General features: G+C 37.4%; 50 protein-coding genes. 31 read left to right on the forward strand and 19 right to left on the reverse strand.

Translation table 11 applies throughout. From position 1 onward, the window contains the following. Positions 1-186 precede the first annotated feature (186 nt). Positions 187-633, reverse strand: coding sequence for an SRPBCC family protein (locus EZ456_RS02770; RefSeq protein WP_131527113.1), 447 nt, complete (start codon positions 631-633; stop codon positions 187-189). Positions 634-940: 307 nt separating this feature from the next. Here EZ456_RS02770 and EZ456_RS02775 point away from each other — a divergent pair, with 307 nt between their 5' ends. After that, a complete protein-coding gene (locus EZ456_RS02775) occupies positions 941-2,539 on the forward strand; it encodes a S41 family peptidase (protein ID WP_131527115.1) in 1,599 nt (532 codons plus the stop codon). Between the two features lie 66 nt (positions 2,540-2,605). Here EZ456_RS02775 and EZ456_RS02780 read toward each other — a convergent pair whose 3' ends face one another. After that, the gene (locus EZ456_RS02780; protein ID WP_131527117.1) at positions 2,606-3,208 is read right to left on the reverse strand and encodes a Rossmann-fold NAD(P)-binding domain-containing protein; all 603 of its coding nucleotides are present in this window, start codon (positions 3,206-3,208) and stop codon (positions 2,606-2,608) included. 215 nt (positions 3,209-3,423) lie between these two features. Between EZ456_RS02780 and EZ456_RS02785 the strand changes: the two genes are divergently transcribed. The 9 genes from EZ456_RS02785 to EZ456_RS02825 all read left to right on the forward strand — a co-directional run bounded on the left by EZ456_RS02785 (position 3,424) and on the right by EZ456_RS02825 (position 16,961). Further along, positions 3,424-3,906, forward strand: coding sequence for a GNAT family N-acetyltransferase (locus EZ456_RS02785; RefSeq protein WP_131527120.1), 483 nt, complete (start codon positions 3,424-3,426; stop codon positions 3,904-3,906). Between the two features lie 230 nt (positions 3,907-4,136). Continuing rightward, a complete protein-coding gene (locus tag EZ456_RS02790) occupies positions 4,137-4,604 on the forward strand; it encodes a pyrophosphohydrolase domain-containing protein (RefSeq protein WP_131527122.1) in 468 nt (155 codons plus the stop codon). A gap of 18 nt (positions 4,605-4,622) precedes the next feature. Beyond that, on the forward strand, positions 4,623-5,468 hold the full coding sequence (locus EZ456_RS02795) for an alpha/beta hydrolase (RefSeq protein ID WP_131527124.1): 846 nt from the start codon (positions 4,623-4,625) through the stop codon (positions 5,466-5,468). 474 nt (positions 5,469-5,942) lie between these two features. Next, a complete protein-coding gene (gene rhaT / locus EZ456_RS02800) occupies positions 5,943-7,037 on the forward strand; it encodes an L-rhamnose/proton symporter RhaT (RefSeq protein WP_131527126.1) in 1,095 nt (364 codons plus the stop codon). A 28-nt stretch (positions 7,038-7,065) separates the two neighbouring features. Beyond that, positions 7,066-9,186 (forward strand): bifunctional aldolase/short-chain dehydrogenase, encoded by a 2,121-nt coding sequence (locus tag EZ456_RS02805; RefSeq protein ID WP_131527127.1) that lies wholly within the window; start codon positions 7,066-7,068, stop codon positions 9,184-9,186. A gap of 240 nt (positions 9,187-9,426) precedes the next feature. Then, positions 9,427-10,707 carry a sugar isomerase gene (locus EZ456_RS02810; RefSeq protein WP_131527129.1) on the forward strand — a complete coding sequence of 427 codons (1,281 nt, stop codon included), beginning with the start codon at positions 9,427-9,429 and terminating at the stop codon, positions 10,705-10,707. 15 nt (positions 10,708-10,722) lie between these two features. After that, a complete protein-coding gene (locus EZ456_RS02815) occupies positions 10,723-12,108 on the forward strand; it encodes an FGGY-family carbohydrate kinase (RefSeq protein WP_131527131.1) in 1,386 nt (461 codons plus the stop codon). 42 nt (positions 12,109-12,150) lie between these two features. After that, entirely contained in the window at positions 12,151-13,182 is a 1,032-nt protein-coding gene (locus EZ456_RS02820; protein WP_131527133.1) for a GntR family transcriptional regulator, read from the forward strand. 392 nt (positions 13,183-13,574) lie between these two features. Then, positions 13,575-16,961: a DEAD/DEAH box helicase gene (locus EZ456_RS02825; RefSeq protein ID WP_131527135.1), complete on the forward strand. Its 3,387-nt coding sequence runs from the start codon at positions 13,575-13,577 to the stop codon at positions 16,959-16,961. Positions 16,962-17,157: 196 nt separating this feature from the next. Here EZ456_RS02825 and EZ456_RS02830 read toward each other — a convergent pair whose 3' ends face one another. From EZ456_RS02830 to EZ456_RS02845, 4 genes are all read right to left on the reverse strand, one after another. After that, entirely contained in the window at positions 17,158-17,979 is an 822-nt protein-coding gene (locus EZ456_RS02830) for an SDR family oxidoreductase (RefSeq protein ID WP_131527136.1), read from the reverse strand. A 46-nt stretch (positions 17,980-18,025) separates the two neighbouring features. Further along, positions 18,026-18,958 (reverse strand): NAD-dependent epimerase/dehydratase family protein, encoded by a 933-nt coding sequence (locus EZ456_RS02835; protein ID WP_131527138.1) that lies wholly within the window; start codon positions 18,956-18,958, stop codon positions 18,026-18,028. A 75-nt stretch (positions 18,959-19,033) separates the two neighbouring features. Further along, complete coding sequence (locus tag EZ456_RS02840) at positions 19,034-19,639, reverse strand: Crp/Fnr family transcriptional regulator (RefSeq protein ID WP_131527140.1); 606 nt, start codon at positions 19,637-19,639, stop codon at positions 19,034-19,036. Between the two features lie 47 nt (positions 19,640-19,686). Beyond that, positions 19,687-20,268, reverse strand: a complete 582-nt coding sequence (locus EZ456_RS02845) for a thymidine kinase (RefSeq protein WP_051691820.1) — start codon at positions 20,266-20,268, stop codon at positions 19,687-19,689. Between the two features lie 123 nt (positions 20,269-20,391). Here EZ456_RS02845 and EZ456_RS02850 point away from each other — a divergent pair, with 123 nt between their 5' ends. Beyond that, positions 20,392-21,594, forward strand: coding sequence for a hypothetical protein (locus tag EZ456_RS02850; protein WP_131527142.1), 1,203 nt, complete (start codon positions 20,392-20,394; stop codon positions 21,592-21,594). 690 nt (positions 21,595-22,284) lie between these two features. On the opposite strand, the gene rodA is transcribed toward EZ456_RS02850, so the two are convergent. The 7 genes from rodA to purN form a co-directional block, all read right to left on the reverse strand. Continuing rightward, complete coding sequence (gene rodA, locus EZ456_RS02855) at positions 22,285-23,547, reverse strand: rod shape-determining protein RodA (RefSeq protein ID WP_131527144.1); 1,263 nt, start codon at positions 23,545-23,547, stop codon at positions 22,285-22,287. Position 23,548: 1 nt separating this feature from the next. Next, positions 23,549-25,558, reverse strand: coding sequence for a penicillin-binding protein 2 (gene mrdA, locus EZ456_RS02860; RefSeq protein ID WP_131527146.1), 2,010 nt, complete (start codon positions 25,556-25,558; stop codon positions 23,549-23,551). After that, complete coding sequence (locus EZ456_RS02865) at positions 25,558-26,073, reverse strand: rod shape-determining protein MreD (RefSeq protein ID WP_108200842.1); 516 nt, start codon at positions 26,071-26,073, stop codon at positions 25,558-25,560. The genes mrdA and EZ456_RS02865 overlap by 1 nt, the downstream gene beginning before the upstream one ends. Continuing rightward, entirely contained in the window at positions 26,066-26,905 is an 840-nt protein-coding gene (mreC, locus tag EZ456_RS02870) for a rod shape-determining protein MreC (protein WP_131527148.1), read from the reverse strand. The genes EZ456_RS02865 and mreC overlap by 8 nt, the downstream gene beginning before the upstream one ends. A gap of 86 nt (positions 26,906-26,991) precedes the next feature. Beyond that, positions 26,992-28,014 carry a rod shape-determining protein gene (locus tag EZ456_RS02875; RefSeq protein WP_010601761.1) on the reverse strand — a complete coding sequence of 341 codons (1,023 nt, stop codon included), beginning with the start codon at positions 28,012-28,014 and terminating at the stop codon, positions 26,992-26,994. A gap of 210 nt (positions 28,015-28,224) precedes the next feature. Continuing rightward, positions 28,225-29,751: a bifunctional phosphoribosylaminoimidazolecarboxamide formyltransferase/IMP cyclohydrolase gene (gene purH, locus EZ456_RS02880; protein ID WP_131527150.1), complete on the reverse strand. Its 1,527-nt coding sequence runs from the start codon at positions 29,749-29,751 to the stop codon at positions 28,225-28,227. A 173-nt stretch (positions 29,752-29,924) separates the two neighbouring features. Further along, positions 29,925-30,503: a phosphoribosylglycinamide formyltransferase gene (purN, locus tag EZ456_RS02885; RefSeq protein WP_131527152.1), complete on the reverse strand. Its 579-nt coding sequence runs from the start codon at positions 30,501-30,503 to the stop codon at positions 29,925-29,927. A 242-nt stretch (positions 30,504-30,745) separates the two neighbouring features. On the opposite strand from purN, the gene rpsT reads away from it, so the two are divergent. The 16 genes from rpsT to EZ456_RS02965 all read left to right on the forward strand — a co-directional run bounded on the left by rpsT (position 30,746) and on the right by EZ456_RS02965 (position 47,743). Then, positions 30,746-31,000 (forward strand): 30S ribosomal protein S20, encoded by a 255-nt coding sequence (rpsT, locus tag EZ456_RS02890; protein WP_029277289.1) that lies wholly within the window; start codon positions 30,746-30,748, stop codon positions 30,998-31,000. Between the two features lie 72 nt (positions 31,001-31,072). Next, positions 31,073-31,771 carry a RadC family protein gene (gene radC / locus EZ456_RS02895; RefSeq protein WP_131527154.1) on the forward strand — a complete coding sequence of 233 codons (699 nt, stop codon included), beginning with the start codon at positions 31,073-31,075 and terminating at the stop codon, positions 31,769-31,771. Between the two features lie 107 nt (positions 31,772-31,878). Next, complete coding sequence (locus tag EZ456_RS02900) at positions 31,879-32,715, forward strand: endonuclease/exonuclease/phosphatase family protein (protein ID WP_131527156.1); 837 nt, start codon at positions 31,879-31,881, stop codon at positions 32,713-32,715. A gap of 3 nt (positions 32,716-32,718) precedes the next feature. Next, complete coding sequence (locus EZ456_RS02905) at positions 32,719-33,483, forward strand: prolipoprotein diacylglyceryl transferase (protein WP_131527158.1); 765 nt, start codon at positions 32,719-32,721, stop codon at positions 33,481-33,483. 5 nt (positions 33,484-33,488) lie between these two features. Continuing rightward, positions 33,489-34,883 (forward strand): radical SAM protein, encoded by a 1,395-nt coding sequence (locus tag EZ456_RS02910; protein ID WP_131527160.1) that lies wholly within the window; start codon positions 33,489-33,491, stop codon positions 34,881-34,883. Position 34,884: 1 nt separating this feature from the next. Then, positions 34,885-35,079, forward strand: coding sequence for a hypothetical protein (locus EZ456_RS02915; protein ID WP_131527162.1), 195 nt, complete (start codon positions 34,885-34,887; stop codon positions 35,077-35,079). A gap of 17 nt (positions 35,080-35,096) precedes the next feature. Further along, complete coding sequence (locus EZ456_RS02920) at positions 35,097-35,291, forward strand: hypothetical protein (protein ID WP_131527164.1); 195 nt, start codon at positions 35,097-35,099, stop codon at positions 35,289-35,291. Positions 35,292-35,570: 279 nt separating this feature from the next. Further along, on the forward strand, positions 35,571-37,970 hold the full coding sequence (gene pheT / locus EZ456_RS02925; RefSeq protein WP_131527166.1) for a phenylalanine--tRNA ligase subunit beta: 2,400 nt from the start codon (positions 35,571-35,573) through the stop codon (positions 37,968-37,970). A 31-nt stretch (positions 37,971-38,001) separates the two neighbouring features. Continuing rightward, positions 38,002-38,292: a hypothetical protein gene (locus tag EZ456_RS02930; RefSeq protein WP_131527167.1), complete on the forward strand. Its 291-nt coding sequence runs from the start codon at positions 38,002-38,004 to the stop codon at positions 38,290-38,292. A gap of 33 nt (positions 38,293-38,325) precedes the next feature. Then, positions 38,326-38,616, forward strand: a complete 291-nt coding sequence (locus tag EZ456_RS02935) for a cell division protein ZapA (RefSeq protein WP_131527169.1) — start codon at positions 38,326-38,328, stop codon at positions 38,614-38,616. Positions 38,617-38,917: 301 nt separating this feature from the next. After that, complete coding sequence (rny, locus tag EZ456_RS02940) at positions 38,918-40,489, forward strand: ribonuclease Y (protein WP_131527171.1); 1,572 nt, start codon at positions 38,918-38,920, stop codon at positions 40,487-40,489. Between the two features lie 234 nt (positions 40,490-40,723). Further along, on the forward strand, positions 40,724-41,239 hold the full coding sequence (locus tag EZ456_RS02945; RefSeq protein ID WP_131527174.1) for an Mpo1 family 2-hydroxy fatty acid dioxygenase: 516 nt from the start codon (positions 40,724-40,726) through the stop codon (positions 41,237-41,239). A gap of 110 nt (positions 41,240-41,349) precedes the next feature. After that, positions 41,350-44,142, forward strand: coding sequence for a TonB-dependent receptor (locus EZ456_RS02950; RefSeq protein WP_131527176.1), 2,793 nt, complete (start codon positions 41,350-41,352; stop codon positions 44,140-44,142). A 78-nt stretch (positions 44,143-44,220) separates the two neighbouring features. Continuing rightward, positions 44,221-45,585: a cell shape-determining protein MreB gene (locus EZ456_RS02955; RefSeq protein WP_131527177.1), complete on the forward strand. Its 1,365-nt coding sequence runs from the start codon at positions 44,221-44,223 to the stop codon at positions 45,583-45,585. A 480-nt stretch (positions 45,586-46,065) separates the two neighbouring features. Further along, on the forward strand, positions 46,066-46,374 hold the full coding sequence (locus EZ456_RS02960; protein ID WP_131527179.1) for a hypothetical protein: 309 nt from the start codon (positions 46,066-46,068) through the stop codon (positions 46,372-46,374). Between the two features lies 1 nt (position 46,375). Continuing rightward, complete coding sequence (locus EZ456_RS02965) at positions 46,376-47,743, forward strand: hypothetical protein (RefSeq protein ID WP_131527181.1); 1,368 nt, start codon at positions 46,376-46,378, stop codon at positions 47,741-47,743. Between the two features lie 200 nt (positions 47,744-47,943). Here EZ456_RS02965 and EZ456_RS02970 read toward each other — a convergent pair whose 3' ends face one another. Further along, the gene (locus tag EZ456_RS02970) at positions 47,944-48,249 is read right to left on the reverse strand and encodes a hypothetical protein (RefSeq protein WP_131527183.1); all 306 of its coding nucleotides are present in this window, start codon (positions 48,247-48,249) and stop codon (positions 47,944-47,946) included. 149 nt (positions 48,250-48,398) lie between these two features. Between EZ456_RS02970 and EZ456_RS25010 the strand changes: the two genes are divergently transcribed. Then, on the forward strand, positions 48,399-48,551 hold the full coding sequence (locus EZ456_RS25010) for a hypothetical protein (protein WP_165501222.1): 153 nt from the start codon (positions 48,399-48,401) through the stop codon (positions 48,549-48,551). Here the strand turns inward: EZ456_RS25010 and EZ456_RS02975 are convergent. The 4 genes from EZ456_RS02975 to EZ456_RS02990 all read right to left on the reverse strand — a co-directional run bounded on the left by EZ456_RS02975 (position 48,548) and on the right by EZ456_RS02990 (position 53,190). Continuing rightward, a complete protein-coding gene (locus EZ456_RS02975; RefSeq protein WP_131527185.1) occupies positions 48,548-48,823 on the reverse strand; it encodes a hypothetical protein in 276 nt (91 codons plus the stop codon). The genes EZ456_RS25010 and EZ456_RS02975 overlap by 4 nt on opposite strands. Positions 48,824-48,957: 134 nt before the next feature. Further along, on the reverse strand, positions 48,958-50,112 hold the full coding sequence (locus EZ456_RS02980) for a hypothetical protein (RefSeq protein ID WP_131527187.1): 1,155 nt from the start codon (positions 50,110-50,112) through the stop codon (positions 48,958-48,960). A 180-nt stretch (positions 50,113-50,292) separates the two neighbouring features. Next, complete coding sequence (locus EZ456_RS02985; protein WP_131527189.1) at positions 50,293-51,099, reverse strand: lysophospholipid acyltransferase family protein; 807 nt, start codon at positions 51,097-51,099, stop codon at positions 50,293-50,295. Positions 51,100-51,438: 339 nt separating this feature from the next. Continuing rightward, positions 51,439-53,190, reverse strand: a complete 1,752-nt coding sequence (locus tag EZ456_RS02990; RefSeq protein WP_131527192.1) for a lysophospholipid acyltransferase family protein — start codon at positions 53,188-53,190, stop codon at positions 51,439-51,441. A 93-nt stretch (positions 53,191-53,283) separates the two neighbouring features. On the opposite strand from EZ456_RS02990, the gene EZ456_RS02995 reads away from it, so the two are divergent. The 3 genes from EZ456_RS02995 to EZ456_RS25615 all read left to right on the forward strand — a co-directional run bounded on the left by EZ456_RS02995 (position 53,284) and on the right by EZ456_RS25615 (position 57,119). Next, entirely contained in the window at positions 53,284-54,183 is a 900-nt protein-coding gene (locus EZ456_RS02995; protein WP_131527193.1) for a ComEA family DNA-binding protein, read from the forward strand. A gap of 1,350 nt (positions 54,184-55,533) precedes the next feature. Further along, on the forward strand, positions 55,534-56,688 hold the full coding sequence (locus EZ456_RS03000; protein WP_131527194.1) for an acyl-CoA dehydrogenase: 1,155 nt from the start codon (positions 55,534-55,536) through the stop codon (positions 56,686-56,688). Positions 56,689-56,996: 308 nt separating this feature from the next. Continuing rightward, a complete protein-coding gene (locus EZ456_RS25615) occupies positions 56,997-57,119 on the forward strand; it encodes a hypothetical protein (RefSeq protein ID WP_262711958.1) in 123 nt (40 codons plus the stop codon). A 106-nt stretch (positions 57,120-57,225) separates the two neighbouring features. Here the strand turns inward: EZ456_RS25615 and EZ456_RS03005 are convergent, their stop codons facing one another. Then, the gene (locus tag EZ456_RS03005; protein ID WP_131527195.1) at positions 57,226-57,612 is read right to left on the reverse strand and encodes a hypothetical protein; all 387 of its coding nucleotides are present in this window, start codon (positions 57,610-57,612) and stop codon (positions 57,226-57,228) included. Positions 57,613-57,671: the final 59 nt, after the last annotated feature.

The following is a 57,671-nucleotide window of genomic DNA, read 5'->3' on the forward strand; positions in this document are numbered from 1 at the left end:
CCACCAAGGGTAAGTCAGAGGAATGGTTCGAGATTGAGGCATTCTTGTGAAATTTTACAGTCAATTTTATACCCATTCGGGTATTATTTCTATGTTTTGACTGTCGTTTGTACCAGATCTGGTATGAATTTTGATCTAATAATTCTTTTACAAAAAAGCCTCCGTTTTATAAGAGGCCCATTCATTTTATGTTTCTACATGATGGTTTTGTTTCTCGGCGATTTCCTTAACCTTATCTAGCGCTTTCGGCCAGGTTTTTTCGAAATAATCTCTCCATTCATCGTTAATACCCATATCGATGAGTAGTTCCGTTTTACCCTCTCTTTCATTGAGTGTGTAATTCTCGAGTGTCTCACCCCAATCCCCGCTGAAGTCTTCCTTGCCATCTTTTATTTCGCCCAGGTGTTTGATAGACATGTACCGATTAGGGATATTGTCTTGAATCACAGCTACCATTCCATCTCCATTATCACCTAGAAACAGGGCCTTGCTTCCTTTTTTCCAATCGGTTTCTACACGCGATCCTTCCATAAAAGCAGCTGTCCACTTGGGGTAGTTTTCTACGCCAAAAAGAGCATCCCAAACTTTTTCTGCTGTGGCGTTAATTGTGGTTTTAAATTCAATCTTTTCCATGGTTATTAGATTTTTAAATCAGATAATTTATATAACAAATTTGCAGAGGATTTGATTGACTTAAGCGGTGCAAAGGCGACAATTTGTGGGGGCATAAGGACTAACGCTGGTTAGCATATCTTTTAAATTTAATAAATATCTCAGTGAAAAGTAATTTAATCGGTAGATTTATGTAATTCACCGATACATATGCTCGAGAGTACAATATTTTGAATTAAATTTAGTTTGTTGGTAAACAAAAGTTTCTTTCCGAACAACTTAACTATTGCCCAGTACGTATATAAAATATAATGTTACCATAATTTCCATGAGAAATAAGAGATTCCTTTACCTGGCTGTGCTAGGTTTTTTAAGCTTTGGGCTCATTGCTGGCTGTAAAAAGAGCAGTGCTGTGCCTGATGAGCCTGTAACCCCACCAGTTGTTACAACGCCTACCGGAACGCGGGATGAATTGACTAAAGATTCTATTTTTTTATACGGTAAAGAACTTTATTATTGGAATACTTCGCTGCCAACTTATGAGGTGTTTAATCCACGTGGATTTAGTTCAAATGAAGCTGAGCTATATGCCATGACACAATATTCTTTGGATCCGACAACAGGAAGACCATATGAATTTGTAAGTAATTCTGGCGAGCCTAAATATTCGTTCTTCGACTATACGGCAGCTACAACAGGTAAAACAGGAGCGCTTAAAGCAGATGTAAATGGCTCGGCCAATGATTACGGTTTTTCTGTTCAATATAATAACAATACAGATCTAAGAGTAAAATATGTTTATCCTAACTCACCGGCAGCATTGCAGGGTTTAACACGTGGCTGTAGGATAACCAGTGTAAATGGAAGAACAGATCTGACCTATCCTGGTGCAGTTAATTTTTTAAATAATGCCATTTTTGGGACAAATGCAACTGTGACTTTGGCCTTCAATGATATTGGTGGCAATCCGAAAACGGCTGTTATATCTAGCAGCTTATATACCGTTAATCCAATATTGTTTACCAATGTTTATACGGTTGGTACAAAAAAAATCGGTTACATTGTATTTAATAGTTTTACCAATAATGCCTCTGCAGCAATAAATACAGTTTTTTCTAATTTCGCAACTCAGGGGGTAAGTGAATTGGTTATTGATTTACGCTATAACGGCGGTGGTTATGTTTCAACAGCTACCGAGATTATTAATTTAGCAGCACCAGCAGGAGAAACAGGTAATACGATGTTTACTTCTTATTACAATAACTATCTACAGTCGATCACTACCGCTCAGCGCAAAGCCTCTATTTTAGCACACCAGCCACTATTAGATGATGCGGGTAAATTACAGACCTTTACCACGGGTGTAAATGGAAAGTACGCCACTTATGCAGATTTGAATTATTCGCCTACAGCTGCAGATAATATAGAGAAATTTGCAAAGTCTGGCTCATTATCTTTAAACCGGATATATTTTATTGTAACTGGATCGACAGCCTCGGCAAGCGAGTTAACCATTAATAGCTTAAAACCAGTAGTGGATGTAAAGCTTATTGGAAGAACAACTTATGGTAAACCTGTTGGCTTTTTCCCGATCAGGATAGATAAGGTTGATATGTATATTCCAGAATTTGAAACTAAAAATAAACTTGGCGTTGGTGGCTACTATTCTGGCCTGACGGTTGATAAAGAATCAGCAGAAGATTTAACCAAAGCGTGGGGAGATGAAACAGAGACTTTGTTGGCCTATGCATTATTGTATGCCAAAAACGGGAATTTTGTAACAACAGCTGCAAAAACAGCTAGCTTAAGTGCAACCGCAACAGTAATGCCATCAAAACTATCGGTAGCAGAACTAAGGGCAGTAGATGAAAAGTTAGATCCAAAAGGATTTAAGGGGATGGTTATGACACCTGATAAAAGATTTTAATAGTGCTTTTTAATAAAAATGCCCACTTAACAAAAAGGTTAAGCGGGCATTTTATTGTGGTGGTATTTACAATAAGATTTTACTGCTGATATCTTTGTTAATGGTAATGTAACCAGGATATTTAACAGGTGTATTGCCTAGCATAAAGGTTGGCTTTATTTTAATGGTTAATAAACCTAGCTTTTCATCTTTTGAAGATGATCCTTTCTGAGCAGCCTTGATAATATCATTAAAAACATTTCCATTAGATACTAATCCATAAATGTTGCTTACCAGCTGCACAGGAACAGTAACTGTTTGACCTTGTGCGATGCTTACATTTTGATTAACAATGCCTTCTGCCAAATCGGTATTATTGACCAAAATTTTATATTCGAACTGGTTAATGGCTGCTAAACTGCTCGATGGATTGGTTATTTCTAAATTCAGATTGGCTCTTAAAGGAATGTCTTTTCTCAATAAACCCAATGCAACCCCAGGTAAACTGGTTAAGCTAAAGCTTTGCTGGTCCATTAACTTTTTAACATCTGTGCCTGCAATCGATACCTGCTGTACACCTGTAATTTTATAAGTACAGTCTTCCAGCGCCTTTATCTGCTGTGCCTGCCTGTTTATTCCGCAGCCGAAAAGGCTAACAGTTAAAAGGCATATTAATAATCTTTGTTTCATTTTGTATGTGTTAAGTAATAGCATAAATACCCAAGAATTTGGATATTTATGTACTGCAAACATAACGCCAAAATAATAAATCTATTTCAGAAGAAGCTGCTTAAAAATCGGGTTACCCTTTTAACTACAGGTCAATCTCAATAATTGACTCAATTAATCGGTTAGCCGATTTAAACAATTGCCCCAAGTTATTAACTTTACAAAAAATAAAATACATGGCTATTACCATCAGGAAGATAACTGCGCAAGATAATGCTGCTACTGCTTCAATGATCAGGACGATTTTAAGAGAATTTAAAATAGATAAGCCGGGCACTGTTTATACCGATCCTACAACCGATGACCTATCTACAGTTTTCGACCATCCTCAATCGGCCTATTGGTTAGCCGAAGAGGATGGGATTATTGTTGGCGGCTGTGGTATTTATCCAACCGAAGGCTTGCCCGATGGTTGTGTTGAGCTAGTTAAATTGTACACTTCAGCATCTTCGCGCGGAAAAGGCATTGGCAAAATACTCATGGAGAAAAGTATCGAATCGGCACAGCACTTTGGTTATAATGATGTTTATTTAGAGTCGTTTCCCGAACTTACGAGGGCAATTGGTATGTACGAAAAGGCAGGATTTAAAAAACTCGCTGCACCGTTGGGTAATTCTGGTCATTTTGCATGTAATGTTTGGATGCTGCTGGTTTTATAGGTGGTTAATCGATGAAACTGGCTAATTGAGGTTTGTAAAATTGCTGAAATTGTTTAATTGTTGGAGTTAATCTCTAATTGACCATTTTCTATCTTAATGTTTTATTTTCTTTCATCATTAAGAAGTTAAGGCCATTAAGGTTGATTAATCCAGCCATGTGCATAAATTCTCCCCATTATTTCTGCTGTTTTTTTTAAGTTTGCTGCATAAAGATTAAATCAAACATCATCATGCAAGAAACGAATTCGCTAAACCAGGTTGCAGAATTTCATACCACCTTTAAACACCCTATTTTAGATAGTCCGGTTATTCCTTCAAAACAGAGAGCCAATTTGCGTATTTCGCTTTTAGCCGAAGAGTTGAAAGAATTACAGGAAGCAGTAGAAAATGATGATCTGGTAGAAGTTGCCGATGCCCTTTGCGATCTGCAGTATGTTTTGGCCGGTGCCATCCACGAGTTCGGTTTAGGTGGAAAATTTAAGACTTTATTTGATGAAGTTCACCGCTCTAATATGAGCAAAGCCTGCAAAACCGTAGAAGAAGCAGAACAAACCATTCAGTTTTATTTAGATAAAGACCAGACCGAATCTTATTACAAAGAAATCGACGGACTGTTTTTGGTTTTTAGGAAATCTGACGACAAGACTTTAAAATCGATCAACTATTCGCCAGCTGATTTAAAATCACATTTGGTTTAACTCCTAAATAAGCTCGAATTGAAAAGGCTAAAACAGATTGTAAATGAGCTTAAATTAACACAAGCAGCACCTGATGCAGCGCTAATGCGTGAGTTTATTTTTTACTCACCCAAAATGCCATTACGCCTGCATCAGGAACAGTTGGTCGCTGCATCAAAACAGTTTAGCCTTCAGGTTTTTGATACCTATTTTACCAATGCCGAGGTAAACATTAACTGTTTTAGCTGGGGAAATGGAAAACGCAAAGTGTTACTTACGCATGGCTGGGCCTCAAAAGCTTTAGACTTTTATGAGCTGATTATTGAACTCCTAAAAATAGATAACCTGGAAATTATTGCTTTTGATGCACCTGGCAACGGAAGTTCAATCTCTGAATTTTCCAACCTGATGTTATATGCCGATTCGGTAAAGTCTATTGCTTTAAACTATGCACAACCCGATGTTCTGATCGGACATTCGCTTGGCGGTATGGCTAATGTAATTGCTTTGCAAGAGCTCGGCCTCACTCCCGATCTGCTCATCAGCGTCGCACCATTAATCAGACTGAAAGAAAACTTCGAGCAGAGTCTCGATTCGGTTAACATCGGCACAAAGGATCAGGATATATTTTTCAGCAACTTTGCAAAAGAGTTCCCCGTTCCTGCCAGCCACTTTAACCTTACTGATCTATACCAACTAAACTCAGAAATTGATCATTTACTGTTATTCGATCCTGCCGATCATATTTCGCCATATCCATTTCTTAAAGAATTCTTAGATAAATATCCTGCAATCCGTTCAAAATCTTTTGAAGACGTAGGGCATTATAAAATCCTCAGATCGACTGATGTAATTGAAGATATTGTGCAGAGAATTAATAAATGATCGTCATTTCCGATCCGATAGCTATCGGATGAAGCGCAGTCCCGAAATTTCGGGAGAGAAATCTGTTAAGAAGATTCTGTTAATTAATTCATAGATTTCTCGACTTTGTTGCACTCTTCTCGAAATGACATCCGTTATACAGGATTTTATTGATAAAGAATTGAATAAGTGTCAGATAGTAATATCTGACACCATGGGAAACTCGCTGTTAACAATAATCTGCGCTTATCTTCTTCAATCTGCGGGAAAACTATAGCCCGCAGATTTCGCCGATCAATGCAGAAACAAATCCTCATTTTAACAAGAAAACGCACTAACGCTTGCTTATAGTTTCTACACTTTAGCTTCTGACCTCCGTCTCGGGACTATTCAATTCCATCTTCCATCAACAGATTATTTCCCATGCATAACAGTGCATAACAGTTAAAGTTACCGTATATTCTATTTTAGAGCAACCAAATATATTAATAGAGCATGCAAGCAATTTTAGGTGTAATTTTTCATTTCTTCGGTGGTTTTGCCTCTGGAAGTTTTTATATCCCATACAAAAAAGTTAAAGGCTGGGCCTGGGAAAGTTACTGGATCGTTGGGGGGATCTTCTCTTGGTTAATCGTTCCACCACTTGCTGCTTTCTTAACCATACCAAATTTCACAGCAATTATCACCAGTACCAACGGTAGTATTTTATGGCTAACCTATTTTTTTGGTATCCTTTGGGGCATTGGTGGCTTAACCTATGGCTTAGGTGTTCGTTATCTGGGTGTATCGTTAGGGAGTAGTATCATTTTAGGGCTTTGTATGGTTTTGGGTTCAATCCTGCCATCTATTTACTTTGATTTTTACCCTCAGGCTGGTAAAGATACTTTTACCATGTTTCTACACACCGATTGGGGACGTATGGTATTACTTGGGCTCTTAGTCTGTGTTTTTGGTATTATCATCTGCGGTAAAGCGGGTATGATGAAAGAAAAGGAAATGAAATCTGGCGTTACCGATCCACATGGTATGGAGGTAAAAACAGAATATAAATTTGGACTTGGTTTATTTGTGGGGATTGTTTCAGGGGTTTTAAGTGCCTGTTTCAATTTCGGTATCGAAGCCGGAAAGCCAATGGCCGATGCGGCAAACGCCATCTGGAAAGCAGCAAATCCTGCTGAAACAGGTAATTTCTTATTCCAGAACAACGTTACTTATGTAATTGTACTTTGGGGAGGTCTAACCACCAATTTTATCTGGTGTATGGTATTAAATGCAAGGAATAAAACATTTGGCGATTATACCAATGCAAAAACGCCACTGTTAAAAAACTATATTTTTTCTGCACTGGCTGGTACCACCTGGTTCTTACAATTCTTTTTCTACGGTATGGGCGAGAGCAAAATGGGTAATGGTGCCAGTTCGTGGATTCTGCACATGGCCTTTATCATTCTTATCGCCAACATATGGGGGCTGGTATTAAAAGAGTGGAAAGGTGTGTCGAGAAAAACGTTGATTACTGTTTTGGCGGGTATTTTAACCATCATCATTTCGGTACTCATTGTTGGTTATGGTAATTCAATAAAAGGTTAATAAATAAAAATTTAAATAGAATATAAGAATGTCAATCGATACGAAAAGTTATAAGCACGTAAGCTATTTGTGGGATGAAGAGGAAGCCGCAAAACTTGCTGGTGATGAAGTTGCCCTCTTAATTTATCGCTCAAATTTATTGGGTGCAGATTTACGCTTAACCAATTATGGAGGTGGAAATACCTCGTGTAAAGTATTGGAAAAAGATCCGCTTACCGGCCTAGAAACCGAAGTAATGTGGGTAAAGGGGTCAGGTGGCGATTTAGGTACCTTAAAGAAAAGTGGCCTTGCAGCATTATATGTTGATCGTTTACGCAGTCTGAAAAACATCTATCGTGGTGTCGAGCATGAAGATGAAATGGTTGAACTGTTTAACCACTGCATTTTCGATTTGAGCTCTAAAGCACCATCAATCGATACACCTTTGCATGGTTTCCTACCATTTGCGCATATCGATCATTTGCACCCGGATGCGGCCATCGCAATTGCGGCGGCTAAAGATGGTAAGAAAATTACTCAAGAATTATTTGGCGGAACAATTGGTTGGGTTGAATGGAAAAAACCGGGTTTCGAATTGGGCCTGCAATTAAAACAGTGTTTGGATGAAAATCCGGGTATCCGTGGGATTATGTTAGGCTCACACGGCTTGTTTACCTGGGGAGATACGGCCTACGAAAGTTACCTGAATACTTTAGAAGTGATCGAAATCTGTTCTGATTACCTCAACCAAAATTATGGCAAAAAAGGTCCTGTTTTTGGCGGACAAAAAATAGAAAGTGCAGTTGCGGATCAACGTAAAAAACAAGCAGCTGCTTTAGCGCCTGTATTGCGTGGCTTATGCTCTTCTAAACAACATATGATCGGTCATTTTACCGATGATAGCCGTGTTTTAGAATTCATCAATTCTAATGATCTTGATCGCCTTGCTCCAATGGGAACCAGTTGTCCTGATCACTTTTTAAGAACTAAAATCAGTCCGCTAGTTTTAACTTTAGCCAGCGATGTCGACTTATCGAATGTTAAGGTATTAAAAGAAACACTTGAGCCTGCTTTTGAAGCTTATAGGGCCATGTATACAGATTATTACGAAGCCTGTAAACATCCTAATAGTCCTGCCATTCGCGATACTAACCCAGTGGTTATTTTGTATCCTGGAATCGGAATGTTTACCTTCTCCAAAGATAAGCAAACGGCTAGGGTTGCTGCAGAATTCTATACCAACGCCATTAACGTAATGAAAGGTGCTGAGGCCGTTTCTGAATATACTTCATTACCACATCAAGAAGCTTTTAATATCGAATATTGGTTGTTGGAAGAAGCAAAATTACAGCGTATGCCTAAGCCAAAACCTTTAACAGGTAAAATTGCGTTGATTACGGGTAGTGCCGGTGGAATTGGTAAAGCGATTGCTAAAAAGTTTGTTGCTGAAGGTGGTGTGGTGATCTTAAACGACATGAATGCCGAGCGTTTGGAAGAAGCGGGTAAAGAATTTGCAAGCCTATATGGTAAAGATTCTTACAGCACTGCAATTTTAAATGTAACCAGCGAAGAAGATATTAAGCAAGCTTTCGATTCGGCTGCTTTGGCTTTTGGTGGGGTAGATATTATTGTAAACAATGCAGGATTATCGATCTCTAAAACCATTGCTGATCATACCGAAAAGGATTGGGATTTATTATATGATGTTTTGGTAAAAGGTCAGTTTTTTATCACTCAGGCTGCAACAAATACGATGCAAAAGCAGAATATTGGCGGCGATATCATTAATATTGTAAGTAAGAATGCTTTGGTAAGCGGACCCAATAATGCTGGTTATGGCAGTGCAAAAGCAGCTCAATTACATTTAAGCAGGTTAAACGCTGCCGAATTGGGTGCCGATAACATCCGTGTAAATGTGGTTAACCCAGATGCAGTAATCAGTGATAGCAATATCTGGGCAGGTGGATGGGCTGAAGGCCGTGCAAAAGCCTATGGTGTTACCGTTGCAGAGCTACCGGCTTATTATGCAAAACGTACATTGTTAAACCAGATTATATTACCAGATGATATTGCCAATGCCTGTTTCGCCTTTGTAGGTGGCTTGCTGCATAAATCAACCGGAAATGTTTTAAATGTTGATGGCGGAGTAGCCATGGCATTTGTAAGATAATAAGTGACCAAATCCTCGGTCCGTGTCCTCACAGACCGAAATGAAGATTGGTGGTCTGTGGAGACACAGACCACGGAGAAATAAAAATAGTTTAAAATTCAGTTTTAGTGAGTTATTTAATCGGTCTGTGTCCCCGCAGACCGACAAATAACTTTTTAAACATATTAAAGAAATAATCGTCCTGGTTTGAACGGCGATTGTAACGCCGTAACAATTAACCTAACAAAACCAAATATTCAAATGAATATCGAGCAGAACCAAATAGAAAAACATAACGACTCCCTTTTAACATCGCATCAGCGCAAACTTTCTTTTTTAAAAGAAGATTGGGCACACATTGATGTGGAAAGCGTAATCCAAAAACTGGTTGATTTTCAGATTGCGATTCCGAGTTGGGCATTGGGCACAGGTGGAACACGTTTTGGCCGTTTTGCCATTACCGGTGGAGAGCCGCGTACCATTGAAGAAAAAATTGAAGATGTTGGTCTGCTTCATGCTTTAAACGGTGCAAGTGGTGCAATTTCACTTCACATTCCATGGGATATCCCGCAAAATGCAGAAGCTTTAAAAACGCTAGCATCTAGTTATGGTTTAAAATTCGATGCCATGAACTCGAATACCTTTCAAGATCAGGCAGGTTCTGCACATAGCTATAAATTTGGTTCATTGCAGAATGTAAATAAAGACATCCGCAAGCAGGCAATTGATCATAATATCGAGGTAATTAAACACGGTATCGCACTGGGATCTGATGCTTTAACTGTTTGGCTTGCCGATGGTTCTTGTTTCCCCGGACAGCTTAATTTTCGCAAAGCTTTCGAAAATACTTTAGAAAGCCTTCAGGAAATCTATTCAGCTTTGCCAGAAGATTGGAAAATGTTTGTGGAGTACAAAGCATTCGAACCTAACTTTTATTCAACTACGGTTGGCGATTGGGGACAATCATTGCTTTACGCAAGTAAACTGGGTAAAAAAGCTTATACCCTGGTCGATTTGGGCCACCATTTGCCTAATGCAAACATCGAGCAGATTGTTGCTTTATTGTTAATGGAAGGAAAATTGGGTGGTTTCCACTTCAACGATTCAAAATATGGTGATGATGATTTAACTGCTGGAAGCATTAAACCTTACCAATTGTTTTTGATTTTTAACGAGCTGGTAGAAGGCATGGATGCAAAAGGTATGAACCATGCAAAAGATTTAGGTTGGATGATAGATGCTTCGCATAATGTGAAAGATCCCTTAGAAGATTTATTACAATCGGTGGAAGCGATTATGATTGCCTATGCACAAGCCTTATTGGTTGATAGAAAAGCGTTAAACGAAGCGCAGAACAACAACGATGTAGCAAAAGCACAGGAAATTTTACAGCATACTTTTCGTAGCGATTTAAGGGCTTTAGTAGCCGAAGCCAGATTGAGAGCTGGAGCAGCCTTATCACCGATCGCCCTTTACCGCGGTTTAGAAGTTAGAAATAAGTTAGTTAATCACCGCGGAAATACTGTTGCCACAGGTTTGTAAATAGAGAAATAGAAAATGCCTAAACCTGTTATTGCCATATTTGATGTTGGAAAAACGAATAAAAAACTGTTTCTGATCGACGAAAACTACAGTATTGTTTACGAGCGGTCAGCACGTTTTGTAGAAACAGTTGATGAAGATGGCGAACCATGCGAAAATCTCGAAAGTCTGCGTTCATCAGTGTACGATTCGCTGCATCAGGTTTTGCAGTTGAAAGAGTTTGATGTTAGGGCCATAAATTTTTCTACTTATGGTGCCAGTTTTGTTTATCTCGATGAAAATGGCAATCCGCTAACACCGCTTTATAACTATTTAAAAGAATACCCGGAGGAGCTTAAAAAAGCTTTTTATGCAAAATATGGGGGTGAGGAGAAGATTTCGTTAGAAACGGCCTCACCAATTTTGGGCAGTTTAAATTCGGGGATGCAATTGTATCGCCTGAAGCACGAAAAGCCTGAAATATTTAAAAAAGTGAAGTGGGCTTTACACCTGCCTCAATATTTAAGTTATTTAATTACGGGTAAGGCCGTGGCCGATATTACCAGTATAGGCTGCCATACCCAGCTTTGGGATTTCAATAAAAGTGAATACCATAACTGGGTTACTACCGAAAAAATCAATGAGAAATTTGGTGCATTCACGCCTGCAGATTCCAGCCTAAAAACTGATTTCGAAGGGAGCAGCGTAAAGGTTGGTGTTGGCCTGCACGATAGTTCTGCAGCGCTGATTCCCTATCTGGCCAATTTTAATACACCGTTTGTACTCATTTCAACAGGAACCTGGTGTATCAGTTTAAACCCTTTTAACCAGGAACCTTTAACCGCCAATGAACTTAAACAGGATTGCCTGTGTTACATGCATTTTAAAGGTAAGGCAGTTAAGGCTTCACGTATTTTTGCGGGTTACGAACATGAAGTGCAACTTAAACGGATAGCAGAACATTTTGATCGGGCGGCATATCTGTTTAAACATTTGAAGTTTAACCCTTCAATGATTTTGAAACTGGCCAATAAAATCCCTGAAAACCAACAGGAGCAACAGGGCTTTTCGGCAAGTTCTGCCTTTCCTGCGCGTGATCTGAACCTCTTTCAAACGGCAGAGGAAGCCTATCACCAATTGATTTTCGACCTGATTAAACAGCAGATTTATTCATTAAAGCTAATTTTAAATGCAGGCGTGAAAAGAATTTTTGTAGATGGAGGCTTCGGTAAAAATGCAATTTACATGCATCTGTTGGCTACCTCTATTCCAGATATTGAGGTTTATGCCTCTTCAGTTTCGCAGGCTACGGCAATCGGTACAGCGCTGGCAATAAACGATGCCTGGAACGAAAACCCTGCACCAACGGATATGATCCAGTTAAAATACTATTCTGCCATACAACGTACACTAGATTTTTAGGAATTTCCTTATATTCGAAATCCCTAGACTAAGATAACCATTTTGAAACCAGAAGATTTAATCCCCTACATTAACGTCGACGAGTATTCGTCGACGCCAAAATACAAGCAGTTAACGAATGCTATTTTGGCCGCAATTGAAAGTGGTAAACTTCTGAAAAATAGCTTATTGCCGTCTATTAATGAGCTTAGCTTCAGTTTGGAAATGTCGAGAGATACCGCCGAAAAAGGTTACCGTAACCTTCGTAAACTGGGGGTGGTAGATTCTGTACCGGGCAAAGGTTATTTCATTATCAATACCGATTTTTCACGTAAACTAAAGGTCTGTCTGCTTTTTAATAAGCTCAGTACGCACAAAAAGATCATTTACGATTCCTTTACCAAAACCCTGGGCGAGCATGCTGCGATTGATTTTTATATCTACAACAACGATTTTGCACTTTTTAAAAAGATGATCCTCACCAAACGCGATGACTATTCGCACTTTGTGATTATTCCACATTTTTTAGAAGGGGGTGAAAATGCACACGAAATTATCAATACCATCCCAAAAGAAAAACTCGTTATCCTCGATAAACTTTTACCCGGGGTAACAGGAGATTATGCTGCGGCTTACGAAAACTTTGCGCAAGATATTTACGCTGCTTTAGAGCAGGCTTTAGATCGGCTTTCAAACTACCGCACGCTAAAAATTATTTTTCCAAAAAACAGCTATTTTCCGCACGAAATATTAACTGGTTTTTACAGGTTCTGCCAGCAATATGCTTTCGATCATAAGGTAATCCACAACATTAAAGATGAAGAAATTAATCCAGGCGAGGTATATATCAACCTGATGGAAGATGATCTGGTGATGCTCATTGAACGTTTAATTGCGCAAAAACTTAAGATCGGAAAAGATGTTGGCGTAATTTCTTATAACGAAACGCCCTTAAAAAGGATTATTTTGGATGGGATTACTACAATCTCGACCGATTTTAGCGCATTGGGCGCTCAAGCCGCCGGATTTATTCTCAATGGAAAAACGGAGAAAATAGCTGTGCCTTTTTATCTGAACCTACGTAAGTCGCTTTAGTACGTGGTTAGTTCGTCATCTCGACTGAAGCGCAGTACAGAACTTTCGGGAGAGAGCTCTATCTAGACAGATTTCTCGACTGCGTTGCACTCCGCTACCATCTACAGATTTAAATAAAAAGGGTCGTCATTGCGAGGCACGAAGCAATCTTAATGCGCACGCTAGTAGCGATCGTTGTAAGATTGCTTCGTCGGCTGAAAAAGCCTTCTCGCAATGACGACTCCTCGCAGCCTATTAATTCACTAAAATCCCACTGTCATTTATATGGGTTTTTATGGAATAAATTTTTCCTCGAAAACGATTCTATTAATTAATTGTGCATAAAAATCCAAAATGGAGTTTTAGCTAAAACTTATTAATGATTACTTTTAGCAATTAGCTATTTAGTTTAAATGAGTGAACAGACAACCGCGCATCTAGTATCAGAACAAAATCCTTACGATTATATTTTAAAGGATTTTAACCTGAAAAATCTGAGCCAGATTGTTATCCTCAAACATTTAAGCGGACTGTTCCATACGGATGTTAAAGGCTTTTACCAACTTTTTCCAGAGCAGATTGAAATCGATTTTGCATCCTTTAGCGATGAGGCCTCAGGATTGCCTTTTCCAATTGTTCAGGTGCAGCAGAATGAAAACTCAGTAAAACTTTCCTGCCGATGCGCTACGCCGAAGCATAAATTGTGTGAGCATCAGGCTAGGGTCTTGTATAATATTCTTCAACGTCAGGATCTGCTCATTTTTTTTAACAGCAACTTGCGGAAGCAAAAGCTTGCTAAAATTGCGATCGATTATGGATTGGAAAAAGAAGAAAATCTTGATCTTCTTTTTAACCTGAAATACGAAAATAGTCAGCTAGATATTCGTCCAAAAATGGAGGCCCTCCAGCCATTCAATAAAGAGGCCCAGCAAAATCTGCAGGAACTTTTACTGCCAGGAACTAAACCCAAAACAAAATTACAGGCTAAAAACGATCGGGGTAAAATGATCCTTGTTTTTGGGCAACACCGCTATTACAACAACTTAACAGTAGAATTATTCGAAGCCGAAACCACTAAAAATGGCAAGGTTAAAAACCCGATAAAGGGAATTAATCCGAGCGATTTACTCTTTAAAACAAATGATAATGATCAGGTAAAGTTTTATAGTGGCATTACCACTTTTCAGCAAAATTACAATAGCGATCAAAGCGAAGCTGAGGTAGAAGCTTTAAAAGCGATTGTAAAAAATCCTCAACAAATTTCTTTTTACCTGCAGGATAGTAAACAGTCTGGGGCTATTCAAGCTTCGACCATTACCGCGGTTGATGTACATTTGTTGGAAGTAGACCTGCGTCTTTCTGTAAACCAACGCGATGATTATTACGAAATTACAGGTCGGCTGATTATCGAAGGGAAATCATACGAACTGGACAACCTGGTATTGGTACACCAGTATTTTGTTAAACTTAAAGATCAGCTTTATTTGATCGGCAGGCTTGATTTTTTACGTGTAATCGGGTTTTTCAAAAAGCAGAGCAACAGATTAATCCTGCATAAAACAAAATATCACGAGTTTCAAAAAGTTATTTTAGTGCCTTTAGAGGGAAGTATCCATGTCGATTATTCTTATTTAAAACCTGCAACCAAAAGTCAGATCGAAGAAAAAGGTTTTGATCTCGAAAATGAGCAACTGATTTACCTGTCAGAATCTGAAGAATATATTCTCCTTACGCCGGTAATGCGCTACGGAAACTTAGAAATACCTGTTCTGTCTAAAAAGCAGATCCAGGCGCAGGATAAACTCGGTAATCTCTTTACCTTACATCGTGACGAAAATGCCGAGTTGCAGTTTATCGGAAACGTGTTGAAACAGCATCCTTATTTCTACGATCAGGAAACCAACGATTCTTTTTACTTGCACCGCAAACGGTTCCTGGAAGAAGCCTGGTTTCTCGAAGCTTTTGAGGTATGGCGCAATAAAGGCATTCATATTCTAGGTTTCAACCAGCTCAAAAACAATAAACTGAGCGAATTTCAGGCGAAAATTAATATCGAGGTATTAAGTGGGACAGATTGGTTCGAAACTAAAGTAAAGGTAAAGTTTGGCAAACAACAGGTTGCGCTGAAACACCTGCATAAATCGATCCGGAATAAAAGCAAGTTTGTAACACTTGATGACGGAACGCAGGGCATACTGCCACATGAATGGATCGAAAAATTTGCTGCTTATTTTAGTGCGGGCGAAGTAACCGAAGATGCTATTCTTACACCAAAAATTAAATTTGCTTCTCTCAATGAGCTTTATGAAGATGCTTTATTGGATGGGGATGTAAAGAACGAACTGAAACTGTACAAGCAAAAATTTGAAGGAACAGATTCGATCCAGGAGGTAGAGGTGCCGAAAGGTTTAACAGCAACATTACGCCATTACCAGAAAGATGGTTTAAACTGGCTCAACTTTCTAGATGATTTTAATTTCGGTTCTTGCTTGGCAGATGATATGGGATTGGGTAAAACCATTCAGGTTTTAGCTTTCATTTTATCACAGCGTGAAAAAGTAAAGCACAATACAAACTTAGTGGTTGTTCCTGCTTCATTAATCTTTAACTGGAAGGCAGAAGTAGAGAAATTTGCCCCGTCTATAAAGGTAAAAACCATTTATGCAGGCGAACGGACCAAAACCACCGATACTTTCGATGATTATGAAATCATTTTAACCTCTTACGGAACGCTGCTCTCTGATATCCGTTTCTTAAAAGATTACCGCTTTAACTATATCTTTTTAGACGAATCGCAGCTGATCAAAAACCCCGATTCGCAACGATATAAGGCCGTTCGGATGTTGCAATCGAGAAATAAAGTAACCATGACAGGAACGCCGATTGAGAACAATACCTTCGATTTATATGGACAGCTGTCTTTCGCTTGTCCGGGTTTGTTTGGTAGTAAACAGCAGTTTGCCGATTTATATTCAACCCCTATCGATCAGTTTAAGGATAGTAGAAGGGCAGAAGAGCTCCAGAAAAAAATAAGACCGTTTATTCTCCGCAGAACAAAAGAGCAGGTAGCGAAAGAACTTCCCGATAAAACAGAAATAGTATTGTATTGCGAAATGGGAGCAGAACAGCGCGAGGTGTACGAAGCCAATAAAAAGGAAATTCAGGATTTTATTTTGGGTAAACAAGAAGATGAGTTGCCTAAAAGCTCGATGCATGTGCTGAAAAGTATTACCACCCTACGACAGATCTGCAATTCGGCTGCGTTATTGGCTGATGGAAAATCTTATTTACAGGCTTCCTCAAAAATTGATGTTTTGATGGAGCAGATTGAAAGTAAGGCAGGGAAACATAAAATTCTTGTTTTTTCTCAGTTTGTAACGATGCTCGATCTCATTAAAAAGCAATTGGAAAACCGGGGCATCAAATACGAATACCTTACCGGGCAAACCCGTAAAAGAGCCGAAGTGGTTACCTCTTTTCAACAAAATACTGATATTCCAGTTTTCCTGATCAGTTTAAAAGCCGGTGGGACAGGATTGAACCTAACCGAAGCCGATTATGTTTACCTGGTAGACCCTTGGTGGAACCCTGCGGTAGAAAACCAGGCAATAGATAGGGCGTATCGGATTGGCCAGCATAAAAATGTAATGGCCGTGCGTTTAATCTGCCCCGATACCATTGAAGAAAAAATTATGAAGCTTCAGGCCACGAAAAAGGATCTGGTTAAGGATCTGATCCAGACAGATGGAAGTTTGTTTAAAAATCTCACTAAGAAAGAATTGTTGGGGTTGTTGAGTTAAATTCATCCATGTTGTCATCCTGAGCCTGTCGAAGGACAATGCTGATGAATCTAGTTTTGGTTCGTGGAGACGTCGTCATTCCCACGCAGGTGGGAATCTTAAAGCTTATGGCATTACGCTTCCCAATCAACCCGATAGCTATAGGGTTGGGAATGACGATGCGACTTACAAATGCAACGCACAATAAGTCAATCATCTAAATCCCTTCTTCAAACGCATAATCCAAAAACGCAGGTACATTAACACTCTCTACAATTTTCCAATTTTTCTTTTCCGCAATAAAATCAGGTGCTGCAAGTCCTGTGGCTTTAGCCGCGTTGATATAAAAATCCATTTTTGCAGGATGGTTTGGCGAGCAGGCATTGTACGTTTTGCCGAATGCCTGTTTTTCTAAAAGTTTAACCGCAATGCCAACAGCATCTGTTTGATGGATCAAGTTTACAGGAGCCAAGCCATTCGGTACATTACTTTTTCCCGCAAAGAATCTCCCTGGGTTACGGTCAGGGCCAATTAAGCCTGCAAAGCGAATCACTGTGCAGTTTTCGGGAAATAGTTCCTTAAATAGAATTTCTGCAGCTAAAACAACTCTTCCTGAATCAGTATCGGGATTGGTTTCGCTGGTTTCATTTACTGTTTTATTTTCATCAGCGTAAACACTGGTCGAACTGATGAGTACCACATGTTTTGATCTATCTTTAGCAGTTTCTAAAATTGAATTGATCTTTTGGGGATAATCTTGTAGCTCAACAGAATTACGCTTTGGCGGAATGCAGATAAATAAAGCATCGACCTCAAAAAATGCCGGATCTGCCACAACCGATTCTATCGTAAAATTGACTAAAAACGGCTGTATTTTTTCTGCATGAAGTATTGCTAACTTTTCCTCACTTGTGGTTGAGCCCTTAACGGTATAATTTAACGCGATGAGTTTTTTGGCCAAGGCTAGCCCGAACCAGCCACAACCTAAAATTGATATGGTTTTAATGCTGTTTTTATATGTTGTATTATCTTGAATCATTTGCGCTAAGATAAATAGTTGGCTTTATAATTTGCACTGATTCTTGTCAATTCTGCTTTTTATACATTGTTTTCGAAAGCTTTAAAATGCCGTCATAATAAGCTGTAGGCTTAAAGTTAAATGCCTTTTCAAATTTTGTAGAATCGAAATGGTAATCATGATCGTACTGGTAGTACATTTCTACAGTGCCGGCAACTACCTTTTTAAATAAACCTACTAAGCGTAACATCAGTTTATTAATGATAGAATATTGAGGTTTGGTTTCATAAATCTTTGCTGCCATTTCTATAAAAGCCTTACCTTTTAAAGGTGCTGCAGTTGGCAGGTGCCATATCTGGTTACCAGAATCGTGTGTTTGCCCTAACAGAAATAAAGCTTTCCCGGCATCTTCAATATAAGTGAAGCTGTGTAGTGTATTTGGGTTCCCTATCCATTGAGCTTTATTTTTCTTCGCGAATTTATCCAGTACCATCATATCGAAGAAGCTGTTCATCGAATCTGCTCCGTAAAAATCTGCAGCACGGGCAATGGTTACATTTATGTTGCCAGCTTTGCCCTCGTTCATTAATTGTTCGGCTACTTTTGCCCTTACTTCTCCTTTTAAGCTGCATGGATGGTAAGGTGTATCTTCTGTCATTGGACCATTTACCAAACCATACATATAAACATTATCGAAAAATATCAGCCTAGCGCCAGTCCGTTTAGTTAAGTTAATTACATTTTGAATAATAACGGGCCACTGTTGCTGCCATATTTCGGCGTCGTAAACCAAGCCAGCGCAAAGGTATATTACTTTCGAACCTTCGGCTGCAACATAGAGCTCAGCTTCATTTAATAAATCGGCCTTAATCCAGCTTACATTTGGGTTGTTTATAGAAATCGGTTTTCGGCTAACCAATCTAATGGTTTTGTTAGCATTGGTTAATTCTCTGGTCAGTGCGTTTGCTGTTGGTCCGCCGGCGCCAAGTATAGTGTGCATATCTTCGTTTTTTGATTAGTTCAAAGTTATGCGGTATGGAACCATGGAAACGTTAACAAAAGATAAGGATTAAATTTAATCCTTTAAAATGAGTGTGCGTTTTCGGATGCGGGAGAGTGAAACTGGTGTAATGCCTAAAAAATTGGCAATAAAGTGTTGTGGAACACGTTGAAAAATATCTTTTGCAGTTTTTTCAAGCGTGGTGTAACGCTCTTCAGGGCTTTGGGTAACAAAGGCAGTAACCCGGTCTTCATAACAACAGATGTAATATTCTGCCACCAGCCGGCCAAACCGCTCCATTTTCAGCGCCAGCATGGGATGGTTTAACATTTTCTGAAGATCGGCGTAAGCAATGAGAACAAGTTCGGTTTCCTCTAAGGCCTGAATAAAATTTGTACTGGGTATTCTTCTTAAAAAGCTTTTATAGGCACTTACCAGCTCGTTTTCAAAACAAAAATAACCAGTAATTTCTTGTCCGTCTTTAACATGATAATGCGTTACTGCACCCTGGATAATAAAGCCAATACAATCGCATACTTTCCCTTCAACTACAAAATGATCCTTTTTCTTTAAGGTAGAAAAACTCAGGTATTGACTGAAGATTTCCCATTCACTTTCTTCGAAAGTGATAAATTGAGCTAAGCCGGTTCTAAAAGCATTGATTTTAAATTGCTTGTCCATACTCGTAATTAAATCCTTTTAAAGATACAGATTAATCAAGATTGGTATTATCCTTTGCCCAGATTATAACAAGCCCTGCAACGTGGCTCATAACTTTCCTTTTCGCCCAGTAGTACGGTCGCTTCATCAGCAACGGTTCGGTAACTGTACAGGGCAGGGTTTCCACAGCAAACACAAACAGCATTTACTTTGGTAACATGTTCGGCAATAGCCATTAATGCAGGCATAGGGCCAAAGGGTTTACCCGTAAAATCCATATCCAAACCCGCAACAATAACGCGTATGCCTTTAAGGGCAAGTTTATTGCAAACATCAGGAAGTTCATCATCAAAAAACTGCGCTTCATCTATACCAACCACCTGTGTATTGGTACCAAGCAATAAAATGGCCGAAGCGCTGTCAACAGGGGTAGAGTTTATCGAGTTTAAATCGTGCGAAACCACAGCGGTTTCGTGGTATCGGGTATCGGTACGGGGTTTAAAAATTTCGACATTCAATTTAGCAATTTGCGCTCTTTTTAGCCTTCTAATCAGCTCTTCCGTTTTACCAGAAAACATAGAGCCACACACCACTTCTATACTTCCTGAAAATTCGCCCCTTCTTCTAAAATTTTGTTCGCTAAATAACATGCCTGTTTTTTTATGCCCCTATGTCCGTTCTATAATTTTTAAACCGAACAAATATGAGAATTATGTGTTATTTTTGAACACATAGTTACCAACATAAATCGACTAAAAATTCGTTTTAATTTTATGATGAACCAACAAGATATTTTCAGAAAGATCGGCAGCATTTTAACAGAATTAAATGAGCAATATCAGTTTTTAGCTCAAAATCCTCAGCAATTAAACGATTTGGAACTTGAGCTTTTTCTGGCCAATGCCCATTTCCTTTCCGATCATGTTAATATCGTCAAAAAATTAAATACCATAGTTGAAGATAAGACTGCCGAACCAGGAAATCATGCTTTGTTGGCAGAACAAAACACTATTATCCTACCTGAGGCTGAAAAAAGCTATGCGGAAGAGGAGGAAAGTTTTGAACCTGAGGAACTGGAAGAAGTGGCTACTGCCCAGGAAGAGGAAGAACGCATAGATGTAAAGTCTGAGCAGGAAGTATTGGATGATGAACTTATTGAAGAAGAAAAAGCCACGTCGCTTTTGAATAAAGACTTCTTTAAGCCCGACCAGGATGACCATACTTTTGAATTCGTACTGGGTACACACGATGAAAATGATCAGTTCGATTATGAAGCAAATCCGATAGCTATCGGATCTGTTGAAGAAATTTTCGATCGCCCTTTAAGCAACGAAGAAGCAGAAATCTTAGCGCGTAAAAAGATAATTCACGAAAAGGAAGATGCTTTATCTGTTCAGGAAGAGCCTTTACCCACTGAAGAAGATGAAATTGGTCCTGAACCTTTTTTAATTCCGCACGAGGAAGATACTCAAATAATGGAGAAAGAAGAGCCTGTTGTGGCAGTGAAACTGGAAGAACCAATACCAGCGCCTACTTTTCAGCCTATTGAGGCACTGAAGGATGTGAAACTGGATGATCCTATTATTTCGCCGCCTGTTGAGCAGGAGCGCCCTTTATTTACGCCTGAAGCTGTTCCGGTAAAACCAGCTCCACAGCCCGAAGCAAGTAGAGCTGCACCAAGTTTAAACGATTTGCTTGCCAAAACAAATGGCAAGAACGACGAGCCTGTTAAAGCACCTATCGCCGATTTAAAACAGGCGATTAGTTTAAATGAAAAGTTATTTTTTATTAAAGATCTTTTTAATGGTTATAACCTGGCCTATTCGGAAGTTATTGATATCATCAACAAAATGAACAGCTTCGAAGCTGCAGATAGCTATCTTCAGCATAATTATGCGGCGAAAAATAACTGGGCAAATAAACAGGCTACTGTTGATCAGTTTTACGAGTTGCTGAACCGTAGGTTTAGTAAGTAGAGCGGAAAGCGTAAGGCCACTTGCGACTGGCGTTACACCGCGCATCATCATACCGAACTGGTTTCAGTATCTATGCTTATTATTTAATACCGAGAATGGACAAAAATTAGCATTTGCAAATTTTCTATGGGTCAGTCGTCATTCCCGTGCAGACGGGAACCACGAAGTGCTCAGCGAAGCTAATCTTAAAACTTATTGCATTACGATTCCCAATCAAGTTGGGAATGACGTTACGCTTTGAAATCGACTCTGGACTAAAGAACCCTGATTATAGAGAAACGATTCCAATTTTGTAAATGATTAGGAAACGATTGTTCAGTATTTCATTGATGCTGTAGTCCCACCACCACTTCAATCTTTTTGTAAAATTACCGTTAATAGAAAATGCGATTTTTCCAAAAAGGATTTCCGTTAAGTTGGGTTTATTAACGCAAAACAGTAGCACAGAACTGCCCACTTAATCCCCTGCCCTGCAGCAGGTATGCGATAAAAGCAAACATGAGGCCAAGATCGTCCTCGTTTGTCACAAAGTGATTCCTTTGGAATAACGAGGATGCAGGAGGTTGGCATTTGTAATGCTGGTAAGGCTTTCTTAAATTGATCAAAAAGATTCTGATCCCGAACCTTCGGGACAGAATGACGCATCTCTTTTGAGATATCGACTTAGGACTAAAGACTCCCGACTTAGGACTAAATAAATCCCATCCGGTTAGAGTCCAGCTTCAAAAAGATAAACAGCAAGATTGTAAAACTCCATAAAGACGAACCTCCATAACTAATTAAGGGTAGGGGAATTCCAATTACAGGAATAATACCAATCGTCATCCCGATATTAATAAAAACGTGAAAAAAGAGGATACAGGCTACGCTATAGCCATACACCCTGGAGAATGTAGATCGTTGCCTTTCTGCTAAATTAACCAATCGCAGTAGCAGGAACATGTATAAACCTATCACCACAGAACAGCCCATAAATCCCCATTCTTCACCGATGGTAGAGAAAATAAAGTCGGTACTTTGCTCGGGTACATAACCATATTTAGTTTGTGTGCCCTGTAAAAAACCACGGCCGGTTCCCTGGCCTGAGCCTATGGCAATCTGCGATTGAATTACATTATAACCCGCACCTTTATTATCGGTTTTAAGCCCTAACATTAATTCGATACGGCTACGTTGATGGGGGGCTAAAACTTTTTCGTAGGCAATTTTTATTAAAAATAGATAGCCAATAGCGAAAACCGTTACCAAAACAGTAGAGAAGATTATTTTTTGTTTTCTTCTGTTGTTGTAAATGAAAAGGCCGGCAATTGTGGTAATAATGATGATTAAGATATAGGTTGGTACTAAGAAATCGGCAATAAAGAGCACGATCATTCCCAGAAATATTAATAGGAAGTAACCTGACAAGCCCTCGCGGTACAATGGGAACATAAATGCAAGAAACACCAATGCCGAACCTGTATCAGGCTGAAGCATAATTAACAATAGCGGTGCGGCAACAATTAATCCAGCAATCATGATTGATTTAACATCTCTGAATTTGGGGTTAAATGCCCCCACATACCTTGCTAAAAGTAATGCAGTACCAAATTTGGCAAATTCGGCAGGTTGAAGTTTAAAAGAGCCTATTGCAATCCATGCCTGGTTCCCGGCCACTTTGTTTCCGATTACCAGTACGGCCATTAGCAACAATAATGTACCACCATAAATAAAGGGTGAGAATACATTGAAAAGCCTTCCATCAAATAATAAGATAGATAAGCCTAAAATCAAACCAGTGATGATATAAATTAGCTGTTTGCCGTAAAGTGTGCTAAAGCCAAACACAGTTGTTTGTTCCGGTGGAACTGAAGCATAAATATTGACAAAACCAATAGCGCATAAGGCAATATAGATTAAAACAGTAATCCAATCTACATTAAAGAAAAAACGGTTTCCCTGTTGCTGCTGCATTTTATTTCTGGATTACAGGTTTATCGATGATTACTGATTTAAATTCTTTAGGCTTTGTGGTAACCGTTTGTTTTATCGTTGCCGATTTAATTCTCAAACTATCTTTTACCCGTTTGGTTGAATCTGCTTTTTTAAGCAACAGGCTATCTGCCTTTGTGAGTTTAACAGCCTTTGTTTTGTCTTTTAAAACTGGTAAAAGATTTTGGTTTTTCATCCATTCTACCTGAGCAGCCCTTGCACCGCTAACACTACCTTTCAGGTACTTCTCGATCATGTAACTGGCTATCGGGGCAGCATAGGTGCTACCATAACCCGCATTTTCTACAATTACGGCGATGGCAATTTTCGGATTATCTCTTGGCGCAAAGCCTATAAATACCGAGTGGTTTTTGCCGTGTGGGTTTTGTACCGTTCCTGTTTTTCCGCAGAGTACTACATCTGGAATCCGTGATAGTATGGCGGTTCCCCAGCTGGTGTTTACGGCATCCTGCATACCATCAATTACGGGCTCAAAATGTCTGGCATCTACGCCCACATAATTTTTAACCACATATTCTTTTTTAACCAGGTTTTTATCGCCTATACCTTTAATTAAGTGCGGCTTCAGGTAATAACCACGGTTAGCAATAATGGCCATGGCATTTGCCATTTGCAATGGGGTAGCAGTAATCTCACCCTGGCCAATAGCCTGTGAAATTACATTGGTATATCCCCATCTTTTACCATAAATTTTATCGTAGTGATCTGCGGTATAAAAATACCCCTTTCTTTCATAAGGCATATCAATATCGAGCTTTGATCCGAAACCAAATTTGGCCACTTTATCACGCCATTCCTGATACGTCTGTCTTTGGTTTTTCATCCCGTTTTTGGTAATTAACTTCTGAAAAACATAACAAAAGTAAGTATTACAGGAACGGGCAATGCCTCTTCTCAGCGAAATTGAACCATCAAAGTGCTCGCATTTAATTTTTCTATTTCCAGCCTGATAATAGTGCGGACAAAAGAATGTGGTGTTGGGATCGATTACGCCTTCTTGCAGTCCGATTAAGGCATCAACCGGTTTAAACGAGGATCCTGGGGGATAGTAACCCATTATCGGTCTTACTAAAGATGGACGATATGGATTACCAACAATAAATTCCATGTAATTGTTCCCCTGGTTTCTACCCACCAAAAGATTTGGATCATAGCCCGGGCTACTTATCAATGAAAGAATTTCTCCCGAAGCAGGTTCAATCGCTACAATTGCACCAACCTTGTTCATCATCAATTCTTCACCGAGTTTTTGAATCCTCATATCAATCCCCGAGATCAATCTTTCTCCCGAAACGGCATTTACATCGTATTTGCCATCGGCGTAACTTCCTTGCGGGGTGTTGTGCGCATCGTATACCGTATTAATTACGCCTTTCTCGCCTCTTAAAGTTTCTTCATAAGAAAACTCTAAACCACTCTTACCCTTATAATCTCCAGGTTTGTAAAACCCCTCAGATTTTTCGATATCAACAGGGCTTACTTCTTTTACATAGCCAAATAACTGTCCACCAACACTATCTGGATAATGCCTGATGGTTCTGTCTTGCGTTCTAAATCCTGGAAAACGGTAAAGCGTTTCCTGCAAACGGGCATAACTTTGAACAGAAATCTGCTTGAGGAAAGGGGTAGCTTGATAGCTCGATTTTCCTCTCGCTTTTTTAAGGTTTTTCCGAACATCCTCAAAAGTAATGTCTAATGCCTGTGCAAGCGCCAGGGTATCAAAAGGTTTTACTTCATTTGGCGTAACCATGAGGTCGTACACAGGTTCATTTTGTACAATAACCTTCATGTTGCGGTCTAAAATGGCACCACGGGCAGGATATTTATAGATTTTTCGTAGAACATTACTTTCTGCAGAAACGAATGCCGCATCGCTAATGATCTGGATATAAAATAACTTTCCTAATAAAATCAGGGCGATTACAATAAATAATCCTTGAACGATATATTTTCGGTTAAATAATTGATCCATTAGCGTGGTGTTCTTCTATAGAATATAAACTCTACCAATAAAATAATAAGCAGTGTAAAGATACAACTTAAGCCGCATCTCATTAAGGTATAACCAATTTCGGTTAGCCTAAATGTTTCTAAAAAGAACAGCACCAAGTGGTGTGCAACAACGCAGAGAAAAGCATAAAGAGAAAACCATTGGAAACCCATATAACTTAACGATGGTTCTGGGTCGTCAATTGCGTCGCGGTTTAAACTTATTGAAATAAAAGAAATTCTTACAAAAGCCAATACTACACATGCCGTAGCATGTACGCCCATGGTATCGTAAAAAGCATCCAGTGTTAAGCCTGTTCCAAAAGCCAATAAATACAACAGGATGTTGGGTATGCCAAAGGGAAGCAGTAGTAAAAATAATACATAAATGAATGGTGTAGAAAGATCATAGAAGCCCATATTCTTGAGCAAGAATATCTGCACAAAAAGCAGTAAAAACCACCTGATCACATTTATAATAATGATTCTACTATTCATTCGGTTTAGCGATGCTTTCTAAAGCTTTTTGCTCTTCAGCTTTTTTATCTTTAACCACATATACATACTGCAATGTGCTAAAATCTGTAAATAAATTTAATTCTGCTGATAAGAAATTATCATTCGTGGCCACATTTGCCTTGCTAATTTTTCCAACTAAAATCCCGGCAGGAAATGATGCGAATCCTGATGTAACGATCGTATCACCTACATACATTTTAATGTGATTGGGAACCTCTTTAACAAAAGCTTTTTTAATATCGAAATTGCCATCACCCCAAACCAGTGAACCTAAAACATGATTCTTTTTCAAAGTTACGCTGATTTTGGTGTCTTTATGTAATAGCGATTGGATAGTAGCTAAATGTGCCGAAACATCACGGATAAAACCAACCACTCCACGTTGGGGAGCTATAACAGCCATTCCGCTTTTAATGCCATCAACAGTACCTTTATTAATCGTCATTACGTTATTGCGTAAAGTGATCGAGTTTTTAACCACTTTAGCTGCCAGATAAGAATACTGTTGATTTGTAACGGTATCAATAACTTGTACTTCTTTGGTGGTATCTACTGTAGTTAATCCCAGTAATTGGCTTTTAAGTTTAGCGTTTTCTGCAGCAAGACTATCATTTACTATCCCCAGGTTCAAATATCTTTTAAAAACATTCAACCTTTCGTATGCGGTACCCACTACCTCATTGCTTGAGTTTAGGGTTACACTACGTTGATAGGAGTTGTTTTTCACCGTTAGGTAGATTCCCACGGTAAAAAAAATGATAAATAAGAAAAATGCGTTGTATCTGCTGATGAAAATCCAAAGGTTACGCATTGCTCATGAGATATGAGACCTGCGATATGAGATATGAGTTTTGATAAATTAGTCTCAAATCTCATATCTCATATCTCAAATCTAGGTTATTGCATTAAGAATTTATATCCGCCAATGTTTTTAAGGGCGATGCCAGTTCCACGAACTACTGCACGAAGTGGATCTTCTGCAACGTGAACAGGTAATTTAGTTTTAGCAGCTACACGCTTATCTAAACCTCTTAATAATGCACCACCACCGGTTAAATAAATACCAGTTTGGTAAATATCTGCTGAAAGTTCTGGAGGGGTAATCTCTAAAGCTTTTAAAATTGCTTCTTCAATTTTAGAGATCGACTTATCTAAACAGTGTGCAATTTCGGTATAAGAAACAGTGATCTGCTTTGGTACACCTGTCATTAAATCGCGACCTTGAACCGCGAAATCGGCAGGGGCATCCTGTAATTCAGGTAAAGCTGCACCAACTTCAATTTTAATTTTTTCAGCGGTACGGTCACCAATCATAATGTTGTGCTGACGGCGGATGTAATTTACAATATCAGAGTCGAAGTTATCTCCGGCAACGCGGATAGACTGATCGCAAACGATACCAGATAAAGCGATAACCGCTATTTCAGTAGTGCCACCACCTATGTCGATAATCATGTTACCCATTGGTTCTTCCACATCGATCCCAATACCTACGGCTGCTGCCATTGGTTCGTGGATTAAGTATACCTCTTTTGCACCAGCAATCTCGGCAGAGTCGCGTACGGCACGTTTTTCTACTTCAGTAATACCCGATGGAATACAGATTACCATACGTAAAGAAGGAAACATCCAGCCTTTACCGCCATTAAGCATGCGGATCATGCCTTTAATCATCGCCTCAGCAGCGTTGAAATCGGCAATCACACCATCTTTTAATGGACGAACGGTTTTAATATTATCGTGGGTTTTACCCTCCATTTGCATTGCCTGACGACCTATAGCAATGACTTTGTTTGTAGTACGATCGAAAGCAACGATAGATGGTTCATCTACAACTACTTTGTCGTTATGTATAATCAGGGTATTCGCAGTGCCTAAATCGATGGCAACTTCTTGCGTAAACCAGTTAAATAATCCCATGTATAAGGTATGTTTTCTTTATTTTATCAAATCTATACTATTCCTAATGTAAAAATAGCTTTTTTATTGTTTTAAGTTTTATTTTCTTCAGTTATTAAATTGTTTTTGAGGCAATTAAAATTCGGAAAAAAGCTAAAAGGCGAAAGCTGAAAGACTAAAGCTGCTGCAACGAGCTTTAAGCTTTGGTCTTTCAGCTTTCAGCTCAAAAAACTAGTGTTTAAAGTGTCTTACCCCAGTGGTTACCATTGCAATACCTTTTTCGTTTGCTTTCGCTACAGAATCAGCATCTTTAATCGATCCGCCTGGTTGCAGAACAGCTGTAATTCCGGCTTCGGCAGCAATTTCAACACAATCAGGAAAAGGAAAGAAAGCATCAGAAGCCATTGCTGCACCTTGAATACTGAATCCGAAAGCCGCTGCTTTTTCAATCGCTTGTTTTAATGCGTCAACACGAGAAGTTTGACCAACGCCACTTGCAATTAAAACATCATCCTTAACCAGAACAATTGTATTCGATTTAGTATGTTTTACAATTTTATTGGCAAAGAAGAGGTCTTTTAGTTCTTGTGAGGTTGGTGCTTTATCGGTAACGGTTGTCATTTGCTCAGGACCTTCTATAATTAAATCTTTATCCTGCTCAATTACACCGTTTAATAATGTTTTAAATTGTTTTTTGCTCAATTCAACCTCGTTACGTTGTAAAATAACACGATTTTTCTTTTTGCTGAACAGTTCAATTGCTTCTGCCTGGTAAGAAGGAGCGATCAAAACTTCGAAAAACAGGTTGTTAATTTCTTGGGCAGTTTCTAAGTCTACCGCAACATTGGTAATCAATACACCACCAAAAGCAGAAACCGGATCACAAGCCAATGCATCAATCCATGCCTGTTTAACGGTTGGGCGAGAGGCTATACCACAAGCATTTGTATGTTTTAAGATCGCAAAAGTTGGATCTTCAAATTCGTCGATTAAAGCAACAGCTGCATCCACGTCAACCAAATTGTTGTAAGAAAGTTCTTTACCGTTCAGTTTGGTAAACATGGCATTTAAATCGCCATAAAATACACCACCTTGATGAGGGTTTTCTCCATAACGTAAAGTTTTAGCTTCTATTACACTTTGTTTGAAAACATCAAGAGGTTCTTCTGTATTGAAATAATTAAAAATTGCAGTGTCATAGTGCGAAGAAGTATGGAAAGCAGTTTTGGCGAACGATTTACGCTGTGCTAATGTAGTTTCGCCATTTTGTTCTGCCAGTTGCGCTTCTAAAGTAGGGTAGTCGTTTTTTGATGCGATAATCACCACATCGTTGAAGTTTTTTGCAGCGGCACGGATTAATGAAATACCTCCGATATCGATTTTCTCGATAATTTCTTCTGGTGTTCCGCCTGCTTTTACGGTTTCTTCAAAAGGATATAAGTCAACAATAACCAAATCAATTTCAGGAATTTCATATTCAGCAATCTGCTCCTGGTCGCCAGCTAATGCTCTACGGTTTAAAATTCCGCCAAATACTTTTGGGTGTAAGGTTTTAACACGCCCGCCTAAAATAGATGGATAACCTGTTAAATCTTCAACCGCCGTAACCGGAAGGTTTAAATCTTTGATGAATTGTTCTGTTCCACCGGTAGAAAATAACTGTACCCCTTGCGCGGCCAACAATTTTACCAATGGCTCCAAACCATCTTTATAATATACTGAGATTAAAGCGTTTTTGATTTTAATGGATTGACTCATTCTACTGAAAATTTTGAGCCGCAAAGGTAGTAAAACAGGATTGTTTTTTAATGAGATTTACCGATCAATATTAAATTTTATTCCACCATATATAATATGATATATCCGTTTGCCAAGTTCGCTGTTCTAAAGTTGATTTAAAATAGCATTATTAGCCAGTTGCCCTGTGTAATTTATTTACTGATCTTTTTTACAATGGTTTCTACCACACGAGGGTAGTGCTGGTGCTCGAGCTGCTGTCCCTTAAACTTTACCATTTCCAGATTGTCGCTTTTGTCGATTCTGTACTTGGCTTGATAGATGTACTCGCCTTCATCGTAGTTTTCGTTAACATAATGAATGGTTATTCCGCCTTCGGTTTCGCCTGCAGCCATAACGGCATTATGTACATGATCTCCATACATACCCTTACCTCCAAATTTAGGAAGGATTGCCGGATGGATATTTACAATTCTGCCTGGGTAAGCATGGATTAGGTTTTTGGGGATTAGCCAAAGAAAACCAGCAAGAACAACAAAATCGATTTCAAGATTTTTGAGGAGATCAATTACCTCGTCGGTTTTATAGAACTCGTTTTTGTCGAAAATATGAGTAGGGATTTCAAAATTATCAGCTCTTTGTAGCACATAGGCGTCAGCATTATTGGTCAATACCAAAGAAATTTCTATCTCATTACTCCGTTTAAAATGCTCCATCAGCTTTTGGGCATTGGAGCCAGAACCTGATGCAAAGATGGCTATTCGTTTTTTCACTCAAAATCGTTTTGTCCAAAAATAGTATTTTTAAGCCTGTTTTCTTTAATTGGAAAGAATTTTTATTGAATTAAGTTAAAGTATTATTAATGAATATTTTTAATGTATTTTTGCAGTTCGGAAACAGGGTTAAATTTTAACGAAAAAAAAGTTAAAAGTGTTTTGTATTTTAAAAACATTAATCCTATATTTGCAACCCGAATTATAGGAAACGAATAAGAAAAATAAAAGGCTAAATAGAAATGGCAAATCATAAATCTTCATTAAAAAGAATTAGAGCAAACGCAACAAAACGTTTACGTAACAGATATCAGGCAAAAACTACACGTACCTTTATTAAAAGATTACGTGCTGCAGAAGATAAAAAATCTGCATCTGATTTATTGCCTAAAGTAATCTCTATGTTAGATCGTTTAGCTAAAAAGAACATTATCCACAAAAACAAAGCGGCTAATAACAAATCAAAATTAACGAAATTCGTTAACGGTTTAAAATAAGCCAATTTTTTTACGATATTAGTAAAGGCATCCCAACCAAAAATTGGGATGCCTTTTTTTTGTCTTAAAAAAATGGAAAATTACGAACAGAAATTAGGTATAAAGTTATGGGCGGAAGAAGATCGCCCGCGTGAAAAACTTTTATTACATGGCCGGAGACATTTAACAGATGCCGAACTGATTGCTATTTTAATTGGCTCGGGAAGTAAAAATGAAACCGCTGTGGATTTAAGTAAAAGGATTTTGTCTTTTTACGATAACAATTTAACAAAACTTGGACAAGCCTCTATTCTGGATCTTTCCAGGTTTAGAGGTATTGGAGAAGCCAAGGCATTAACTATTATTGCCGCTTTAGAGCTTGGTTTACGGCGAAAGGAAACTGCAGAGGAGTCCATTACTCATGTTACTACTTCTAACGATGTTTATAAATATTTACATCAAACTTTCGCTAATCTAAATCACGAAGAGTTCTGGATATTACTCCTTAACAGGTCTAACCGGGTAATAGGTAAATTTTTGATCAGTAAAGGAGGGCAGGCAGGTACAGTAGCCGATCCGAAAATTATTTTTAAAACAGCTTTAGAAAACAATGCGGCAAACATTGTATTGGCGCATAACCATCCTTCAGGAAGTTTAAAGCCCAGTGAAAGCGACGATAAATTGACCAGGAATATGGTTGCTTCAGGAAATCTGCTTAGTCTGTATGTGGTCGATCACCTTATTTTTGCCAATAACCGTTATTACAGTTACAGGGATGAAGATTTAATTTAAAAGATATTTGATTGTTAAACTACAATTAACGTTAAATTAGTATAATAGCGGTTTAAAATTAAGTGTTACTGGCTGGCCATTATTAATTAAATTGTGTAATTATATTTATGAATACTTTAAAAATCATCCCTGTTTTTCTTTTATTAACGATTATGGCTTTCGCCCAGAAAAAAGCTGCTCCAATTAATATCATTACGTATAACATCCGCTTAAATGTAGCGTCAGACGGTGTTAATGCCTGGCCAAACCGAAAAGATAATGTAAAAGCTTTGGTGAAATTTCACGATGCCGATATTCTCTGCGTACAGGAAGCTTTGCCCGAACAATTCGATGCATTGCTCGAAAATTCTAATTTCGATGTGGTAGGAGTTGGTCGTGATGATGGTAAAAGAAAAGGGGAATTTTCAGCAGTTTATTTTGATAAAGACAGATTTGCCAAAAAAGATGGTGGAACGTTTTGGTTGTCAGAAACTCCTGATGTTCCTTCAAAAGGATGGGACGCTGCATTGAACCGGGTATGCAGCTGGGTTAAATTGTACGATAAGTTGAATAAAAAAGAATTTATTGTTTTTAATACCCATTACGATCATGTTGGGGTGAAGGCTAGAATCGAATCAGCTAAATTGCTTAAACAAAAAATACAGCAGATAGCACCTACTTTGCCAGTTGTTTTTACAGGCGATTTAAATGTAACACCTGAAACTGAAGCAATTGCTACCATAAAATCTTTTCTTATCGACGCGAAAGATGTTTCTGTAGAGCCACCATATGGTCCAACGGGTACTTTTAATGCTTTTGATTTTAACAGTGACCTGAAAAACAGGATCGACTACATTTTTGTAAACAAAGGATTTAAGGTGCAGAAATTTGCTGTATTAACCGATAGTAAGGATAAAAGGTACTACTCGGATCATTTACCTGTTTTTTGCAGACTTTGGTTTTAATAAATGCTGTTAAAATCCACATCACTGTTTCCCTTTCAATTCGAACTTTTTGGTAACCAATACCATTATCACTATATTTTCGAAACGCTGGCATTTATAGTCGGTGTAAGATTATATTATTACTATAAAAAAGGGATTGTAGATCCGATAACTGACGAAAATAGGCTGTGGATTATGTTGGGCGCTATGCTCGGGGCATTAATCGGCTCGCGTGTAATTGCAGTGCTCGAAACGCCTGAAGTACTCCACCATCTTAGTTTTTCATTTCTTTATCAAAGTAAAACCATTGTTGGCGGTTTACTTGGAGGTTTGTTCGGTGTTGAATTAATAAAAAAGATATTAGGTGTGAATATCGCCTCTGGAGATATTTATGTTATCCCGATTTTAGTTGCACTAATTATTGGTCGTATTGGTTGCTTTTCGATGGGGATCGACGAACCAACTTATGGGGTTCCTACTCACTTTTTTATGGGAATGGATCTGGGCGATGGCATACTTCGTCATCCCATCATGCTCTACGAAATGATTTTTCTAATGTTTTTGATTTTTCTTTTTAATCGCTTAAAACATAAAGCGCTGATTAACGGAGATCAGTTTAAGCTATTGATGGTGCTGTACTTCCTGTTCCGGTTTCTGATAGAATTTATAAAACCTTACCATTCATTATTTTTAAATTTAAGCAGTATTCATTGGTCTGCATTGTTTATTTTTATTTATTATTATAGATTCATCATCAGAATTTCGAAACGGATTTTACATAAACAGTAAACATTATGGCCAATACCAGAGATTATATATACTACGATTATACCAAAAGTCTTTGCCCGGAATGTTTACAGCTTTGCGATGCGAAAATTGTTTTTCAGGATGCTAAGGTATTTATGCTGAAAAATTGCAGAACACATGGCGATAGCAAAGTAATGATTGCTGATGATATAGAATATTACAAACAGATCCGGAATTACAATAAACAATCGGAAATGCCACTTAAATTTAATACCAAAGTGCATTACGGTTGCCCTTACGATTGTGGTTTGTGTACTGATCATGAACAGCATTCGTGTTTAACCGTAATAGAGGTTACTGATCGTTGCAACCTTGCCTGTCCAACATGTTATGCCATGTCGTCGCCAAGTTATGGCAGGCATAGAACTTTGGCAGAAATAGAGCGGATGATGGATGTTGTAGTGGCAAACGAGGGCGAACCTGATGTGGTTCAACTCTCGGGTGGAGAACCAACTGTACATCCCGATTTTTTTAAGATTTTAGACCTTGCCAAAACAAAGCCTATTAAACATTTAATGGTGAATACGAATGGTATCAGGATTGCAAAAGATATTGGCTTTGTAGAGAAATTAGCGAGTTATATGCCAGATTTTGAAATCTACCTGCAGTTTGATAGCTTCAGCCCCGAAGTATTAACCAAGCTAAGGGGCGAAGACCTCACCGAAGTGAGGAGAAAGGCCATCGACCATCTTAACCAGTTTAATGTATCTACAACCCTGGTCGTTACTTTGCAAAATGGCCTTAATGATCATGAAATTGGCGATATTTTAGATTATGCGCTTAAGCAGAAATGTGTTCGAGGTGTTACTTTCCAGCCTACTCAGGTTGCCGGAAGAAATGATGATTATAATGATCAGCAGGGAAGAATAACCCTAACCGAGGTGCGCAGAAAAATTTATGAACAATACCCTGTTTTTACCCCACAAGATTTAATCCCTGTGCCGTGTAACCCCGACGCACTGTGTATGGCTTATGCATTAAAAATTGGCGATGAGGTGATCCCAATGACACATTTGATCAATCCCGAAGATTTACTTAACAATTCAAAAAATACCATTGTTTTTGAACACGATGAAAAATTGAAAGAACATATGCTCAACTTGTTTAGCACTGGTGTTTCGGTAGATTGTGCCGAAGATACCTTTGGCGAATTGATGTGTTGCCTGCCAAGGGTTAAATCTGATAATTTGAGCTATGATAATTTATTTCGAATCATTATCATGAATTTTATGGATCCCCTGGATTTTGACGTACGTGCAGTTAAAAAATCTTGTGTGCACATTGTGAGCGATAAATACAAAATGGTACCCTTCGAAACCATGAATATTTTTTACCGCGACAACAAAATAGATCTGATCAGAGAAAAATTAAATATGAACTAACATGGAAGGTTTATTCGGATTATTCATTGTTTATTGCCTTACTGCAGTTGTGCTCTTTGTTGTTGGGATTATTCAGATTATTATTAAATCATCAAGGAACGAACCCGTAAAACCTGGGCTAAAATTGCTTATTATTTCAGTAATTATGGTGATAATCGGTTTTGGAGCCTGTGCAGTATTGCTCTTCAACAGTTAACAATCGAGGTAAATGCTATGGAAATTTTTATAGTATATTGGGTAATTGCCGTGCTGTTGTTTGTAATTGGCATCATTCAGATCATCGTAAAAGCAGCGAGAGATCAACCCGTTAAACCCGGCCTTAAACTAGTTATTGCGGCTGTTATTATGGTAGTAATCGGAGCAGGAGCATGTGCAGTAATTCTATCTAATCTAAATATTGGCCACTAGTCATTTTTATTGTGTTCTTGGACTAAGGTTTTAGCACCCGTGAGTCTCAAATCTCATGTCTAGAATCTCAAATCTCAATAATTTAACTTTCTCCTTTGGCCTTTAAATAATATCTTTGCGTTTTATAATTCTTGAACTAAGGTTTTAGCACTCGTATGTCTCAAATCTCATGTCTAGAATTTCAAATCTCAATAGATGAAACCATGGTGATTTTGCCAATACAATACAGGGAAAACAAAATCACAATAGCTTCATTGCAATTAAAACAATATTAACTAAATGAAAATATCATATAACTGGTTAAAACAATTCGTAAAGATCGATAAAACACCTCAAGAGCTTTCTTTGATTCTTACCAATATTGGTTTAGAAGTAGAAAGTGTAGAAAAAGTTCAGCCTGTTGTGGGCGGTTTAGAGGGTTTGGTTATTGGCGAAGTATTAACCTGTGTTCAGCATCCCAATGCCGATCGTTTGCGCATTACTACTGTAAATGTTGGCGGTAAAGAAAACCTTCAGATTGTTTGCGGTGCTCCTAATGTAGGCGCTGGTCAAAAAGTGGTGGTGGCTACAGTGGGTACAACAGTATATCCTTTAGAGGGTGAGCCTTTTAAAATAAAAGAATCAAAAATAAGAGGAGAACTTTCTCAGGGGATGATTTGTGCCGAAGATGAAATTGGTTTAGGCAAATCTCATGATGGGATTATGATCCTGGCAGAGGATACCGAAATTGGGATCCGTGCAAAAGACCATTTCAAAATGGATGATGATTTTGTTTTCGAAATCGGATTAACACCAAACCGCGCCGATGCAGCTTCGCATTTAGGTGTGGCCAGAGATTTAGCTGCTTATTTCAGAAGCGAATATGAAATGCCTGATCTTTCAGCTTTTAAAGCAGATAACGAAAATCTGGTAATTCCGGTAGAAGTAGAAGATTTAGCAGCTTGCCCACGTTACAGTAGCCTTACGCTTTCTGGTGTTACCGTAAAAGAATCGCCAGAGTGGTTAAAAGATAAATTAAAGGTAATTGGTTTACGTCCGATTAATAATGTAGTCGATATTACCAATTATGTACTTCATGGTTTGGGTCAGCCTTTACACGCCTTCGATGCCGATAAAATTACCGGTGGAAAAGTAATTGTAAAAAAAGTTGCTGAAGGAACGCCTTTTGTAACCCTTGATGACGTTGAACGGAAGTTGAGTGCAGATGATTTAATGATCTGTAATGCCGATGCACCAATGTGTATTGCTGGTGTTTTTGGTGGAAAATCTTCTGGAGTTGATGCCAACACCAAAAATATTTTCTTAGAAAGTGCTTACTTTAATTCGGTTTCTGTACGTAAAACTTCAAAAAGACATGGCTTAAAAACCGATGCCTCTTTCCGTTACGAGCGTGGTACTGATCCGGAGATTACGGTTACGGCTTTAAAATATGCGGCATTATTAATTAAAGAACTGGCTGGCGGAGAAATTTCTTCATCAGTTTCTGATGTTTATCCAAGTCATATCAAACCGTTCGAGTTTGAAGTAAGTTATACCAACATCAATAAATTAATAGGTGCAAATATTCCATCAGCAGAAATTAAACACATTATTACTGCATTAGGTATATCAGCAACCAATACCTCTGATGATACTTTGGCTTTAAGAGTACCATCGTTTAAAGTTGATGTTACCCGCGAATGCGATATTACAGAAGAGGTATTGCGTATTTATGGTTATAACAATATTGAAATTCCATCGAAAGTAAATGCATCACTTTCTTATAGCATCAAACCTGAAAAAGAAAATACGCACAACGTAATTGCAGATATGCTTACCGCTAATGGGTACGCAGAAATTATGTGCAACTCGTTAACTAAATCGGCCTATTCGAAAAATTTAGACGAAGCCGTATTTATTTTAAATCCGTTAAGCAGCGATTTAAATGTAATGCGTCAAAATTTATTGATGCCGGCATTAGAGAGCGTAGCCTACAACCAGAACCGTAAAAATGCTGATGTTAAGTTTTACGAATTCGGTAAAACCTATCATTTAATTAATGAGCAATATGTAGAGCGTTCAAGGTTATTATTGTTGATCTCGGGTGCTATACAGAGCGAGCAATGGAATCATAATGCTAAATCAGCTACCTTTTATAACCTAAAGTCGGCAGTTGATGCTATAATAAGCCGTTTGGGTATTGCAAGCTATCAAACCGATACTTTGAATGATGAAAACTTTGCTTACGGAATTAAATATTTCCGTGGAGATAAAACCCTGGTAAGTTTCGGTGCTGTTTCAAAAGCCGATCGTAAAGTAGCCGATGTTAATGCAAACGTTTTTTATGCCGATTTTGATTGGGCAGCCTTGTTGGATATTGTGAAGAAAAATAAAATCGTTAACAAAGAAGTTTCTAAGTATCCACAAGTGCGCAGAGATTTATCTTTATTGATCAATCAGTCCGTAACTTTTGATACTTTAAAGGGTATTGCTTTCAAAACCGATAAAAAGCTGATCAAAGAAGTTGGTGTATTCGATGTGTATGTTGGCGATAAATTACCTGAAGGTAAAAAATCGTATGCTTTGAATTTCATTTTGCAGGATGAGGAACAAACCTTAACTGATAAGCAGATCGAAAATACGATGCAGAAACTAATCGCGAATTTAACGGCACAAGCTGGTGCAGAAATTAGGAAATAAAATATAAATTCGTATTTTTAGAAATAAATTCATGACTTCTGTTGCAGATCAATTAGATAAAGTATTACAAAAAACGGCTCAGGTATTGGAGCTATGTAATGCGCTACAGGAAGAAAATGATTTATTAAAGCTTGAAAATCAATCGTTAAAAGTAGCACTCGATACATCGAAAGGCAAAAATGTAGAACTTGATGAAAAACTAAGGGTTACAAAATTGGCTAAAAGTATAGAGGGAACAAGCGAAAAATCGCTTGACATTAAACAAAAAATTAACGATTTTGTGCGGGAGATTGATAAGAGTATTGCATTATTAAAAAAATAATGATGCAAAAAAATCAGAAACTAAGCTAAACAAATGGGAGAAATCTCGATTAAAATAACCATTTCCGACCGTATTTATCCGTTAAAGGTGAATATGGAAGAGGAAGAAATTGTGAGACGGGCAGCAAAAATGATCAACGAGCGCATAAAAGATTATCAGGATAATTATGCGGTTAGGGATAAGCAGGATCTTCTTTCTATGGCTGTGTTGCACTATGCAACGGCTGTATTAAGAACAGAAAACAAAGTACAAAACCAAGATACTGCTGTGGCTGATAAAGTTGAAGAATTGGATATTTTACTCAATAATTTCTTTTCAAAATAAGGTTCGTTCTTTCAAAGCGTGCGTCACTCTGAACTTGTTTCAGAGCCTATTTATAAAGATCCTGAAATAAATTCAGGATGACGGTGGCTTTAAATATATTAGCACAAAAATATAGCCGCAGCTAGTTTTTGAGTTTCAAATTTTATAAAACTTAACACTTCAATATCTATAGGGTTAAGAGGGCGTATTTCATCTGCTATGGCACCTGAAAATGGCTTAAACCCTAATTATGCTTAGTTGAGGTTTAAAATGTATGAGACTTTAAAAATTAGTTGCGGTTTTTTTTTACTTAAAAAACAAAATGGAAATAGTTGAAATATTAGGATACGTATTTGCCGTAATAGCGGGTATAGCTATCGGAGTAGTGGTAGGAAGATTCCTCCTGCGTAACTTGCTTAAACAGCAGGAAGTTGCCGCACAGAGCAAAGTGAAAAAGATTTTAAAAGATGCAGAGAACAATGCAGAAATCTTAAAAAAGAATAAACTTTTAGAAGCAAAAGAGAAGTTTTTGCAGATGAAAGCAGAGCATGAGCAAGAAGTAAATGCGAAAAACAATAACATTAACCAACGCGAAAATACCATGAAGCAGAAAGAGCAATCGGTAAATCAGCGTATGGAGAATTTTAATAAAAAAGAACAAGATCTCGATAAGCAAAAAGGCATTTTAGAAAAGCAGACCGAACTTACCATTAAGAAACAAGAAGAGGTTGAGGTGTTAAAAAACCAGCACCTAACGCAGTTGGAAACCATTGCAGGTTTATCTGCCGAAGAAGCTAAAAATCAATTGGTAGAAAACTTAAAAGAAGTTGCCCGTACGCAGGCCATGATCCAGATTAAGGACATTGTTGACGAGGCCAAACTTACTGCAAGTAAAGAAGCAAAAAAAGTAGTAATCCAAACCATTCAGCGTACTGCTACCGAAGCTGCAATTGAAAATTCTGTATCTATTTTCCATATCGAAAGTGACGAGATTAAAGGTCGCGTTATTGGTAGAGAGGGTAGAAATATCCGAGCTTTAGAAGCTGCTACAGGTATTGAGATTATTGTTGATGATACACCAGAGGCAATTATTTTATCAGGTTTCGATCCGGTAAGAAGAGAAATAGCCCGTTTGGCTTTACACCGTTTGGTAACAGATGGTCGTATCCACCCGGCACGTATTGAAGAAATTGTAGCGAAAACCAAAAAACAGATCGAAGATGAGATTGTAGAAATTGGTGAGCGTACAGTGATCGATTTGGGCATTCATGGCTTACACCCTGAGTTAATCCGTATGGTTGGCCGTATGCGTTACCGTTCATCTTACGGGCAAAACCTTTTACATCACTCTCGTGAAGTAGCTAATTTCTGTGCTACCATGGCTGCAGAGCTTGGCTTAAATGCTAAAATGGCTAAACGTGCTGGTTTATTGCACGATATAGGTAAAGTGCCTGATGATAATCCTGAATTGCCACACGCAATTTTAGGTATGCAATTGGCCGAAAAATATAAAGAGCATCCTGAAATTTGTAATGCTATTGGCGCCCACCACGATGAAATCGAGATGACTTCAATGATTTCTCCTATTATTCAGGCTTGTGATGCGATCTCTGGCGCACGCCCGGGTGCACGTCGTGAGGTTGTAGAAAGTTATATTAAACGCCTTAAAGATTTGGAAGAATTGGCTTTATCTTATCCTGGTGTTGAAAAAACGTTTGCAATTCAGGCTGGTAGAGAATTACGTGTAATTGTAGAAAGTGAGCGCATTACTGATGCACAGGCAGAACTTTTAGCTGCCGATATTTCGACTCGTATTCAAACTGAAATGACTTATCCCGGACAGATTAAGGTTACCGTAATTAGAGAAACCCGTTCTGTAGCATTTGCAAAATAAATTGAATCGTCATCCTGAACTTGTTTCAGGATCTTAGTAGCAGAAAAGGTGCTGAAATGAATTTACTGCTTACCTTTCCGCTGCGCTACAGGTCAGCATGACGATTACGCTAGCCTCGGTTCGTGTCCTCACGAAACGAAATGTATAAAAGGTTTGTGAGACACAAACCTCAGCGAAGGATTAAACAAAATATTAAGCGATGGATATTCCATCGCTTTTTTTTATTTTTACATAATGAGCAAGCAAATCCTAACAACTGAACCCCAACGACCAGTAGATGTACTTTTTGATAAGTATGCCGAAAGCCATCAAAATCCAACAAACAAGCTGGTACACTGGATCTGTGTTCCGTTAATTGTATTCAGTTTGCTGGGTTTGATCTGGCAGATCCCTTTTCCGCATATCGGTTTTTTAGGTAGCTACAACGGTTTCTTTAACTGGGCATCTTTTCTATTGGCCTTTAGTTTGTATTATTACTTTACACTTTCTCCAGTATTGTTTTTCTTAATGATCTGGGTAGTAGGTTTAATGAGTTACATTATCGTAAAAATTGAGCAGGCGGTAGGCTTAGGTAGTGGAACGGCCTATGTCATTTATGCAACAATATTTGTTGCGGCCTGGATTGGTCAATTCATTGGACATAAAATTGAGGGCAAAAAACCATCATTCCTGGATGATGTTAAGTTCTTGTTAATAGGTCCGATATGGTTATTGCACTTCATTTGCAAGAAAGTGGGTATTCGTTACTGATTCGAAAAGCACTTAACGTTTAGTTAACCTTAAGGTAAAGTAATATTAATTAATATCTAACTTGTAGTTAACACTGTGGTAATACTTTTGCCTTATCAAATAAAGGCAAATTGGACTTACTAAACTCTTTTAAAAGAGCGGCACTAACGGTGTTCGCTTTAACGATCAGCATATTATCATATGCACAAACAGGAAAAATTTCTGGAACAGTTACCGATAAAAAAACCGGCGAAACCTTAATTGGGGTAACGGTTAAAATAGCTGGAACTACTAAAGGTGTCTCTACCGATGTCGAAGGAAGATATTCTATAGCCGGATTAACATCTGGGAAATATACTTTGAACCTTTCTTATATTGGATACACTTCTAAAAACATCAGTGATATTGAAGTAACTAATAATCAGGTAACGGTTGTTAATTCCATTCTTGATGAAGCTGGCGGTTCTAACCTTGGAGACGTTACAATTACAGCATCAGTTAAACAAGAATCAATTAATTCCTTATATGCTTCACAAAAAAACAGTACACGTATCTCAAGTGGCATAACGGCAGATCAAATTAGAAAATCGCCTGATAAGAACACTTCTGAAGTTTTAAAAAGGGTAAGTGGAGCAAGTATTCAAGACGGAAAGTTTCTAGTTATTAGAGGTTTATCTGATCGTTATAATGTTGCGTTAATCAATAATTCCTTGTTGCCCAGTACAGAGCCTGATAAACGAGCATTCTCTTTTGATATCATTCCTTCTAATATGATTGATAAAATTGTGATAAACAAAACTGCAACTCCTGATTTACCTGGAGACTTTGCTGGCGGTGTTACGCAAGTGGTCACAAAAGACATACCTGATAGTAAATTCATCAACTTCGCTGTTTCAACAGGATATAATACCCAATCGACTTTTAAAGATTTTTATTCGAACGAAAGGAACAGTACTGACTTTTTAGGATTTGATGATGGAACTAGGAGTTTGCCGACAAATTTCCCTAGTACTAGGGGTGTGTATAATGGAGGGTCGACAAATCTTAGGATAGCTAATTCGAAATTGTTTCCTAATCTTTACGCTGAAAGAAAATATACCGCTTTACCTTTACAAAATTATCAATTTACTTGGGGGAATGTAGCTAAGTTCAAGAATGAAGGAACCTTTGGTAGTATTATTTCGTTAAATTACAGAAGAGAGCAAAATCAGAGAATTGCAGAACGAGAAGCTTTCGATGGTATAAACTTTATAAATAAATATCAAGATTTAAATTATAGATACAATGTAGCTTTGGGTGGACTTGCTAACTTTTCATATAAAATTAGAAAGAATAAAATTTCATTAAAAAACTTATTTAATCAATCATTCGAAGATAGTTACATAAACAGAAATGGGTTTATAAATCAAAATACTGATATCAGATATACCTCTTCTGAGGTAAATCAAAAATCACTATTAAGTTCTCAATTAGAGGGCGAGCATCAGTTAGGTGAGAAGAACATTAAACTAGAATGGAATTTAAACTATGCTTTAATTAAAAGAGAACAGCCAGATTTACGGACAATTATGTATGGTAGTATTCAAAATTCTAACTCACCATTTAGTTTAATTGATGATAATACTAAAAGATTTTTCTCTGATTTGAATGAGAATAATTATGGTGGAAGTGCTTCACTAAATCTTCCTGTTAATATTTTTAATAAAAAAGGTACATTCAAATTTGGTGGTTTGAAACAAGTAAGGGATAGAGATTTTAATGCTAGAATTTTCCTGTATACTCCAGCTAGTTCAAGTGAATTTGATGCAAATAAATTAATTCTTCCAAAAGAAAGCATATTCAGTACAAATAATATCTCCAGAGATGGATTTGTGCTAGATGAGATCACCAATAATCAAGATAGTTATACAGGGAAAACAGATTTAAATGCGGGTTACCTGATGTTAGATCAAGCACTTGCTGAAAAGCTTCGTTTAATTTTAGGAGCAAGAGCTGAAGGTTATAAACAAACCATTGATGCCCTGAATAGTACAGGGCAAAAAAGATCTTACGAGAAAGACTTTTTTGATGTGCTTCCTTCATTAAATTTGACATATAACTTAAATGAAAAGTCTAATTTCAGACTTTCTGGTTCAAGAACTGTAACCAGACCAGAACTAAGAGAATTGGCGCCTTTCGTTTTCGTCAATCAGGAAGAAGGTGTTCAAATTGGTGGAAATCCTGATCTAGTAAGAAGTCAAAATACCAATGCAGATATTCGGTACGAATATTATCCATCTCCAGGTGAGGCATTTACTTTCTCAGTGTTTTACAAGAATTTTAAAAATCCAATTGAGCAGGTTACCGACGGATCATCTACAGCTGATAATTTAAAGTTTAGTTATCAAAATGCAGATAAAGCTTACACTTATGGATTTGAATTAGATGTACGTAAGAAGTTGAACTTTTTATCAGAAGCCAGTTGGTTAGAAAATTTTATTGGTTTTGCAAACTTTACCTATTTAAGATCTGAAGTTCAATCGAGTATTCCGGGTTTTCAAACAAGACAGTTGCAAGGCCTATCTCCCTTCTTGATTAATGCAGGTTTACAATACAATTCTCCAGTTTCTGGTTTATCAATGAGTGCGTTATATAACAGAATTGGAGATAGAATTGGTAAAGTAGGGAATGAATCTGTACCAAATATTTATGAAAAAGGACGTGATGTATTTGATTTTCAGATTTCCAAAAAGGTACTAAAAAACAAAGGAGAAATAAAACTCAATGTATCCGATATTTTAAATCAATCAAATGTGTCATTTTTAAACTTTGGCCCAAATAACAAAACTTTTAACCGAGCAGATGATGCAGTTTACTATAGTTACAAAAGCGGAACAAACTTCACTATAGGTTTCAGTTATAACATAGATCTTAAAAATAAATAATTAATTAACAATAAATTGATCTATGCTTTGCTTTGAGTTAAAAGTAACTAGGTTAATTTGTGCAAATAAAATTTAAACATGAAAAATTTCAAAGTATTATTGGCATCGTTATCAATTTTAGCTGTAACAATGTCTGCGTGTAAGAAAAATGATGGCGATCCGATAGTAGAAGAGCCAGCAGCACCAGAAACTATCCCAAGCAATGTTACTGCAAATAAAACGCTTACATCAGATAGAGTTTGGATATTAAAAGGGGAGACACACGTTCAAAGTGGTGCTATTCTTACTATTGAAGCTGGAACTGTTATTAAGAGTGATGTGACTTCAAAAGGAGCACTAGTAATAGATAAAGGAGCTAGAATTGAAGCTGTAGGTACAGTAGATAAACCAATTGTGTTTACCTCTGGTAGAGCAGCAGGTGATAGAAACCCAGGTGATTGGTCAGGTATCACAATCATTGGTAATTCAATAACTAATAGAACTTCAACATCCAATGTTGAGGGTGGTGTGACAGGAACTTTTGGTTTAGGTACTGTAGCTAATGACAACTCGGGTACTCTAAAGTATGTACGTGTAGAATATGCAGGTACTGCATTTAGTGCTAATAGTGAAGTAAACGCGCTTAGCTTTTATGCTGTAGGTAGCGCAACAACATTAGATCACATTCAAGTATCTTATGCAAAAGATGATGCTTTTGAATTCTTCGGTGGAACTGTTAATGGAAAGTACTTAATTGCTTATGGTACATCTGATGATGATTTCGACTTTGATTTCGGTTACTCTGGAAAAATCCAGTTTGCGGTAAGTTATAAATTGGCTAATTATTTTGATGCTGCCGATCAAAGTAATGGTATTGAATGTGATAATGAGTCTACTATTCCAGCCACTGGCCCATCAACCCCAAGAACTAAGCCAGTATTATCTAACTTTACGTTTGTTGGTACCAATGGTAGCGATAACGCCGCCTCTACAAATAACTTTGCTGCACGTTTCAGAAGAGCATCTCAGTTTGCATTAAACAACTCGATTTTATTAGGATATAAAGCTGCTGGTTTCTCAATTGAGTCTTCACAAAGTGCTACTGATTATGTTTCTGGAGCTGCTACATTTAAAAATAATTTAGTGCATGCGGTTGCTAATCCATATCAATCTTTTGATGCAAGTGCACAAGGTGTAATTACATCTGCTGCAATCAAAACAAAGGCAGAAACAGAGGGTAATGTAACTTTAGCAGCTGTTACAGATGCAGGTTTAAAAGCCCCATTAACCGCTACAGCTCCAGATTTAATTCCTAATGCTGGTTCTGCTGCTTTAGCTGGAACATGGGTAAGCCCAGATGGCTCTTCATTCTTCACGGCTGTGACTTACAGAGGTGCTTTCAGTGCAACTGACAACTGGACAACAGGTTGGACAAACTTTAACCCAGGTGCTAAAGTTTACTAAAAAGAAATTCTTATAAATTGAAGGAGCCTGTATCATGACTAATGATACAGGCTCTTTTTTTATATTAGAATTTTACAGATAAATCTGGTTGCTGTTATGGATGCAGGTTTAAAGCTCCACTAAACCCTACAGCTCCAGACTTAATTCCTAATGCAGGTTCTGCTGCTTTAGATGGAACATTGGTAAGCCTAGATGGCTCTTCACTCTTCGCAGCTGTGACTAAAAGAGGTGCTATTATTACAACTGATAACTGGACAACAGATTGGGTAGACTTAAACCCAGGTGCTAAAGTTTATTAAATTAGCTTATAAAATATTTTGAAAAGTCTCTGCCATTAATAATGATACGGGATATTTTTAAGGTAATTTGTAGATTTAAATTACATATACGTATTTTAAATTTTAAAAAAAAAGTGCTATTAAATCTACAACTTAATGTTTAGTTAATTTTGATTTAATATTCATCATGTATTTTTGATTAATGGAAAATTTAAAGATTAATGCCCGTAAAATTGCAATAGTTGCAGTTTTATCAATCTCCTCCCTAACGGGTTGTAAAAAAGATGAAATCAAAATCGAACCTGTTACTAAAACAACGGAAGTATCAGAAATTGAGTTTTCAAAACTACTACAGTTTATTTCTATAACTACCACTGCGCCAAAGGATCAAATTGTATACAATGAAAAGAACAAAGAATTTGTTGTATATGGTTGGTATCATAAAAGTTTAGCAGATGTTCAATCTGAGTACGATACTGCAAATGAATATAAAGCCACATACGAGAAATAATATGAAAAAACAAATATTTATTTTGCTGGCTATTATGATAATAGCTACAGGAGCATATGCTCAGATAACATTACAGTCATTTCAAATTGGACAGAATTATTTACAAGGAACATCTCTTAAAGTAGCAAATATAAATTCTGCAACTCCTTTTAAGTTTCTTGTCTCTGTAACTAGGGGAATTAATCCTGGTGGAGGATCTGTTTCTGGTAATTGTACAATTAAGCTATATTACACAGAAAATCAAAGTAGTGATTCAAACATTCCAGATGATCCAACAAGCCTGCTTTTATTTACAAGAAACATAACATCTTCCGATTATAATTCAAGTCAGGCAATTTTAGCTGATTTAGATGCATCATTGCCAGCGAATAAGCAATATGGTAAATTAATTCTGAGGTTTGAATATTTAGATAATAACAATATAAATCGTATAAGTTACTCCTCCACTAGATATGGGATTTATATAGTACCTCCAGTTGTTACCCCTCCCACGATTGATGCTACCACTATTGCAAAGATTCAATCTATGGGATTTAGTACTTCGGGAATATCTTCAGAAGGTGAATATTATACAGTTGAAAATGATATCCTAATTAGAAAAAGTACGCTTTTTCAAAATGCTGGGGAATTTTTGATTAACAATGATCGACAACACAACGTTTACATACTGGTAAAAGCATCTGTATGGACCATGAGTGTTTGGGATGTTATTACTGCGGCTCATTTATGGAATTCTAATCCTAATAGTGATATCAAATTACATGTGATTAATGAGTTCGGAAATCAACCATTGCCACCAATTGACATTACTATTGATTATAAGCCAAGTTCATATCCTGTAAGGGCAGAGTTTCCGAATGGTAATGGACTCGCAGGTCGTATGATTTATGTTGGGCTTAATCAAAATCAAATCTCTAATATCAATCCAATAGTAGCAATAACACGCGCAATAGCCCATTCTTTAGGCTTGAAAAATAATAGTATTCCCAATTCAATTATGAATAGTGGAGGAGCTAACAATTATGTCTTTCCGATAAATACCTCAGACAATCAGCTGATGAGTTCACTCTATCCAGTTAATCCTAATAGTGCGATAATTCCATATATATCTGGTGTTAATAGTTTGAATATGCACGAAAGTGGTACTTTTGAAACGAGTTACATACTTTTAGGTACATCGTATAACTGGAATATAGTACCGACAAATGGAACAGCTAACTTAGGTGTTCCTGATGTTTCTTGGGCTTCTCAGCCTCGACTACCTGAAATCTCGTTTGGTGCTGTTGGTAGCTATCAAATCCAATGTTCTTTAACTACTAGCAAATACACATCACCAGCAACTGCAACAGCAAATGTTGCAGTACAATAGTTACATAAATAAAACATTAATATATTATAAAAAAGAGGGTGTCCAAAAAGGTAAAATTCTAAATTTATAGATAAGAATTTTGCAATAGATGTGGCATGAAAATATCGATTCCTTAATTTTTGCTCCGAACATCGGTCATTTATTAAGAAAGTATAAATCAACAAAGAGGGTATCCGACCTTTTCGGACACCCTCTTTGTTTTATGCGGTTTTGTTTGTATCAGTTTTAACTTTTTTCTTTGGAGTATTCTTGTCGAGCGTTTGCTCAGTTGCTACAGTTACGCTTTCTTCTTCTTTGATATACGGCGTTATAGAATCATCTTGAGTATGGAAAGTAACTTTTTTAGTTAATTGCTTTGCAAATTTTTCGATTACTTTATCTGTTTTTTTTGCTTTGCCGTACTGAATAACAAGTTCGTTAAATGCAAGGGCTAATTTCGATTCTAATTCTTTACGTAATTTTTTGCTTGTCGAATGATTTTTCGACTTGGATTTATTCTTTTTCATCTAGAACTTATGTGATTTCTCCAAAGGTAAAAAAACAGAAAGTTAAATTAATATTATGATTATGTTAACACATGGCTTGGTGGTTAACATATAAAATATTTCTCATAACTTAGTTTAAATCACATAGGTAAGAATTTAATCGAAAGAATATGAATTATCCAATATTAATCGGCGTTGTAGTTCTGGTCATTATTTTAATTGCTTACCTGATCATAAGAAACCAAAAGGATAAGAAAGAGTTTGAAGAAGAGGTAATCCAATCAGAACTTCCTCCGGAGAAAGACGATAAAGAAAATATTTAAAAAGTATTTCCGGGTGCTATATCACCACCCAGATCCAACGTATTTTGGATACCTTCCAGGTATTGGAGCAGATGCCGCTCAGCATTTGCATAAGAGGTAAATGTCGATGCCGGTTCGTAAGCATCAGCATTGGTTTTGCTTTTGTAAAATGAACTGATTTTGAAAACGAAAACTTTGCCATCATTAATTGGCGACATAATTCTAGCCTTTATAGCGTGGCCGTTTACCTCAACAAAAAATTCTTTTAAAACGGTATAGATAACAGCAGACATAGACAAGGTTTAGATTTAATTCAAAATAAGAGATCTAAATTACCTTAAATAGCTAATGAATCAGCCTGTTATTGATAAGATAATGATTTATTAACATTAATTTAACGTACGTTCTTGTGTTTAATGCGATGGACCTATTTCTTAACAGGCTCGTAGGCATAAACCACTTCATATTTACTGTTCTTGAAATTTGAAGAAAGTTGTCCGATTTTTAGATTCTGAGCCTGGGGTGTAGGCTCGCAGTACGAGTACTTCTTGCCTTTATAAGTAATTGGTTCGCCAATTGGTTTGTCAAACTGAACGGCAATAGTTAAATGTTTAGGGTATAGCAAGGCAATCATCGGCAGGTTATATATTTCCTTTACCAAATAAAAAAATAGTGCCGCCCGGTCATCGCAATCGCTGTAGATACTTAATAATGTCTGTTCAGGCGAGAAACGTTTCTCCTTGCCAAAATTTTCACCGTCATCTTCATATAAAAAACCATAACGGGTAAATCTCATCAGGTAATCAACACCTTTTTTCTGATCCATGTGTTTTAGGTTTTCTTTCAAGGTGGGAATAAGAGAGCTGTACGTTTCCCTGCTCAAAGGAATATTAAAATAACTCTCAAAATCTACTACAGGATAATTTTTAAAAATGGTTTGTACATCTTCATTAACTTTTAGCTTAAAATGATGAATTTTTTGACGGTAGCTAAATTCAATATCCTTTTCCTGATAACTTTCTGGTTTAAAATCGGGCATTCGAGTAACCTTATAAGAGAATGGGTTTTTAGCCTCTGGAATTGAAATTTTAACAGGTTTGTAAGCATCGGCCTGTTTAAACAGTTTACCGTAATCATGGTAATTAAGGCACATAAACTTTTTATTGTCAACCATAAAGAACGGAATATCGCTGATGTCCTCTTCATTTCTTACATAAAAGATAACCTGATCATTGCCTACAGCTAACCTTGCATCATACCCACATTTACTCAGTAAAAACCATTTGTATAAAGTATAGCCAAAATAATTATCTGCTTTCGGGCTAATCTGTTCAGCTGTTTTACGGATTAGTTGATAATAAATCCAGTCGTTTAAATGATATTTTTTCTGGTATTTTTCTAAAGACGAAATAAGAGGCGCATATTGGCCAGCAGAGATGCGGCTGTAAAAGTTTGAAACGGCTGATGTAGTTGCTGTTTTAGGTATTGGAAAAACTACTGAAGAATCGATACTAAAGTTAAAAGTTCCATCATAAAAATCGAAAGAATGGTTCTGTCCCTTCGAGATGACGGTATTCATCATCAGGCAAACGAACAAAATAGTCCTCAAAACATATATGTATATCCCTCTTTTCAAACCGCTCCATATTTGGTTACATTAAATTTACTTATTATTAACGTAAAAGCAACAATTTCTTTACGTGAACAATGAAACGGTGCTTAACGGGAAATTAACATTGGATTTTCATGAATTCGGATCAGGTTACTTTTTTAGGGCATAAAGTCTCTTTCTTAAATGTTTTAAAAGCGAGGTATTACAATCTTTACAGTCTATTTCTTTCAAATGAATGGGTTTGCCGATACTGATTTTTAACTGGTGACCATTTTTGTTGAATAACTCTGAAATTAGCTTTGCCGTTTGTAACGAAGGGTGTATAAATTTCAGCAGGCTAAAAAAGATGCCATTATTGCCATGAAAATACACTGGTAGTATCGGTACATTGGCTTTGGAAATGATTTTTCCAACCACGGGATGCCATTCGCGGTCGGTAATCTGATTTTTTCTGAATTTATAAGAAGAAACTTCGCCTGCCGGAAAAATAGCAACAGGACTGCCATCTTTTAAAACTTTTAAAGTTGTTTTTAATCCGCTAATACTTGATGAATCCTGAACTTTTTCGAACGGATTTACCGCGATAATACATTTCTCAAGATTTGGGATTTTCTTTAACAGAAAATTCCCCATAAACATCGTGTCAGGTCGGTAATTGGCAAGAGTACTTAATAATGCCAATGATTCTATAGCACCGTAGGGGTGGTTTGCAATCGCAATAAATGCACCTTCTTTTGGAATGTTGGCTAAATCCTCATCACTGATCTGAATAGTAACGCCCAGAACATCCAGAATATGATTAGCGAATTTTTCTCCTTCTAAGGTATTAGCATCCCTAATAATTCCATTGAAGTCGTTAATCTTCAAGAACTTCATTAAAAAGGAAGCAAGACCAGGGATTGGAATATTACAAATGCCTGTTGCCTTTGAAAAATTCTCTTTAGAAATGACTGTCATAATTATAGTTCAAAATTGATTCCGTTAGGGAACCAACTTGATAAATGATTTTTTATTTGAGCTAAATATAAGGGTGGGAAACATTCGGCTCTCACGAAGAAGAATGTTTATCATAGCTCATAAAGAGTACCTAAAGATAATGGAATAATATGAACAACAGCGTATTAATCGATTAAGAAATTGTAAGGAAGAAAATTCTATAAATAACATTTCATTAATACCAAATTAATAAGTCAGAAGTACTTTTGTGGCATAAATATTTGGTTAGTATTTATAAAGTTTAGGTTAGTTGATAATAAAAAACCCAGATGGATGTCTGGGTTTTTTTATTGAATTAATTTATAGGTTCTTGCCGAGCTTTTCGAGCATTTCTGGTGGAATATTATGCGTATCAACCACTAAGAAGCCATCTAAACAATCAGAAAATTTAGGATCGATATTGAATGAGATAATCTTTGCATTCAGGTTCATGTACTGCCTCAACAATACCGGAATTTTTATATGCGAGTTTTCAATGTCTCCGATTATGCTGTCTAAATCTTTGAATGATTCACTACTATCTACTAAGGTATCGGTAGAAATAGGTAATAAATCGGCTTTGAATTTGTTTCTGGGTTTAACATATTTGGCCAACTCATAGTCGAAATGATTTTTGGTAATATAATCTACAATTAAGGCTTTGCTAAATTTAGAAAAGTTGTTGCTAATACTCACTGGCCCGAACATATAACGGTATTGTGGATTATCGATCAGGTATTTTAAAATGCCTTTCCAAAGTAAAAATAATGGAAGTGGTTTGCCCTGGTATTCTTTTCTGATCCACGATCTACCCAGCTCAATCCCTTGTCTCAACATCGGGTAGAACTGATCTTTCATTTTGAACAACTCTGATAGGTAGAAGCCACGTCGGCCCATGCTTTCTAAAATTTCATCTCCTTTACCAATCCGGTAAGCACCTACAATATTTTCTAAATCCCTATCCCATATAAATAAGTGGTTATAATAGATGTCGTAATTGTCAAGATCAATTTTTTTGTTAGTTCCTTCACCAACCTCACGGAAAGTAATTTCACGCAGACGGCCAATTTCTCTTAAAATATTTGGAATTTTTAAAGTTGGAACAATGTATACTTCATAATTTTTCTCCGTCCAAACCCTGAAATCTTCCAGGAGCGCTACCTCATTTTTAATTAAAAGCCTCGAAGTTTCTTCAATTACCTCAACAGGTTTCTTTTTAATTTTGAATAAGTTTAGCGGATTAAAGAGTTTTTTCTCCGTATCTAATCCAACACCAAGCGCATACGTACGGGCCCTTAAAAAGTCCATCAGTTTGTTGCTACTGTTCATGTGCGAAATTTCAGATACGGCTATTGGTTTACCAACCCGTACCTTAATGGTGCGCCCATGTTTATTTAAAAACTCCGAAGGTAACTTTGCTGTACGCAGGGTAGGGTGTATGAAGCTTAAAATATTAAAGAAAACACCATTATTGCCGTGAAAATAAATAGGTACAACAGGCACTTTTGCTTTAGCAATTAGTTTTCCAACAACAGGATGCCACATTCTGTCGGTTACCTGTTGGGCATCTAATTTAAAGGTAGAAACCTCTCCTGCAGGGAAAATACCAATCGGTATTCCATTTCTAAGCAGATCGAAAGTCGTTTTTAATCCACTGATACTTGAAGAATGCTGCACATTTTCGAAAGGATTTACAGCAACAAAAAATTCATCAAGGTTTGGTATTTTTTTCAAAATGAAATTTACCATTACCTTGGCATCTGGCCTAACCGTACACAATAGTTTAACTAAAGCCAAACCTTCTACACCACCATAAGGGTGATTTGCAATGGCAATAAAAGGACCTGTTTTCGGAATACTATTTAAATCATCATCATCAAATTCTATAGAAACGCCAATGGTTTCCAATATCTTGTCTACAAATTCTAAGCCTTTAAAGTGTTGATTTTGAGCGAATACGTCGTTGATGTCGTTCAGTTTCATGATCTCCATCATCAAACCTGCTAAACCTGGTACACCTAGCTTATCTATCTTTGTTGCTTTTGCAAACTCAGATGTAGTTATGATCTTCATATAATTCTTAGATTGTTGATAGGCAAAACCTGTTCTGTTTTGCAATTCCAAAAATAAGATTTATATTTATAATACACATGTCATATCACATCAATGAGAATTTGGTTCAACAAAAATTTTGGTGTTAGCAAAGGTGAATTTAATGGATTGCTGTTTCTGGTCTTTATTATTATGGTAATTAAGGCTATACCTATTATATATAGCAATTATCAGCCCGTTTCAAATGATGATCCAAATCTTTTAGCACAAATTCAGAAGATAACTATAACAGATCAGGCATATGCCAATACTATTCGAGATCGGATTGAAAATTCAAATCCCAAAAAACCGGTTAAACTTTTTAAATTCAATCCAAATACTTTAGATATTGATGGGTGGCAAACTTTAGGCTTATCTGCAAGACAGGCACAATCGATCATCAATTATACAGCTAAAGGCGGTAAGTTTTATAAACCCGAAGATCTTCAGAAAATGTATACCATTTCGCCGGAAATGTACAAAAAGATATTGCCTTATACTGATATACCCGATCAGCCCATCAATACCTCAAAAAAATATGCACCTTTCGAAAAAAAGGAATATGCTAAAAAGACTTTGGTCATTGTTGATATTAATAAGGCAGACTCGACACAATTGGATGAGATAAAAGGTATTGGCGGAACCTTTGCACTTAGAATTATTAAATACCGTGAACGTTTGGGTGGTTTTTATAAGAAAGAGCAGTTGCTCGAAGTTTATGGTTTAGATTCTACTAAGTATGCCGAAATTAAAGACCAGATTGAAATTAGTAATAGCCCATTACAAACCATAAATGTAAATACAGCAACGTTTAACGATTTAAAGCGCAATCCATATCTTTCTTACAAACAGATCAATGCCATTATTCAATACCGCAAGCAGCATGGCAATTATTCGGATATATCTGACCTGAAAAAGGTTATCCTCCTAAATGAGCAGATTATAGATAAAATTACCCCTTATATTTCTTTTTAGAAGCTTAAGTTAAAATTATGTATTTCCTATCCCAGGTTAATTATAGGAGTTAATTGCTTGGAAGGTTTAAAAAGAATCTATTTTCAATTTGATGTGGAAAGCAATGGTCGTGCTCATCGGTTCCGAAAGCCCTGCTTTACACTTTACTCTCCCGATTGAAAACCTGTGAAACAAGCAAGCACACCATAAAAAAGTAAAAACAAGTGCTTAAATCGGGATTCGTGTTCGTTCCAATCAGGTTTAATCATGTAGGAGCAATGCTTGTTAACCCCAAATCATAGTGCCGGCCGTGCCACCTAAACCTGATCGGGGTGGTCCCGATTTTTCATCCTACTGTGTGGACACAAATATTTAAGAATAGTCTAGGCATTTCGCTAACCAACTTTAATAATGCACAGATTTTACAGAAGGACGCCGTCAATCCCAAGTGGCGGAAGAATCAAAAAAACAGTTGCAGAATAACACAAATGGCACTACCGAACCTAAAACGCAGTGGTTTTGTGAAAATATCTCTCAAACTTTCACTTAGCATAAACGAGCAAACCCCGAAGGGCTCAATCAGACCAAAGAAACTATATAACAGAGCTGATTAAACAAAGTGCCGCTGTTTTTTTGATGAGCGTGGGCGGTGAGAAGCCACATTGCTGGATTGACAAAGCGCTTTGGGTACTTTGGCGCTCCAAAATGCGCTAGCATTCTTGAGCACAAATAAAAACAACATTATCTGCGAAAAACTACCATGCCCCCGCGGCATAGAGCGGAAAAAATCAAAATTTGTGCCCAGACTATTATTTCTTAAAGAATCAGGATCAGTTAATAGCAGGAAGGATGTTGAAACAAGTTCAGCACGATCGCCTTAGGAATATATGCCAAAAACAAATGCAGGCTAATAAAGATGTGTCCACACGATAGGATTTTTTCATCGGGAAAAACGTAGAGCAGGGCCGCATAGCGCTAAACGCTTCTGTACCTGATTTCCAAAAAAAAAGATAACTAAGTTAAAAATTATGTATTTCCTATTCCAGTTTAGTTATAGGAGTTAATTGCTTGCAAGGTTTAAAAGAATCCATTTTCAACAAATGTTTTGCGAAAAACTGAATGTATACATCTATATTATCATTCCTTCAATTTTATCTATATTCATCCAAAACCCCATATAATTAGTTTATTCGGCTATAGTTGTGAAAAAAATAGAAAAAACTTTCTCTGTTAATTTCAGGGTTTAAAATTAACCGATAAACTAATTGAACCGAATACCATTTCATTCTGTAATTGCACAAATATTTAATGGTAACTAACTATCAAATAATTGTTTATAATTGCCTCAACTAACTATAAAATATAAATTTAATGAGCGTAAGCTTCGATTTTTCAGAAACAGAAACTCAGCAAAGTGTAAAGGCCATGGTCCGCGATTTTGCAGAGAAAAACATTCGTCCACATATAATGGAATGGGATGAGGCACAGCATTTTCCTGTCGAATTGTTTAAACAACTCGGAGAATTAGGCTTAATGGGCGTTTTGGTTCCCGAAGAATATGGAGGCTCTGGATTGGGCTATCAGGAATATGTTGATGTAATTGTAGAAGTGGCCCGGGTTTGTGGCTCAATAGGCTTGTCATTAGCTGCACACAATTCTTTATGTACTTGCCATATTCTGGCGTTTGCCAATGAAGAACAAAAACAAAGGTGGCTGCCAAAGCTGGCAACAGCCGAATGGATTGGTGCCTGGGGATTAACCGAAGCCAATACAGGTTCGGATGCTTTAAGGATGATGACCACTGCTGTTGCAGATGGCGACGATTACATTATAAACGGTGCAAAAAACTGGATTACCCATGGCAAAAGTGGTGATGTTGCGGTTGTTATGGTAAGAACAGGAGAGCAGGGAAGTTCGAAAGGGATTTCGGCCATTGTAGTAGAGCGCGGTACACCTGGTTTTACAGCAGGGAAAAAAGAAAATAAACTCGGAATGCGGGCATCAGAAACCACAGAAATGATTTTTGATAATTGCCGCGTACCGAAAGCCAATTTATTAGGCAATGTTGGCGAAGGTTTTAAACAGGCCATGAAGGTTTTAGATGGTGGAAGAATTTCTATTGCCGCATTGGCCTTAGGAATTGCGAAAGGTGCTTTTGATGCAGCAGTAGCCTATTCTAAACAACGGCAACAGTTTGGACAGCCAATTTCCAGCTTTCAGGCCATTAGTTTTAAACTTGCTGATATGGCTACAGAGATCGAAGCTGCAGAGCTATTGATCCGCCAGGCGGCAGATTTAAAGAACAGACATCTGCCTATGACAAAAGAATCGGCTATGGCGAAATATTTTGCTTCAGAGGTTTCGGTAAGGGTAGCCACAGATGCCGTTCAGATATTTGGTGGTTATGGTTATACCAAAGACTTTCCGGTTGAGAAATTTTATCGTGATAGTAAACTATGTACAATAGGCGAGGGAACATCAGAAATACAAAAAATTGTAATCGCCAGAGAAGTATTGCAAGGGTAGAAAGGTAGAAGGTTTAGGGGTTAAGGCTAATGTCGATCACCCTACACCTTACGCCTTCAACCTTATAAACAACAAACCAAATATATTATGAGCAATCCGGATGGCTTAACCACCTCCGGATTTTTTGTTTAAATTTTGGAAACCAACTTTCAGCTGTCAGTGTTTTTACTAAAGACTAAAGACTAAAGACTAAAGACTAAAGACTAAAGAGCAATAACCAATAAACAATTGACCTGCGATGAGTTTGGAGTTGAGCGTTTGGAGTCAGTTAATCGATTAAACAATAGACCGATTAACCACACTAACTAATGACTAATGAACAAAAAATAGCAAAGTATTCTGAAAAAGCCAGTAAAAAGGTGACTGCCGAAGGCAGGCAATTGCTATCGGAAGCGATGAAGGAAGGAGTGAAAGTGCCAAAGAAAGGTTGAAAGCTTAGAGGCTAAAGCTGAAAGACCAAAGCTAATAGGCACGGTGCCTAAACTATCCTCCTAGCTCTTTAGTCTTTGGACTTTTCGCTTTCTGCTCATGTTCAGCTTATTGTGGTAAATCTTTCGTTATTAAAATGCTATCTACTACGTAAACGCTAAATCCGCGCCAAGGCAAGGTGTTTTTATATTCTTTGTAATGCAGCTCGTAGAACTTTCCACTATTGGCCATCATTTTATCAGCAATTTCTTTATTTGCAATAGAAAATTCGAATTCGTTGTTTTGTAAGGTGCCGGCTTGTTTGGATCTTACCCCGCTTTGAATCAATTTACCTTCGTATGTTTTAAAGATATAACCTTTCTTCACTACATAATTTAGTTCACCTGCTTTAACACCTTCGCCAAAAACGAAGAAATACCGGTAATAGCAAATTGCTATAAGTAAAATAACGACTAGAACTGCGATAATGGAGCCTACTTTTTTGCCTGTTGTCATATCAAATAATGTATATATAAATGTAGGTAAACAACAGTTTAGTTTAACCAATGATTTAA

It is taken from the genome of Pedobacter psychrodurus (genome assembly GCF_004331735.1).
Taxonomy (GTDB): Bacteria; Bacteroidota; Bacteroidia; order Sphingobacteriales; family Sphingobacteriaceae; genus Pedobacter; species Pedobacter psychrodurus.

Excerpts from the sequence above, each read along its gene's own strand:
- EZ456_RS02770 (WP_131527113.1), bottom strand. The coding sequence starts at position 633 with ATGGAAAAGATTGAATTTAAAACCACAATTAACGCCACAGCAGAAAAA.
- EZ456_RS02775 (WP_131527115.1), top strand. The coding sequence starts at position 941 with ATGAGAAATAAGAGATTCCTTTACCTGGCTGTGCTAGGTTTTTTAAGC.
- EZ456_RS02780 (WP_131527117.1), bottom strand. The coding sequence starts at position 3,208 with ATGAAACAAAGATTATTAATATGCCTTTTAACTGTTAGCCTTTTCGGC.
- EZ456_RS02785 (WP_131527120.1), top strand. The coding sequence starts at position 3,424 with ATGGCTATTACCATCAGGAAGATAACTGCGCAAGATAATGCTGCTACT.
- EZ456_RS02790 (WP_131527122.1), top strand. The coding sequence starts at position 4,137 with ATGCAAGAAACGAATTCGCTAAACCAGGTTGCAGAATTTCATACCACC.
- rhaT (WP_131527126.1), top strand. The coding sequence starts at position 5,943 with ATGCAAGCAATTTTAGGTGTAATTTTTCATTTCTTCGGTGGTTTTGCC.
- EZ456_RS02805 (WP_131527127.1), top strand. The coding sequence starts at position 7,066 with ATGTCAATCGATACGAAAAGTTATAAGCACGTAAGCTATTTGTGGGAT.
- EZ456_RS02810 (WP_131527129.1), top strand. The coding sequence starts at position 9,427 with ATGAATATCGAGCAGAACCAAATAGAAAAACATAACGACTCCCTTTTA.
- EZ456_RS02815 (WP_131527131.1), top strand. The coding sequence starts at position 10,723 with ATGCCTAAACCTGTTATTGCCATATTTGATGTTGGAAAAACGAATAAA.
- EZ456_RS02825 (WP_131527135.1), top strand. The coding sequence starts at position 13,575 with ATGAGTGAACAGACAACCGCGCATCTAGTATCAGAACAAAATCCTTAC.
- EZ456_RS02830 (WP_131527136.1), bottom strand. The coding sequence starts at position 17,979 with ATGATTCAAGATAATACAACATATAAAAACAGCATTAAAACCATATCA.
- EZ456_RS02835 (WP_131527138.1), bottom strand. The coding sequence starts at position 18,958 with ATGCACACTATACTTGGCGCCGGCGGACCAACAGCAAACGCACTGACC.
- EZ456_RS02840 (WP_131527140.1), bottom strand. The coding sequence starts at position 19,639 with ATGGACAAGCAATTTAAAATCAATGCTTTTAGAACCGGCTTAGCTCAA.
- EZ456_RS02845 (WP_051691820.1), bottom strand. The coding sequence starts at position 20,268 with ATGTTATTTAGCGAACAAAATTTTAGAAGAAGGGGCGAATTTTCAGGA.
- EZ456_RS02850 (WP_131527142.1), top strand. The coding sequence starts at position 20,392 with ATGATGAACCAACAAGATATTTTCAGAAAGATCGGCAGCATTTTAACA.
- rodA (WP_131527144.1), bottom strand. The coding sequence starts at position 23,547 with ATGCAGCAGCAACAGGGAAACCGTTTTTTCTTTAATGTAGATTGGATT.
- mrdA (WP_131527146.1), bottom strand. The coding sequence starts at position 25,558 with ATGGATCAATTATTTAACCGAAAATATATCGTTCAAGGATTATTTATT.
- EZ456_RS02865 (WP_108200842.1), bottom strand. The coding sequence starts at position 26,073 with ATGAATAGTAGAATCATTATTATAAATGTGATCAGGTGGTTTTTACTG.
- mreC (WP_131527148.1), bottom strand. The coding sequence starts at position 26,905 with ATGCGTAACCTTTGGATTTTCATCAGCAGATACAACGCATTTTTCTTA.
- EZ456_RS02875 (WP_010601761.1), bottom strand. The coding sequence starts at position 28,014 with ATGGGATTATTTAACTGGTTTACGCAAGAAGTTGCCATCGATTTAGGC.
- purH (WP_131527150.1), bottom strand. The coding sequence starts at position 29,751 with ATGAGTCAATCCATTAAAATCAAAAACGCTTTAATCTCAGTATATTAT.
- rpsT (WP_029277289.1), top strand. The coding sequence starts at position 30,746 with ATGGCAAATCATAAATCTTCATTAAAAAGAATTAGAGCAAACGCAACA.
- radC (WP_131527154.1), top strand. The coding sequence starts at position 31,073 with ATGGAAAATTACGAACAGAAATTAGGTATAAAGTTATGGGCGGAAGAA.
- EZ456_RS02900 (WP_131527156.1), top strand. The coding sequence starts at position 31,879 with ATGAATACTTTAAAAATCATCCCTGTTTTTCTTTTATTAACGATTATG.
- EZ456_RS02905 (WP_131527158.1), top strand. The coding sequence starts at position 32,719 with ATGCTGTTAAAATCCACATCACTGTTTCCCTTTCAATTCGAACTTTTT.
- EZ456_RS02910 (WP_131527160.1), top strand. The coding sequence starts at position 33,489 with ATGGCCAATACCAGAGATTATATATACTACGATTATACCAAAAGTCTT.
- EZ456_RS02915 (WP_131527162.1), top strand. The coding sequence starts at position 34,885 with ATGGAAGGTTTATTCGGATTATTCATTGTTTATTGCCTTACTGCAGTT.
- EZ456_RS02920 (WP_131527164.1), top strand. The coding sequence starts at position 35,097 with ATGGAAATTTTTATAGTATATTGGGTAATTGCCGTGCTGTTGTTTGTA.
- pheT (WP_131527166.1), top strand. The coding sequence starts at position 35,571 with ATGAAAATATCATATAACTGGTTAAAACAATTCGTAAAGATCGATAAA.
- EZ456_RS02930 (WP_131527167.1), top strand. The coding sequence starts at position 38,002 with ATGACTTCTGTTGCAGATCAATTAGATAAAGTATTACAAAAAACGGCT.
- EZ456_RS02935 (WP_131527169.1), top strand. The coding sequence starts at position 38,326 with ATGGGAGAAATCTCGATTAAAATAACCATTTCCGACCGTATTTATCCG.
- rny (WP_131527171.1), top strand. The coding sequence starts at position 38,918 with ATGGAAATAGTTGAAATATTAGGATACGTATTTGCCGTAATAGCGGGT.
- EZ456_RS02945 (WP_131527174.1), top strand. The coding sequence starts at position 40,724 with ATGAGCAAGCAAATCCTAACAACTGAACCCCAACGACCAGTAGATGTA.
- EZ456_RS02955 (WP_131527177.1), top strand. The coding sequence starts at position 44,221 with ATGAAAAATTTCAAAGTATTATTGGCATCGTTATCAATTTTAGCTGTA.
- EZ456_RS02960 (WP_131527179.1), top strand. The coding sequence starts at position 46,066 with ATGGAAAATTTAAAGATTAATGCCCGTAAAATTGCAATAGTTGCAGTT.
- EZ456_RS02965 (WP_131527181.1), top strand. The coding sequence starts at position 46,376 with ATGAAAAAACAAATATTTATTTTGCTGGCTATTATGATAATAGCTACA.
- EZ456_RS02970 (WP_131527183.1), bottom strand. The coding sequence starts at position 48,249 with ATGAAAAAGAATAAATCCAAGTCGAAAAATCATTCGACAAGCAAAAAA.
- EZ456_RS25010 (WP_165501222.1), top strand. The coding sequence starts at position 48,399 with ATGAATTATCCAATATTAATCGGCGTTGTAGTTCTGGTCATTATTTTA.
- EZ456_RS02975 (WP_131527185.1), bottom strand. The coding sequence starts at position 48,823 with ATGTCTGCTGTTATCTATACCGTTTTAAAAGAATTTTTTGTTGAGGTA.
- EZ456_RS02980 (WP_131527187.1), bottom strand. The coding sequence starts at position 50,112 with ATGATGAATACCGTCATCTCGAAGGGACAGAACCATTCTTTCGATTTT.
- EZ456_RS02985 (WP_131527189.1), bottom strand. The coding sequence starts at position 51,099 with ATGACAGTCATTTCTAAAGAGAATTTTTCAAAGGCAACAGGCATTTGT.
- EZ456_RS02990 (WP_131527192.1), bottom strand. The coding sequence starts at position 53,190 with ATGAAGATCATAACTACATCTGAGTTTGCAAAAGCAACAAAGATAGAT.
- EZ456_RS02995 (WP_131527193.1), top strand. The coding sequence starts at position 53,284 with ATGAGAATTTGGTTCAACAAAAATTTTGGTGTTAGCAAAGGTGAATTT.
- EZ456_RS03000 (WP_131527194.1), top strand. The coding sequence starts at position 55,534 with ATGAGCGTAAGCTTCGATTTTTCAGAAACAGAAACTCAGCAAAGTGTA.
- EZ456_RS25615 (WP_262711958.1), top strand. The coding sequence starts at position 56,997 with ATGACTAATGAACAAAAAATAGCAAAGTATTCTGAAAAAGCCAGTAAA.
- EZ456_RS03005 (WP_131527195.1), bottom strand. The coding sequence starts at position 57,612 with ATGACAACAGGCAAAAAAGTAGGCTCCATTATCGCAGTTCTAGTCGTT.